Here is a 57671-nt window from a genome sequence, read left to right on the forward strand (position 1 = left end):
TTCTTCAAAATAAAATGCCATGGTATGCCTCCTAATTTTCATTATTTTATTCATCATACCACAAATAGCAGTTTCATGAAAGCCCTCACCCATCTTTGTCCGCTGCTTTTTATTTGGCTGCTTTATTGGACTTTCTTTTTATTTAGCTGTCTTTGCTTCTTTCTTTGACTCAAGTCTGCTGATGATAATAGAGCATGCTGCATCTCCGGTAATATTAACAGTCGTTCTTCCCATATCAAAGATTCTGTCCACACCTGCTACCAGTGCGATTCCTTCCACAGGAAGCCCGACGCTTTGAAGCACCATCGCCAGCATTACCATACCTGCTCCCGGAACACCTGCCGTTCCAATGGAAGCCAGTGTTGCAGTCAGAACGATCGTCACCATCTGTCCCAAGGTCAGATCCACTCCATAGCAAGTCGCGATAAAAATAGCACATACGCCCTGATAGATTGCTGTACCATCCATATTAATGGTAGCACCGAGGGGAAGAACAAAGCTTGCCACATCTCTTCTTGCCCCCAGCTTTTCTGCACATTCCAGGTTCAAAGGAAGCGTTCCTACGGATGACGCACTGGAAAATGCCATGATCATGGCTGGTGCCATCCCCTTAAAGAATTGAATCGGGCTGACTCCTCCCATCGTCTTTACTGTCGTTGAGTAGACTACGACTGCATGGATGATGTAGGCAATGTAAGCTGCCAGGAGCACCATCGCCAATGAGCCCAGAATCTCCGGTCCATTCACAGCCACGACCGGGATGATCAGGCAGAATACACCATATGGAGAAAGCTTTAAGATCATGGACATAACTGCCATGCTGACCTCTGCCAGACTGTTGATTCCTTTCGCCAGAGGTTTTCCCTTCTCCCCTGCAACGATAATGCCAAATCCAAAGAATAATGCGATTACGATGACCTGGAGCATTGTCGCATCCACCATCGGCTGGATGAAATTAGATGGGAAGATGCCCACCAAAGTGTCCATAAAGCTGACAGAGGCCGATGCCTCGTACTCCAATCCGCTTGTTTGAAGCACATGAAAGCTTCCTTTGAAAATATTTGCCAAAATCAATCCGATCACAACTGCAAATGCCGTCGTACACATATAGTACACAACTGTTTTCCATCCAATCGAACCCACCTTCTTAATGTCACTCATCGAAATGACACCTGATATAATAGAAGTCAAAACGATTGGTACGACAATAAACTTCAGCAGGTTCAGGAAGATTGTTCCGAAGGGCTTGATATAATTTTCTGCCCACTCTGCCTTACCAGTGAACATAAAAATAAGTCCAACGATGATTCCAAGAGCCAGACCAATAAAGATCTGCATTGCCAGTGACATTCTCTTTTGTTTCTGCATAATTCCGTCCTCCAAATTTATATATATTTTATATACAAATTATAAAATATATATAATTATAATGCAATCTTTATTTTATCTTTTATTTTGTTAGATAATTCACAGCTTTGTTAGACAATTCACAAACAAACAATGATAAAAAAGAAGAAGATGCAAGACAGCCAGCGTTTATGTGCTTATCCTGCATCTTCTATGTTTGTTTATATGAGAATATCTCTGTTGAACCGAATCTCTTGAGGATATTTCACCGTTCCCTTGATTCGGCTAAAACTCTTCACTGGGCACTGGCCTACCGAACAGATATCCTTGTGCATACCTACAGCCCATTGTTTTCAATAAATCCGCCTGATCCGCTCTCTCCACACCTTCCGCAATCACCAGAACCTTGAACTCATTTGCCAGATTGATCACAAACTGCATGATCTGCTCTCTCTGCTTTGTATTCTCCCCCTGCCGCAGGAATTCCAGATCCATTTTTAAGACATCCACTGGAAGCTCTGACAGAGTATTCAGGGACGAATAACCTTTCCCGAAATCATCCATCTCAATGATGAATCCCAGCTTCCTTAATCTCATAATGACCTCTCTCATCTGCTGTGAATTTTTCACATATGCAGATTCTGTAATCTCAAGATGCAGTTCTTCTGGCTGTATTCTATATTTTTGAATCATATCTGAAAGATTCTGTATCATATCTTCGTGGTAAATATCCCGCCTGGATACATTCACCGAAAGCGGAATGCACTCCCTCTTTTCATCCTTCCATTTTCGAAGCAGTGCACAGGCTTTTTCCCATACCAGAAGGTCCATGGAATATATAAAACCGTTATTTTCAAAGATGGGGATGAAATCCCCCGGTGAGATCAATCCAAATTCAGGGTGAATCCACCGCACTAATACCTCTGCACCGATCAACTTTCCTGTAGCAATCTCTACTTTCGGCTGCAGATATATTTGAAAATCCCCTCGTTTGAGAGAATCTTCCATCGTGTTCAAAATCCTCTGTTCAAAAAGCAGCCTCTCGCGAAGAGATTCGTTGTAAAACGCGATACTGCTGCCGAATACCCCCTTGATGCTCTCTGAAGCAAGATAAGCCCGGTCACACATCCCTGGGACAGGCAATGTCCGGTCATCCATCTGATAAATCCCAATCTTTACCTCCAACCGCATAGACAGCGGATAATTCTCAAGCAGATTCTCAATATTACAACGCAGATTTTCATGCATCCCCTCATCCCGCGGTACCAGTGCGAAGAACATATCGGCCCTGGCCCTTGTGAACAGAGATGGTTCCTTCGTCTGGCTGCCTTGCAGGCACAACGCCAGATCAGTCAAAAGTCTGTTGCCCGCCGCGCGCCCGAAGACATCATTCACAATTTTGAACCGTTCCACATCCATCGCTATGACATCGAACTCCATCTCCGGTTCGGCCTTTAAAAGCGCCTCCGCCCTATCATAAAACACGTTCTCCATATATAGATTTGTTAGCGGATCACGCTCCAGAATCTCAATGGTATACTTTGCCTCTCGTGCTTCCTCCAGTATTCGTTTCAGCTCCGCGTTCGTCTTAGCAAGTGTTCTCTGATAATTGATCAATTGATTATTCATCCTTTGTATCTCATAATACCCCTGCCCATATTCCTTCGGTTCGGCAAATTCTGGTTCCTCATATAATGCAATGCACTGCTCTATCCATTTGACAGAGCGCACAGGATTGTCCTGTGTACTATAGATCAGGCACAGCAGATGATTCTGGCTTTTCTTAAGTGTCATAGCCGCCATCTGAATTCCCGCCCTATTCTGCACCGCACAGGCAGGTCCTGTCAAAAGCTCCTCCTGCTTAAGCTCCATATAATCTGAGACAGTCCGCTGCCCTGACTTCTCCAGAAGCCGTCCAAATCTTGCGGCATCCTCAAACACACTTCCCACATTCATCCCTTTTCTAAGGAAGTCCTCTGGTACGCTGTGAATGATCCTTTCTACATTCCCTCTCATATCACAAAAAGCAATAAATCCAATCATCATAGTTTTCACAATGTATGTTCTGCCCACTCCACAAGTGCTCTTGCATCACAGGTATATACATCTACACTCCAGTTCTTCCAGATTTCATTTGTACTTTGAAAGGCATTTCCTCCGACTGCTATCTTAATCTGAGGATACTGTCTGTGAATCTCTTCTGCCATCTCTTTACAAGCAATCAAATGCTGCGGCATGGTGACCGAAAGCGCCACAAGATAAGGAGCATGCTCCTTAAGTGCTGCCAAAAGCGCATCCATCGGGACTGCCGCTCCCAGATAGATGCTGTCCCAGCCTCTGTACTCAAACAGATCTGCTATCATACGTGCACCCAGCTCATGCAGCTCACTTCCCGCACAAGCCACCAGCACCTTTTTCGAAACCCGTTCCTTCTGCCCGAACACAATTGGATACATCTGGGAAATTGCAAGCTGTGTCACTGATGTACAATAATGCTCCGTATCCACTGTGATCAGATGCTGATGCCATAGTTCTCCGACCTGGCGCATCGCCTCCGCCACAATATCTACGTATACGTTAGACAGCGGAATCCCTACGTTCACACATTCCAGAAGAAAAGACACGGCACCCTTTGTATCTGATTTCATTAAAAACGCCAGATATTGTTCTGCCTTCTCCTTATATTCTGAATGTGCCTGTTTGATGCCGCATTTTTCTGCACGATATTCTTCTGCCAGTGCACGACCTGCACATGTAAGCAGCCTGTCCAGTTTTTGGCACTCTGCATCGGACATGATTAATACCATAGCATCATGTATACTTTGAAAATGTTCTGTCAACATCCCATACATCTGTTCCTTGGTCTTATCTGGTTTGAGCGGACGAAGCAGGTGATAGACCCATCTTGCATACTCTTCAAAAATCTTTGGTTCTTCCAAGACATACGCTGTATAAAGGAAGGTAATACAGAACCGGACTCCCTGATATATATTCTCCTTATCCACAGCCGTGATTATCCTGTCTTTGTAAAAATCTAACTGTAACTGTCTTCCAAAAACTTCACTGTACAGCCTCTGGAACTTTGGATTATCCTCTATCATTAATAAGCTCATCACGTATCTCCCTTGTCCTGACGTCCTTAACATCCTTATTCTACCATATAAATCAGAAAAGAACATAAGATTTTCACCTATATCTGTTATTTTTCTTCGCATTTATCTACCGAATTTGCTGCTGTTTCCAATTTTGCATAAAGGACCTGCTCAAGGAAGGTGACCTTTGTGATCGTCCGCTGCACGGATCTGTTTACTTCCAGCAGCTCGCAAATATTATCCGCAAGCTCAACGGCTTTCTGCAGCTTCTCTCCTTCTGCATTCAGGATATGAGCCAATGCACATTCCGACTTTGCGACCGACTCAATGATACTACATCTGCAATCTTCCCTCTCACAGCAGCATGAAAAATTGCAGTCACAAATTTCTTTTCCACAAAAATCAAGGACGCATTTTAGGATACAGGGACATGAGCAGGAATCCCACACCAAAATAAAAAGTACAAGCTTCTTCCTTTCTATACCGCAGCATGGGCAGAAAATGAGAGCTTTTACTTTATAACAATCTGGAATACAAAGACATCTTATCAGCTCTTCCCTGCAAAATATCTTAAGGAACTGCTTCTGGCGGCATCTCTGAACAAGAATCAGAAAGGGAGGAACAAACAGCACACCTAGATTCTCATCCTTTTCTGATCTTTGCAGGACCTGCACCATCTCTCCTTCTCTTGTCAGCTCTATCGTGCAGTTTTCATAAGCTACTATGATTGTTTCATTTTGACAATGGAAGCTTAATCCACATATGCCAGAGCTCACAGCACAGCATTTACGTATTTGCACCTCGCCCCACTCCTCCATATCGCAATCCAATCTAAAAATGGTATGACGCAGCCGCTCCTCTGAGGCCCAGAAGCAATGCTCTATACTGTCATAACAAATTGCAAAATAGGGCCGATTCACCTCAAAGCTATGAAGAAAGATGAAATCCCGGCTGAATTTGCAGACTTTTGATTCCTCCGGCAGTGTCAAATAAAAAAAGTTTCCATCAAATGACATCCCCTTATATCGTTTACACAAAGGTTCCGATAAGCTGGTCACGGCGTCCAGCTCTAGTAATTGATCCATAAAAGACCTCCTATAAATTTCTGCCTTTCATATTTACTATATGCCATCCAGGAATTGAGGACACAAAACTGCCGAATAATGACCAATCAGAGTTTCTCTGCATACCTATAAAGTATAGAGCTGAAACCCGCTCTTACTATATAAAATGAAATTTCAGGAGGATCTGTTATGGGCATGCCTATTATAACGCCTGGGAACACCACTGCTGACCAGGCTATAACCAATTTGATAGAATCTATTGCAATGCAGGAAAACTCTCTTTCACACATCCTGAATGCAGAAGGAGAAAAAATGGAGTCCATCATTGATATGGATGGAACATCTACAGAGGAATTGCTAAGAATGAACAAATCAGCAGAATTGATGATCAGCGCAGTCACAAGGCTGGAGCTGATTCTCCAGGGGAAGGCAGAGCTGTTTATCCAATGCCCTCTTGTGCCCGAGAACAGTATGAATGGAATGGAGGAATAAGCTATGGCTACAATATCAGGACGCGTCATATTTGACCGAGACAGAAGTGCATCCATCACCACAGGAGACTCTGGGATTGCGGGGATTCCTGTCGTTTTACAGAATACACAGACGAATGTAAGGCTGACTGTCCTTACAGATGTGAATGGAAATTATACCTTCCTCAACGTACCAAACGGGGACTACCGAATCGTAGAATCCTATGGTACTTCTGGAGGAGTACCGACACCTGGCGACTTTGAGGATGCCGCTGCCGGGCCTGTACCACAAGGGATGAATCCACCGATCGGCACGGTCATTGCCCCGCCTGCCGGAACTACTAATCTGGATTCCCTGACACCGGATACACTTCTCGTAACCGTATCCGGTACAAACCTGACCAACCAGAACTTTTTAAATGGCCCTGTGATCTATACTCCCATTGAGGCTCTTCTGGATCAATGCGCGATCGTCTCTGGCGAAAATCTGATCAAAGCGGCAGACAATGGGACCTTCGGAACTTTTCCGCCCGGCACCCCGGCAAATACAGGGGCACCCACGGAGCCTTATCCTGATGTAACGCCCGATTTCACCTATGTACTGCCGAACCCGGAAGTCTACGCGCCATTCGGAGGAGAGTATACGGTACAAAATATCATGACCAACTCCCTGAGCTCGGAGATTGGCGCATGGTGGCGCATCGCGGACCACACGACCGGAAATGAGACCGGACGCATGATGATCGTCAATGGATTCAACCCCGGCGCTGTTTTTTTCAGAGCCACGGTAAATGTTCAGCCCAATACGAACTATCTATTTACCTCCTGGATCCTGAATCTATTTAAAGTAACAGGATATCCGAATCCAGAATTGAGTGTCCGAATCTTAAACGAGGACGGTCAGGTGCTTTACAGTGCTCCTTTAGGAGTCCTGATTCCGCCCAATGTCAATGCACCGGAATGGAAACAGATCGGAACTGTTATCAATTCCCAGGATAATACCTCTCTCATCGTTGAATTCCGAAGCGAAGGCCCTGAGGTAATTGGAAATGATTACGCCATCGATGATGTAGAATTCCATGAAATCCTTATCCGCGAATTCACCCCTGTTAAAACATCCAGTGTCTCCTCCGCCAGCATCGGAGAAAACGTTGAATATACAGTCACTCTGACCAACACCTGCACGAACCCTCTGACAAATGTATTTTTCCGGGATCTGGTCCCTACCGGGCTGAATTTCGTACCGGGCAGTGTCACAGTCAACGGAACCTCACTTCCTGCTGCCAATCCGAATACGGGCTTTACCATCCCGAATATCCCCGGAAACGGGACCGCTACGGTCACCTTCCAGACTGTTGCCGGATCTGTTCCTGCACAGAATCCGACACACAACCAGGCCGCTGTCACCTACTTTTACACTCCAGTGGAGGGCGGAATTCCTGCCGAATTCGAGGTAGAATCCAATGAGGTCCCGGTACTCATCACTGGAACGCTGGCCGATCTGTCCGTCACAAAAACTGGCAGTCGTACCATACAGCAGGGCGGTCTACTGACCTATACGATCACCGTATCAAATTCTGGACCTTCTGCCGCCGAAAATGTTTTATTGACCGATACCATTCCTGCTGCCCTTACAGGCGCAGAATATTCCCTAAACGGTGGTTCCACTTTCCTTCCATGGCCTGGAAACTTAAGTCTGGGAACACTGGCAGAAGGGGAAGTAAGAACGATACTCATCCGGGGAACGGTACAGCCGCAGGCCGAGGGAAATATCATAAATACAGCCACCGTCACCTCGTCAACCCCTGACCCGAATCCTGACAATAATACTTCTACGATCACGACCACCATATTGACCCCAAGATGTCAGGCCTTGGTGGATCTGGTAGAATCCGTCGCACTCCAGGAGGCCGCACTTGCGCGCATCCTAAATGCAGAGGGACTGAAAATGCAGAAATTCATCAATATGGAAGGTGTTACAAACGACGAACTGTTCGAGCTGAACCGTTCTGTAACGAGTATGATCGGCTCTGTCTCCCGGCTTGAGATTGTACTCCAGGCAAAACTGCAGAATGCATCCTGTCAATTAGAGAACTGCCTGGAGAGTTAGGCATCGATTTTTCTTACACTTCAAAAGGCGGCACAAAAAACGTGCCGCCTTTCTCTACTCATCACATGTCCTCTTTGTATCTCTGTTGATTTCTGTTCATTTCTGCAAAATCAAGCAAAAAAATCCGTTTATTACCACCCGAGCCTACATACTGGCTGTAACCTTAGCCGCCAGATATACAACATTCGTCTTACCATCCTTATCAAAAGAGGGATTGAGCATGACTCTAAAATACAATAATTTTCCTTCCCGGGTCCTCATGCGGATCTGATAAGCGAATTCCTCCTTCAGCCTCCTTAGCTGATACAGATCCATCACATTATGCCATAACTCCTGGTCGTCCTCATAGACATTTTTCTCTGCGAACTCTGCCACAATCTGATGGTAGCCCGACTGACGACCGATCAGCTCCGGGTGCAGCCATTCCTGCAGAGCAACTACAGTCGCTTTTTCGAGGTCTATCTGCCAACAGCTATCTGTAAATACCTTCATAACTGCAAATAATTCGTGATTATACTGCTTAAGGTTCATTTTCTTTTCCCATTCGTTCAAGCCATATCCTGACACGAACTGTGGCCTTACCCAGATTTCGTCTTTTTCCTCTGTATTCTCCTTTACATTCTCTCCTATCTGATTCTCCCCATTTTTCCTCATATATAGGGCCGCCTCATCGATTTCCGTAAACGGACAGACTGTATTTAATACATCCTCATAGTCCAACGGCTTTGCAATATGCGCATTCATACCTGCATCCAGGCAGTTCTTGACATCCTCTGCAAACGCATTTGCCGTCATTGCAATGATCGGAATGGTCTTTGCATCCGCCTTATCCGATGCCCGGATGGCCTTTGAAGCTGTCAGCCCATCCATGACAGGCATCATAATGTCCATCAGAACAATCTGATAACTTCCTGGTTCTGATTGGGTAAACTTATCCACTGCAATCTGCCCATTCTCTGCAGTATCAATCATTGCCCCTGCCTCTTCCAGCATAAATCGTGCGATCTCCATATTGAGTTCATTATCTTCCACTAAAAGGATTCTAGCTCCTTCCAGTCCTCTGCTTCCCGCATACCTGCCCTTCTGTGAATTCTGCTGTGGACATTTATCGATTTGGAAAGTGAGGGTAACCAAAAAGACACTCCCTTCTCCGACCGTACTCTCGACTGTGATCGTTCCATGCATCGCATCTACCATTTTTTTTACAATCGACATTCCAAGCCCGCTTCCATTAAAAGTCGTCCTGCTGTCACTCTTCTCCTGATTGAACGGTTCAAAAATATGCTCCATAAACTCTTCACTCATTCCAATTCCCGTATCAGCAACACGGAAACAGTAGGTCGCAGTATCCTCAGTGGATGCGATTTCCTCCACACTGCAGTCTACTATGCCGCCTGGTTTATTGTATTTAACAGCATTACTTTCAATATTCATTAAAATCTGCCGGACATGGAGCGGACTTCCAATCAAGCGGGTATGAGGCATCTGTTTCGGCGAATCGCAGTAAATCGTGACCCCATATTCAATGGCGAACTGCCTTGTGATCCGTGTATTATTTACCAGCATCTCGTTCAGATCAAAAGACTCTTCCGTCAGGCTCAGTCTTCCGCTCTCTATCCTGCTCATCTCCAGGACATCATTGATCAATGTTAGCAGATACCCCGCAGATGTCTCAATTTTTTGAATGCATTCATCTACCCGTTCTTCGTCATAACGATTCTTCTTAATAATATCCAGCATTCCCATAATTCCATTCATAGGCGTCCTGATATCATGTGACATCCGGGAAAGGAATTCCGATTTCGCATGATTGGCACGGTTAGCCTCCTCAACGGTCCTTGCCAACTGATTCTGATAATCCCGTTCCTTTTTCATCTGCTCTTCCAGTGCCTGTCTCTGCTTCCGTTCGCTTTGTGCCTCTTTCCCTCGGTAGAACAGAACTACGATCAATACGAAACCGACTGCCAGAATCGTCAGGAAAACGACCGGCACGATTGGATTCTTGTACAAGTAGCTCAAAAAAGACGCATCCGACTCACGCAGCTCCATATTTTCATCAATAATCTTCTGGACTTCCTCGCCACTGATGCTGTCTGCTATTTTATTCATCAAAGGGTATAGCACCGCGCCCTTTTCCCTTAACACAGCGATTGAAAAACTGGTGGGAGGATTCTGCATTGTCGTATAGGTAAGCTGATTCCTGATATCTGATCTCACATACATCTCTGCCACACAGGTATAGGTAAAGGTACAGTCAGCCTCTCCATCCATGACGGCACGGACACACTCATCTGTCGTATCATATTCCTTAACCTTCATGGAACCATACATCTCTTGATACGGATGATTAATATCTGCCGCTCCCCTTCTTGCTGCTACAATCCGGTAATCGCCGGAGTGGTCTTTCATCGTGATTCTTGAAAATCCTGCACTGAAATACGACGCCGTAAGGAAATATCCCATATCCTCTGCTTGAGAATAGCTCAGGGCACTGTCAATGACCAGATCTGCTGCCCCTGACTTCATCGCCTCATAGTACTCTGCCGTATTCGCCGTTTCCATGATTTCATAGGGAATTCCACACTTTTCTGCAACCCTCTCCATAATATCTACCATGATTCCTTTGGGCTTATGTGCCACAAAATAGGAGTAGGGTTTGATTCCGGGATTAATCAGGACCCTGACGGTCTTTCCCTTTGCATGCAGCTCATTCAAATAACTCTGTTCGTCCGCAGTCAGTACGATTTCTTTTCCGCCAGAAGACTTGTTATAATATTTGTATGCCAGCATGGACTTCCAACTGGGATAATCGGAATTAAGAAGTACAATTGCGTGATTCACCTTCTCTAAAAGCGCTGTATTTCCTTTTTTCACCATTACATAAAATGCAGAGCTGTCAAATTTGTCCAGTATAATTTCATTCTCGATCTGCCTTAAATCGCTGGTCACCATTGCATCGATCTGCTTCCCGTAAAACATTGCAGCCTTCATATCCTCCTGATTTTCGAAATAGACCGGGATATAGGAGAATCCTTTTTCTGCTGCATACTTTTCGAAGCTTAGGTTTCTGCTGTTATTCTTAAGAAGGCCCACACGCATTCCATTATAGCCGGCATAGTCACCCGCACTATAGAGATGCGCACTTGCACTTGTTGTCAGGATCGTGGAGCTGACACCGATGCTCTGCTCACTGAAATCAAAATCCGCCTCTCTTTTAGGAAGCTTCTGAGCAGAGGTCAAAAGATCGATCTCGCCGTCCTTTAGCATCTGCTGCATTTTGGACCAACTCTTGCCATAACCGATATATTCATATTCAAAATTTTCATAGCCCGCAATCATCTGCAGAAAATCATATCCATAGCCGGTTCTGCGGCCATCTTCCTTGATCTCGTGATAACCGTCGAACTGAAAAAATCCAACCTTTATTTTTCCAGGCTGGCTGTTCTTTCCTTGATATGTATTGTCTGCGGCGTAAATTGGGATGGATCGTATCGTTGATAACCACACTGCCATAAGACATATAGACATTAAAAGAGAACACCATTTGTTAATCCGGCCTCTTTCAGGGATTATCCACACTAAAAATCCCTCCTTTTCATTCGTATTTATCGTTACCGTTCCTCACTTTTGCACGGTTGCAAAGTCATGCTGTGTTACACACGCTCGGTGATAAATAAGATACTAACGGCCGAAGTATCTCTCCAAAACAGGTAATGGTATGGGAATTGCTATTGATAAACTGATTTCATGAATTTCTTTCTGTTCTATTTTAACACACAGGGCTGTATTTTACCATCATAATATAAAGATAAAATAATATAATTTATGTTTCATTCATTCTTACTATCCTGGATATTTCTGAATTACACTTGATAAACAGAGGACTTTTTTTCACTCTTGCCTTTCCCACAAAATCATATCATCTAATTTATATAAAATTTTCATCTAATTCTAATGGCATTTATTTTTTTTATCTCACGACGTTTGTCTTCTATTTTTAATTCACTTTTTCTTTCATCAAATTTATTTTGTACATAATACACAAAAAAAGCTTTTCACAAGCTGCTTTATTTGATAAAATAGAATAAAACTCACAATTATTTGTGTATACAGCATCTCTAAAGAATGGGGTTGCACATCACATATAAGAACAATATCGGGGGACCCACAATGAATCGTAAAAACAGTAAGCTTTTAAAAACAAATCTTTTGATCAGCATCATTTTGATTTTTGGCTTTGCCATTACCGCCATTTTCAGCTACCGCGCCAATTATCAGGTTTCTCTAAATAATGTAGAACAGGTATCTTCTCTGTCTGCTGATGGAATTTATTATCAAATGTCTTCCCTCTTCTCTAAGCCCATCAACATCTCACTCACAATGGCTCATGACAGCCTGCTCATCGACCACATCAATAAGGAACGTACGAATCTGGAAGATAGTGAATATATATTGACCGTCAAGAAATATCTGGAAGCCTATCAGAAAAAGTATGACTTCGATTCCGTTTTTCTGGTTTCTGCTGCTTCTGGCAGATATTATAACTTTAATGGACTGGACCGTGTCCTAACAAAAGAGAACCCTGAAAATGAATGGTATTACAGCCTGTTAGACAGTGCTGAAGAGTATTCTCTCAACGTAGATAATGATGAGGTGACAGGTGCGGATAATGTGATCACCACTTTCGTAAACTGTAAAATCCAGGGACCTGACGGCCGAATCCTCGGTGTGGTGGGCGTTGGAATACGGATGGACTATTTAAAAGAACTGCTTAAGGGATATGAGGATAAATTTGATGTCAGAGTCAGTCTGATCAATAAAGAAGGGGACATCGAAATTTCAACTTCCTATACTGGCTATGAAAAAAAGAATTGGTTCGACGTTTATGGACAGGAAGATATAAAATCTCAGGTTCTGAACTGGAATGATGCCTCCAAAAATCTGGAATTATGGACATCGAATGCAGATCATACAGACAAAAGTTATGTTGTAAGCCGCTACATCCCGGAATTATCCTGGAATTTGATTGTCGAACAGGAGACTGGACAGATCGTCCACGAAATGAAGATGCGGCTTTACCAGTCATTTTTCATTATCATGCTGGTCATTCTTTTGGTATTGGTCATCATCACCACTGTCATCCGTAACTTTAATGGTCAGATTGTCAAACTGGTAGATGAGCATCAAATGATGTTCAAGAAAGCGACCGAGGAGCTTTATGACAGTATCTATGAATTGAATTTGACGAAGAACTGTTATGTAGGTGAACCGACCGAAAAATATTTTTCCAGTTTGGGAGCCGGCAAGATGCCCTTTGATGAGGGTCTGCGCGTCATTGCCAAGAAGCAGATCAAGGAAGAATTCCGGGAGGGATATGTACAGATGTTCACCCCCAAAAATGCAATCCGAGAATTCGAGTCCGGAAACAATCATTTGAGCTACGACTTTATGATTACGGAAGATGGAATCAATTACCACTGGACCCGGGTGGAGACCTACCTGTTCTTCTCACAGGAGGATCAATCTGTCCATATGTTTTCCTATCGCAAGAACATAGATTCCGAAAAGAAGAAGGAACTGATGGCAAAGCAGGACGGAATGACTGGGTTCTATACCAAGATAACGACGGAGACCCTAATTCAAAAACAGTTATCAGAACATCCTGAAAATCGGTACGCTTTTATCATCTTCGATATTGATAATTTTAAACAGATTAATGACCGGTACGGGCATGCCTTCGGCGATTACTGCATCACCTGCTTTACCCAGAAGATACGCAGACATTTCCGGGAATCTGATATCCTCGGCCGAATCGGCGGTGATGAGTTTGCAGCCTTCCTATCTGTTCCTTCGGAAGATTTTGGAGAAGAAAAGGCAAGGGAGCTTTCAAAAGCTCTGGATATGGAGTGTGTCAAGGATGGGGTCAGCTGCCATCTCACTGCCAGCATTGGAATTGCGTTCTCCTCCTTGGGGCAGAACTTTGAAAACTTATATCGGTGCGCAGATGCCGCCCTATACCAGACAAAAGAAAATGGGAAAAATGGTTTCACCATATATCATGAAAGAGGTGCCCTATGAAATCTATAAGCAGAGGGAATAAAAAGACCTGGAAACAGATTATTCTGGCATGTGCGTTACTGGCAATGATTTTGTTTTCCTTTTATGATTTTGCGCACGATAACCATGAACGAATCATAGAACAAAACGAAATTTATACAAAGGATGTCACCAGACAGACGACTGACCGTGTTGACGATATGCTGAAAACCCGCCAGTATGCTCTGAATGTTATCGCTGTTACGGTAGAAAATTCTCTGACCAATCCCTCTGTGAGCCAGGATACACTTGCGATGCTGCAAAGGAAATCTGCTTTTGACTATCTGGAATTCGTAGATGCAAATGGGCTGAATCATCGAAGCGATGGACAGACATCTAACTCCGTCGACCGTGAAAATTACATAGAGGGCATGAAAGGTAATTCTGGAATCACCCTGATTTTCAATTCCAGAATTACCCATGAGACACTGGTGAACTATTACACTCCGATTTCTTATGAAGGAGAGATCATCGGTGTACTGAACGGAATGTACCGGGAAGAACGTCTGCGTCAAACTATCTCTACTGACTTTTTTGGAATGCCCGCAAGAACTTACCTCTGTAAAAAAGATGGAACCGTGATTTCAGTAAGCCATGACAAGAATCCACCCCAGAATATCCTGGAAATTCTTTCTAATCATAATGGAGTGTCTCAGGCAGATGTAGAGCAGATTCAGGATGCATTCGCAAAGCATTCTTCTTTCGGTTATACCTATCAAGATACCGAAGGGACCGGCAATGCATATCTGACCGCCCTTTCCAGCACCAATTGGATGCTACTGCAGATTTTCCCCTCTGCTCTGACTAACAATATGCTTTATACTGCTGCCTCATCAGGTGTGGAACTTGAGATACGTCTCGTCATCCTGTTCGTCTTGTATCTGCTCTATTTGATTTTAAAGAACAGAAGCCAGAAGAAGCGTCTGATTCAAGAAAAGCAAAAATTATCCTGGATTATTGAAGGGATCCTGCCTTTGTTTTCTAGGTTTGCAATCGTGGATTACGAAAGAGGCACCTATGAATATTTGGAGGGTACTCAAAAGGGCGTCCCCGCACAGGGGAATTTTGACGACCTGCATGCTTATCTGTCCGCCCATTATGTGGATGAGGATGGAATCGGGAAGACAAAAGCCTTGATGTCCAAGGAATCGGTCCGGGAACAGCTCAAAGAGGACAAACCTTACATTCAATATGAATACCGCATCCAATGGGAGGAAGAGCGCTGGGAGAATGCCTCGATCCTCTGCCTTAAGAAGAAAGACGGGATTCCATCCACAGTTCTTTTCGCGATACAGGATGTAACGGCGCTGAAACGGATAGAAGAAAAGGCCCGCCAGTCCCTTGAGGATGCTTTCCAGGCCGCGGAAGAGGCCAATCATGCAAAGAGTGACTTTCTTTCTCGCATGAGTCATGATATTCGCACCCCTATGAATGCCATCATGGGAATGACCTCCATCGCGCTTCTACATCTGGATGATACCAGGCGTGTCATCGACTGTCTGAATAAAATCCAGACCTCCAGCCAACATCTGTTAGCGCTCATTAACGAGGTCCTGGACATGTCCAAAATAGAGAGCGGCAAAATCGTACTGTCAGAAGAACCATTTCACATGTCGGATATTTTGGAGAGTATTCTCTCTATCACCTATCCACAGACAGAAGCCCAAAAACAGCATTTTAACATCGATCATCCCTGCCTTGCACACGAGGATGTGGTCGGAGATCCTCTTCGTCTGAGGCAGATGCTGGTGAATATCATATCCAATGCAGCCAAGTTCACCCCTGAAGGCGGAACCATTTCCTTCCGGCTCACAGAAAAACCTTCCCAGATACACGGAAGTGCCTGCTATGAATTTGTTATAGCAGATAATGGAATCGGTATGGAAGAGGAGTTCATTGCCCATATCTTCGATCCATTCACCCGCTCCCGCAAATCAGTTTCCCAGAATATTGAAGGAACAGGCCTTGGTATGTCCATTGCGAAGAATATCACACAGATGATGAATGGAACGATTCATGTTGAGAGCCATCTGAACCAGGGTACCACTTTTACAGTAGAAGTTTACTTAAAGCTTCAGCAGAAACGCTCTTCTGATTTAAAACTTTCTGAAAACCAGCATTCTACTATGGCAGGAGCGATGCTAAAACCAACCAATGCTCAAGAACTGGATCACCTGATACATGTTGATTACTCCGGACATCGAATCCTCCTCGCAGAGGATAATGATATGAACCTGGAGATTGGCCGGGAACTTCTTACCAATATGGGCATTCAGGTAGAGGCAGCCCGTGACGGACAACAGGCGGTAGATGCTGTGAAGAATCATCCGTCCCATTACTATGATCTGATTTTTATGGATATTCAGATGCCAAATAAGAATGGTTATGAGGCAGCCCGCGAAATTCGGGCGATCCATCGACAGGATCTGAAAGATATCCCTATTGTAGCCATGAGCGCCGATGCCTTCGCGGATGATGTCCGCAGGGCACTGGATGCAGGTATGAACGACCACGTGGCCAAGCCCGTGGAACCTCAGAAACTAATCGACGCACTGAAGAAATGGCTGCGTTGATCCTTTATAAAGTAAACGGCGCTGTACTTTACAAAAAGGCAAAGTACAGCGCCGAGTTTCGTTCTTCTGGACATACCTTATTGGGCATTAATAGCCCAATAAGGATACATTCTTATGAGGGAATATCTTTTCATATTCCCTTAATTTCCAATGGTACACACCTTCTGTCCACATGCTGTAACTGTCTGCTCATATTGTGTGTCCATGACCTTCCTGCCGCCGGTAAAGACGACCATCACCGTGGAATCTTTTCCCAGTCTGGCAAGTGCTTCTAAATCTACCCGGAGCATCGGCTCTCCCTTTTTCACTTCCTGGCCCTCTGACACAAGCTTCTCAAAACCTTCCCCATTCAGGGACACTGTATCGATTCCCACATGGATCAGAAGCTCCGTACCGAAAGCCGTTGTCATACCGATTGCATGCCCGGTCTCATATGCCACCTCAATCCGTCCGTCTGCCGGGGCTTTGATGATGCCATCTGTCGGAATGACTGCAAATCCATCGCCCAGCAGCTTCTGGGCAAAGGTCGGATCATTTACGCTCTCCAATGCAATCATCTGTCCATTGACAGGAGATGTAATTTCCTCTTCCTCAAAACTCCCTTCCGGCTCTGTCTCCTTTATGTCCGGCACGGTCACTTCCTTCGGGATTCCGAACATGCAGGTCATTACAAAGCAGAACACTACTGAAAAAATGGAGATTACCAAGTACCATAACAGTTGTCTCCCCTCATAGATATACATCAGATAAGAAGGAAGTACAGCGAGTCCATATGAGTTGGACTGGATATTCAGTATCGATAAAAATGCTGCCCCCAATCCCGAAGAACAGAGCATGATCATAAGCGGCCTTAAATTATACCTAAGCTGGATACCAAAAAGTACTGGTTCACTGATTCCAAATAATTGTGAAAGCATGGCTCCGATCGCGGTCTGACGTACATTCTCCTTCTTGGATTTTACAAAAAATGCCAGACAGGTGCCTACATTTGCAAATCCATACATGGCACAGAGCGTGATGACTGGATTAAATCCGGTATTTGCTAACAGGGAGGTCTCGATCATGGTATATGTATGATGCAGCCCCGTGATCACCAGCAGAGGATAGGTCGCGCCAATCAAAAATCCACCAATTCCAAACGGAATATGAATCAATAGTTCTACGATCTGTACCAGCTTTAACTCTATGACATGCATGACTGGTCCTATTCCAAGAATGACTGCCAGAAATGTCACCAGCATGACGATAAATGGAGTCATGATCAAATCCAGCGCATTGGGCATGACCTTACGAAGCTTCTTTTCCAGATTCGCGCCGATCAGGGCCGTAAGTATGGCAGTCAGAACACTTCCCTGACAGCCGACAATCGGAATCATGCCAAACGCTTTGACAGCCTCTACTCCGCTGTTCGGATCGGCCACCGAATAGGCATTCGGCAGAATCGGAGAGACAAGCATCAGCCCCAGAACGATCCCGATGACCGGCATGCCGCCGAACACCTTATATGCAGACCAGCAGATAATGGCAGGAAGAAAAGCAAATGCCGTCTCCGTGAGCACATTTACCAATGTCGTCACATAGTCCGGTATCATACTGGAATTTGCCCCAAAAAGCGCCAGAACATTGTCATTAAAGACGCATCCCTTCAAACCCAGGAACAGACCTGTCGCCGCAATCACCGGAATAATAGGTACAAAAATATCCCCCAGAGTCCTCATCAGACGTTTGATTCCTTTTTGCTGCTTCTTCACGATTGCATCCTGTTCCTGTTTAGACAGTGTATTCAGTCCCATCTTTTCCATTTCTGCATACACCTTATTCACAATCCCTGTACCCAGAATGATCTGAAACTGTCCGGCATTAAAAAAGGTACCTTTCACCAATGGGACTTTTTCCAGTTTCTTTTCATCGATCGCCTCTCTGTCCTTCACGATCAGACGAAGACGTGTGGCACAGTGTGTTGCGGAAATCATATTATCTTTCCCTACGATCTCGATGATCTGCCGTGCAATATCCTGATAATTATTCTTCTCCATTATCGTTTCCCCCTGTTCTTCCTCTTAGAAGCAGTGACTGATATGGCTTAAGGACCAGCTTAGCCCCTCTTATTTCTGCTTCTCCATAGCTTGACCAGATTGTTTCTGCCTCCTGTTGTGGCATGTCTTCCACGCTTTCTTCCCTGCTGAAATTAAACCAGCAGTAGATTGTCTCTTCCTGTGTATACCGCTGATATGCGATCACATTTTCATTGCTTGCGATGGGTTTTATATTTCCATAAATCAAACAGTGATGATACGGTCCCTTCTGCCGGAAAGAAATCATGGATCTATAAAATTCGTAGACACTTCCTTCTCTGCCCACCTGTTCCTCAGCATTGATGGCTGGATATTCTTCTGACATCCCAAGCCAGGGCTTGACAGATGAAAAGCCGCCAAACTGTTCTTTCTTCCATGGAAACGGCGTCCGCGCGTTATCTCTGCTTCTCAGATTCACGAATTCCAACGCTTCCTCTTCACTATATCCCTCTTCCAGGGAACGGTAATATTGATCGATACTGGACAAGTCATTGAACTCTGCAATACTTTCCCTCTTGAAATTTCTCATTCCAAGTTCCTGTCCCTGGTAAATAAAAGGCATCCCCCTTAAGAAGAAATACATCGCCCCAAGTGTCTTGACAGCTTCTTGATCTGTCTCATCCTCTCTTAAGTATTTCGTAGCGGCGCGCGGCTGATCATGATTTTCTATGAAGTTCGCACACCAGCCATATTTCTGCAATGCCATCTGGCTTGCCATGATCTTCTCATTGAGATCCCGGATATTCCAATCGATGCGTTTGAACCATTCACTCCCGGATGCGATATCAAGATCTGCATAACGGAAATCAAAGATCATCGAGAAATATCCCTGTTCTCCGATGAATTCCTCCAATTCATCATACGGTACTCCAGGTGCTTCTGCAACTGTAACGCACTCATGTCTATCGAAGGTGTGCTCCTTCAATTCGTGGAGAAATGTTCCTATCCCCGGCTGATTCCGGGCGGCCTTCGTACATTTTGCCAGACCATCCGCACCGTCTGGATGGCGGTCCTTCCAGGAGAGGTCCTTTTTTACAAAAGTGATTGCATCAATCCGAAATCCTGCGATTCCCTTCTCCAGCCACCAATTGACCATCTCATATAACCGTTCCCGCAGTTTTGGGTTCTCCCAATTCAAATCTGGCTGCTTCTTCCCGAACGCATGAAAATAGTACTCCTTTCGCCCCGGAACTTTCTCCCACACACTGCCGCCAAAAACAGACCGCCAGTTATTCGGTTCCCTGTCCCCTTCCCTGAAAATATAGAAATCATGGTATGGAGAATTGGAATCGGCCAAGGCCTTCTGAAACCACTCATGTTCATCCGAAGTATGGTTGATGACCAGGTCTAACATGATCTTGATTCTTCTTTTCCTTGCTTCCCCGATCAGTTCCTCCAGATCCTCCATGGTTCCAAATTCCTTTGCGACCGCTCTGTAGTCAGATATGTCATATCCATTATCATCCATCGGCGATTGATAGATCGGGCAGATCCAGAGCATTGTTATCCCCAGATTCTCCAGATAATCTAGTTTTTCTGTAATTCCTCTTAAATCTCCGATTCCATCCTGATTGCTGTCATAAAAGCTCTTCGGATAGATCTGATATACAACTTCCTCCTGCCACCACTGTTCTTTCATGCTCACTGTTCCTCCCTAAATCTGGTCTGATTACCTTTCTTCTGACAAGTTCCTTATAAAGACCGTCTTCCATGACTGGTTCGCAAATGGATGATGCACATTCCTGAACCAGTATACTGCAGCTTCCTACCGCAACTGCTGTCCCTGTTTCTTTCATCATTGCAATATCATTTTCACTGTCACCAAAGCTGATCGTATTATCCTTTGAGATTCCAAGTCTCTGATTGACCTTTTGTACTGCCTTTCCTTTGTCGCACCCTCTGGGAAGCAGCTCCAGGTACCATCGGCCGTTCCATAACTTTTCCTGTCCGATTTCCGACTCACCTCTTAACGAAAACTGGATTCTCTCTATCTCTCTTTTCTCTCCTGCCATGCACAGCTTATGGACATTTGTAACTTTCTCATCATACTGCTTTAGATTCGCCTCATAGACAATCTTGTTCTGAATCAGAAACTGATTCTTCCGCTGCTCGTTCAATCCTCGAAGCTTCTTTTCGATATCTTGGCGGTAAAATGTGAACGCTTTTTCATCCATCCATATTTTTGTCTCTGTCTCCATAGCCAGTGAAAAATCCCCCTGATCATGCTGCCTTAGTACATACTCGATGGTCCGGGGTGAAAAATACTTTTTCCATAATATCTCATCACGATACCGGATATAACATCCGCCTCCTGAAATCATCCCGTCCAGCGAAAGTGCCTGTACATCATTCTGAATCGAGGCTGGGTTTCTTCCCGTACAGATGATGACTTTTATGTTCTGTTTCCTGCATTGCTCAAGTGCCCATATAGCACTCTTAGGAATCCCCTTTTGTTCATCTCGCAGGGTTCCGTCAATATCCAGATAAATAGCCTCTGTCATCGCTTTGCTTCCTCTCTGTTTGATCTGAGGTCAGATTAACACAAAAAAAAGAGTCCTTCAATCATCTGGACTCTTTTAAGAACTATGTACTCTTTTTGTACATAGTTTTCATATCTGCAACTTTGTACACCTCTTTTTATTCTCCATTTCTCCTCTTTTTCCGAAACCTTATTCCCTCTTAATCTCCTCTTTTTTACCGGACAGATAGTTCTGGTAAGACAGGTAAAGATACTCGATCAGAATAAAATAGGGTGTGCTGCTTTCATATTCAATATGGTACTTCACTGGCAAGCGGACCGAATTGATATACAGATTTTCTTCACATACCGAGGCAAGACTGTTGCTTGTCAGCCTGGTGATAGAAACCAGTGGAACACGGTTCATCCTCAATGCCTTTGCAAGCTCCACGACTGTGTCAGATTCACCGGACAGTGAAATAATAATCACCAAATCTTCCGGGGCCGCACTTTTTAAGAGCGCATAGCACATATCATGCCCGTGCAGATGTATGATTTCCCTGGCCGGAAGGAAGATCCGCTTCATCTCGCTGGCCGCCCGCGCTTGTGACGAGCCGCTTCCAAAGACAAAGACCCGCCTGGCGTGATACAATTTTTCAAAAAATGAAGACAGATCTTTTTGATTCAGATCATCCATCATCTTATGGTAGCTGTCCGTCATGGTCTTAAGTAAGCCCTTCACATCCCCCTCCGGCTCCTGCATCTCAAGCTTCACCCTTGCCTTCAATTCACTGTAACCTGTCAGGCCTAGCTTTTTTGCGAACCTCACCAGCAGAGTCTTAGAGACATTGCAAGAAGCGGCAAAATCATCAATTGTCTTTTTTACACAGTCGGCATAATGATTGCGCAGATAATGGCATACATACTTTTCGTTCTCACTGAACGCTTCATAATGACTGTTCAACAGCTCTTCAACTCTCATCTGCCATCTTCCTTTCCTGAATCTGCACGAATTCAAGGTAACGAACAGACAACACATCCAGTAACATATAAAATGACGCCACCATCTCATATGTCCTGCCCGATGACTGGCTGATTGTCCTCGTCCCCACATATAAACTTTCCTGGCAGAGCCTTGCCAGAGAATTGTTCTCCCACCGCGTGAAGGAAATGGTCTGGACACCTGCCTTTTGAACGGCTCTCACCACATCCATGGATTCCTTATTTTCTCCTGAAAGAGAAATTGCCAGCAGAAGATCTTTCTCCTTCATCCGCTCGACAGCAAATTCCACTTCTCCCAGATCGAACAGATCGACGCAGCATTTTCCAAAGGTCATAAAAATCCGCTTAAATTCTTCCGCTATGATCTTCTGCTCATTGCCCGAGCCATACATATAAACTGTATCTGCCTCATATATGCTCTTGCATACTTTTTGATACCTATGCTTCTTCAGCTCATCAACCATAAGATGATACTCACTGACAATGTCCTGCAGATCATAAGTACAGGGCGAAAGCCCCTCTTCCCTTCTCATGTTCAACAGCACTTTGAATTCCTGATATGAGTCAATCCCAAGCTTCTTCATCAAACGAACCAATGTCGTCCTCGACACATGCAGATAGGAGGCCAGTTGTGTACTGTTCATCTCCCAGACTTTTTGCTTATTGCTAAAAACTGCGGTCAGCATCTCTCTGTCATTCGCAGTGAGCAACGAATATTTTTGATTTACAAGTTCTTCCAGATTCATCCTCACACCTCAACATCTGTTCCGATTCCCCTCCGGGTGACTCCTCTGACTCCATTCTTCTTTATCTGATGAAATGAGTCGGTGTGACCTTCTCCTTTTTGGGCAGCCCAAAAGCTTCTTTGCCGAGCTGGATGCTCTTCATCAGAAATGCCATATTCCTTGCAAGGGTCCGCATCGTCTGGAGGCCTTCTGCATCCTGCAGCGCTTCCCCCGGTGTCCTGCCGTGAATACTATTCCAGTACTGGCTGGATGCGACCGGCATTCCTGCAATGGTGAAATACTTGTTCAGTTCATCAAACGTCGCTGACAGACCGCCTCTTCTTGCCGCTACAACACTCGCCCCGACCTTCATCGTTTTATCAAATAAGGTACTATAGAACAAACGATCCAGAAGTGCGACCAGAGTCGCATTCGCCGATGCATAATAGACTGGGCTGGCAGCTACCAGACCGTCACAGTCTTCAAACTTCGGAGCGATTTCATTGACCGCATCATCAAATACACATTTTCCCTTCTCGCTGCAGGAATTGCAGGCGATGCATCCCCGGATATCCTTGTTTCCCACCTGCACAATCTCCACTTCAATGCCTTCCTCCGCGAAGACCTTCTCCATCTCCTGCAGGGCGATATATGTATTGCCATCTTTGTGCGGGCTGCCGTTTAACATTAATACTTTCATTTTAGAATCCTCCTTTTCCTTTGTCACATACTGCCGTACTGCTTCACTTATGTCCCCCATGTCTTTTAGAATCTCATCAACCAATGACATCATTTTAGAAGACATGGAAATATGTGCTCTTAGAATATACATTTATACTATCATAAATTGCTGGCTTTTACTATTCCCAAGAAACTGAAAAAACTTATAGAAATAAAATTACTTTGAACCGGCAGATTTTGTCCAATATACTTTAAAACTTATGCAAAGAAGGTACCTATACTATAATAGATACCTTCCTGTCTGATTCCTATTTTCGAACTACTTTTTCTTTACTGGGAAGCATACTTCTGTCACCAGCTCCTCAGGATCCGATGTCTGCCCCGGGCTGACATGATAGATACAGAATGACTTACCGTCAAAGTCATATCCATTCTCTACCACCCAGTTCGCTACCGCCTCGTTCACTCTCGGAATCTGCTCGTAGCTGCCTTTGTAAGTAGCAGATGCGATCTGGATGGGAGGTACTGTCTTAAACCTCACGTGCTCAGTATCCTGATATTCCCCGGCCACATTGATCTGAATCTCCACGTCCGGGTCATGCTCCTTATGCTCTTCATCATGAAAAACAGCCATTCCATAGCACGGAGATGCCTGCTGCACCTTCTGCGGTTCCAGTTCCCGGTTCATCATCTCCCACAGCATTCCCTCACAGTCATATGCTGGAATTACCTGACGCACACTTGCTACATATCTCTCCGGTATTGTCTTTAATGTTACATTATAATCCATAAGATTACCATCCTTTCTCAGCCATTTCAATGTACTGTCAAGAAGTGTAAGCTTCTGTCTGACCGCCTCAGCTTCTGTCTCCAATTCCCTTCTTTTTACACGAAGAAAGCGCTCCATCTCCGCTGTGTCTTCGTATTTATCAATGATTTCTTTGATTACAGAAAGACCGAATCCCAGACTCTTTAGTGTCTGTATCCGTCCTGCCAGAGGAAGTTGGTCTTCACTGTAGTAACGGTATCCCGTAAAATCATCTACACTGTCTGGATGAAGAAGACCTATCTCATCATAGTGCCGGAGCATACGGATACTGATTCTTGACAGTTTTGAAAAATCTCCAATTCTTAACATTTGTTCCACCTCACATATGTGTTTATTTCTGAGCTCAATTATACTGTAGAGTATACCATAGTGAGAGAGTCAATACCTGAATTAAAAGTTCGGAAAATATATCCCATGTTTACCCCATATCTATAAACTTGTGGATAAAAATCATCTTTTTGATTGACGTTGTACACCAATAGCAATACTATATAAGTGAAAGGCGGTGATTATATGGCTACAACACCAACTCAAATCCGAATTGATGCAGACCTTAAGAAACAAGTAACTGATTTGTTTAACGACCTCGGTCTTGATCTCTCCCTGCTAGATGAAGTTGTTGATACTCTGCGTCAGGGCAGACAGCTTGATGAGAAGTATCGAGATCATAGATTAAGTGGTAAATTTCAAGGATTCCGTGAATGTCATATTAAACCAGACTGGCCTTTGGTTTATTTGATTGAAAATGACATATTGACTCTCACTCTCGTGGACACTGGAACACATGCAGACATCTTTAGAATGTAATGAAGGGCAGATACCTTTTTAAGGTACTGCCCCTTCCAGATTGCTTTATGCTTTACTCTATTTATTTCTGCTTTACCGGAATCCAGAGTTCACAATAATAATTCTCATCCAGCGTTCCTTTTTCATACTTAGATGGATCTTCATAATACTCTACGCAGTATCCCGCCGCAAGTTCATACTCTTTGAGTGACGGAAGCCATTCTGAAAAAATCTTGATATTCACATCCTGCAGTGCCTCTGGCATCGCGCCTTTACATGGGAATACTGCCCATGTAAACTCCGGAATGATTCTGGTCACAAAACCTTCCGGGATCTCTTTTGCCGGATCGTATAGATCTGCAATCAGATACTCAAATTTATTCTGCCCCATCTCCTCATCAATATTAATTCCGAACATGCCCATGACAGTCTGTCCTTTGCCCTCTTTATAATGTTCCTGCCAGAACGGTGGTATAGCGTCCTTCGCTCCTTCATAAGAAAATTCCTTTGCATTTGCAATTACCGTGAACGCTTCCTTTTTTACAATTTTGTAGTCCATAAGATATCCTCCATCTAATGATATTCTGATTTTGAGCGGTGCGAATGATTTCAGCATCGTCTCGTGTCTTCTCAGCTGTGAGGGGGTCACTCCATGGAATCTGGTAAATGCCTTTGTAAAGCTGTCCGGGGAATCATATCCATACTTGAGGGCAATATCTATCACCTTGTCATCACCGGTAGCCAGATCATTGCCGGCCAGAGCCAGCCGCCGGTTACGGATGTATTCTCCGAGTGTGAATCCGCAGAGCATTGCAAATCCTTTCTGGAAATAGAAAGGAGAGAGATTGACTTCCCCTGCTATCTGATCCGCAGACAGTTCCTCTGTGATATGATCCTCAATGTATTGAATTGCTTTCCCTATTGACTCCATCCATTCCATGAACCCTTACCTCCTTCGCTGTATCTACAGTCTATCATCAGAAAATGGACTTCTCCCGTCATTTTCTGTTCAGATTTGTCTTTTATAGAAACAGCATAATTAGTATACCCTTTATTGCCAGCATACACAAGTAACGGCGGATATTCGGAATTGACTTATTTTATGAGAGTAATAATTCCATTTGTTTTAAATAGTGGCCGGGATTTGTAAGGTAAATGTAAGGTAGAGAGAAAGTAGGCGTAAGGAAGGACATGTAAGATGAAATTATCAAGAAAGGAGAGATCATATGACAGATATTATTATAACACAACACTTAACTAAAAGTTATAAGAATTTTAAGGCCGTTGATGACATCACACTGCACATTCGAAAAGGAAGCATTTATGGTTTTTTAGGTCCAAACGGTGCAGGTAAATCTACAACCATGAAAATGCTTTTAGGTTTAACAGCCCCTACCAAAGGAAATTTCATGATCGATAATATGACATTTCCAGCAGACCGTGTAAATATTTTAAAAAAGATAGGTTCTTTCATTGAATCTCCCTCATTTTATCCAAATTTAACTGGTCGGGAAAATTTAGATATTATCCGTAGAATTTTGGAACTTCCTGCTTCTTCTGTTGATGAAGCCCTAGATTTAGTTGGTTTATCAGAATTTGGTAATCGACTTGCCAAAAAATATTCTTTAGGTATGAAACAACGATTAGGTTTAGCTTCGGCATTGATTGGCGAACCTCCTATTTTAATTTTGGACGAGCCAACAAATGGTCTAGATCCATCTGGAATCCATGAAATTAGAAATCTCATTAAATCTTTGCCGAAAAGATATGATTGTACTATCCTTATTTCCTCACATATGCTTTCAGAAATTGAGTTAATTGCTGATGATATCGGTATTTTAAATCATGGAAAGCTTCTTTATGAAGGCAGTTTAGAGGATTTAAGAAATTCTGCAAGAAAAGCTGGCTTTGAAGCAGATAATTTAGAAGAAATGTTCTTGACAATGATCGATAAAGATAATGCTTTAAGGAAACAGAGGGCGAAACTATGAAGAGTTTTAAAGTGGAATTAAAAAAATGTAAACGTTCTGGTGTTCTTGAGCTGCTTCCGATGATAGGGATCTTAGGGGCTTTATACGCTCTTGCAAATTTCATTATAAGAAAAAATACTTTACTTAATTTGCCCCTTCCACCTATGGTCGTATTATTAACGCAAATATATGGGATGATTATGGTTTTAAATATGTTTGGTATTATCGTTGCTACTACATTAACTTATAATATTGAGTTTCGAGGAAATGCAATTAAGAAGATATATATGCTTCCGTTTAAAACCTCTAGCGTATTCTCATCAAAATTTTTAATATTATTTGTGTTGTTAGCATTATGTATTGTTTTGCAAAATTCTGCTTTAGCAATTATTGGAAATATCTATCTTCCTACTGGAACCTTTGAACTAAGCACTTTATTAAAATATACTGGCTATATATTTATAACGTCTTTACCAGTGCTATCGTTTATGTTGCTTATATCATCTCGTTGTGAAAATATTTGGTATTCTTTAGGAATTGGTGTAGCTGGCTTTTTCAGTGGTATGGCAATGGCATTAAGTGATACATCTATTTTTCTTATGAACCCATTTGTTTTGATGACGAAACCAGCAGTAGCCTCAAATTTAAACATGGATATGAATGTTATCATTATTGCTTTAATCGAAACAGTTATCTTTTATGTAATAGGTTGGGCAATCAGTAAGAATCGACATTATGAATAGGAGGACTGCTTATGTCAATTTTAGAACTAACAAAAATTGAATTTAAAAAAGTCAAAAGGTCCAAGATATTTCCTTTGCTTTTCATTCCCCCAATGTTGGTGGTGATTTCAGGTGTTTATAGTTTGAGTATGTATATGACCCCTGAATATACAAATGCCTGGAAAGCAATGTTTATTCAAAGCGCACTATTGTTTGGATATTATCTATTACCTTTTACAATGGTAGTCGTCTGTGTAATGATTTCTAATAGAGAAATTCAAAACAATGGAATTTTGAAAATGTTGGCTTTACCAATCGAAAAAGGGAAACTTGCGTTAACTAAGTTCTTCGTTTTATTAACCTTTTTGATGATTGAATTATCTGTTTTCTTTATCACATTTATCGTAGCAGGAGTTATCGCCACAACAGTCATGAATGTTACAGAAACAATACCAGTTATGTACTTATTATCATGGACATTGAAATTGTTCCTAACAACTATTCCAAGCATTTCATTGATGTGGGCAATCACTGTATTCTTTGAAAAGCCATTATTATCAATCGGACTTAATTTATTACTAATCATTCCAGGAGTGCTTGTTGCAAATACTCCTGTATGGTTTTGCTATCCATACTGTTACAGTGGTTATATGGTATCAGATGCGTTGCACACCATTACAACACAGGGTGCAGAAATAAGCTCTAGCTTGCAATTATTCCCATTCATTCCGTGTGCAATCATATTGACTTGTATATCTCTAGTGGCAGCAGTTAAACAATTTGGAAGAAAAGAAACAAAATAGGAGGAGGTATATCATGAAAAAATCGACATTAAGTATTACAGCATTTGTGCTTTCATTATTTCCGTTTATAACATTACTGAGTTCAATCTTAAATATTAAAATAGAAGGAAATTTACAGACAGGATTTGTTGTATTCAATATCATTTCAATTCTATCAGCTATTATTCTTTCTATTATACAAGTGAAAGACAAGAGAAAAAGAGATGTTTTTTCTATTCTAGCACTATGTATCAGTTCTGTATTAGGGGTGTTGATGATCGGAATTTCTATATTTGGTATTCTTGCAACTTTTGGGTAAAAGAAAAACCGTAACTTATTGGGATCACATCAAAGTGAACTGACAAGTTACGGTTTATTATTCTCATTTATCGTACCTTCACAGGCCGCATCCATTTTACTATACTACAGAATTGCTTCCTTCTTCTCAAGGATTGCTTCCACCGCCGCACATGCCGGGCAATCACAGTACTTTGCACCTGCTGCCTTGATTTCTTTTGCGTGGGCAGCTACCTCTTTTGCCTTCTCAGCTCCGAATACCTGTGCACCTGCTTCTGAATCTGCAAAAGCGATCAGCCCATCGATCGGCATGATATCCTCTTCCAATTCCGCAATCAGATTCTTAGCCGCCTCTGCCTCATTCTCTGTTCCAAGGGCATCCAGCCAGCTCTGTGCCGCTGCTTTCGCATCTGCGCAGCAGGACGCTGCATTCATCAATTCCTTTACTTTCTCAACAACGAACTCTTTTGCATTTTCACTCATCTTTCTTATCCTCTCTTTTCATGTATTTGGAAATTCAAGACAACTGCTTCCTATGTAAAATTGTACTATACCGCCACAGTTTTGTAAAGAAATGCGGGGAAAACAAAGTTTTGATGCAAAGTTTGGATCACCATACTGGATTACCATGTTCCAGGTAACTTTAATTCTATTTTTTGAACCATTCCTTCATCGTATCCAGTACCTGTATCAGTTCGTCCTCTTTTATGATATAAGGAACCATTGCATAGAGATAATTCAAAAACGGTCTTGCGAATACGCCTCTTTGATAAGCGTACTCCTGATACCCTTTTAAATCTTCCCTGTTCTTGACTTCCACGCAGACACATCCACCCATCATACGTACGTCGGCTATCCTGTCATCCTGAAATCCTTCCATCTCACGCCGGGTGACCGCCTCTATTTTTCTGATTTTCTCCATATAATTCTCTGTTTCAAACAGCTCTATGGATTTTTGCGCCACACTGCATGCCAGCGCATTTCCCATGAAGGTAGGACCATGCATCAGTGCTTTTTCCGGATCATCATCATAAAATCCTCTGTAAACCTTCTCATTTGCGATCGTCGCAGCATGCCCGATATATCCACCCGTCAGGGCTTTTCCAAGGACCAGGATGTCGGGCAGGACCAGATCAGCCACAAAGCGGTTGCCAGTCCTTCCGAATCCGGTCGCTACTTCGTCAAAAATCAGCAGTACACCGTACTGATCGCATAATTCACGTGCACGCTTAAGGAAGGACACATCATACATACGCATCCCGCCCGCTCCCTGCAGCAGCGGCTCCACCAGCATACAGTTCAGTTTATCATGATATTTTTCAAATGCTTCTTCAAGTGCCTGGATTTCAGTTGGGATATTCACCACATATTTTTTCTCACCAAATGCCTCCAGGACAAAGTGGTAATCTTCATCATCGCCGACTTCCATCGTTTTAAAGGTATCCCCATGATAAGAATGTGTCAACGATAAGGTCATCGTCCTCTGCCTGTCTCCCTGGTTCATGTAATACTGCAAAGCCATCTTTAAAGCCACCTCAACAGCTACACTTCCGGAATCTGAGAAAAAGCAGTAGTTCAGATCTCCAGGCAGCCATTCGGCCAGTTTGTCTGAAAGCCGCTGCACAGGTTCATGTGTCAATCCTCCGAGCATGACATGGGAAAAAATATCCGCCTGCTCTTTGATCGCCTGTGTCAGGACCGGGTGTTTGTATCCATGGATCACACTCCACCAGGAAGATACTGAGTCGATCATCTGATTGTCTTTTGTATACAGATATACGCCCTTAGCATCTACTATTTTATAGGGATCTTTCATCGTTTTCATTTGTTCATACGGATACCATATCATGCTTCTTTCACCTCAAACAATCTGTCTAATTCTTCCATACTGATTTTAAGTTCCTTATCCCCTTCTTTTACACAAGCGATTACAGGGATACCTGTCATCGCTTCACACATCCTGAGATTATCCTCCTCCATCACATCTGACGGATGAAAATGATTCAGGATGATCCCGTGTACAGGAAGATTTCTTGCTTTCATATATTCTACTGTCAGCACCATCGCATTGATCGTCCCCAGCCCTGCATCTGCAACGATCAGGCTTGGCAGATCCAGTTCACGGATCACATCTTCAAGCTGGATCTTTTCATGGTCAAAATCAATAGGGCACAGGATTCCGCCGCTGCCCTCCATGACCACATAATCATACTTCCCGCAGACCGTGGCGAATCCGTCTTTCACGGTGCTCATTTTTACCGGATTCCCTTCTAATCTGGATGCAAGATGCGGAGAGTAGGCGTGTTCATAAATGTACGGGCACATCTCGTCAAGCGGCTGTGCAATCCCTGATGTCTGCTTTACAAACACGGCATCTCCGGGAATCAGTTTCCCGTCTTCGTCTCTTTCATTTCCACTCATCGCTGCCTTATAATATGCCGCATTCTGACCGCAGTCCTTGAGTTTTTTCAGCAGCAGCCCTGCCACATAAGTCTTTCCTATATCCGTTCCCGTACCTGTAATAAATAATGTCTTAGTCATTTAGAAGTTTCACCTCAAATCCCAATCTCGTTAACAGTTCCATATCTGTTTCCATATTAATTCCTGCAGTAGTCAGCATATCCCCCGATATCGCTGCATTAGCTCCACTTTTGAAGCACGCCTCACCTTGATCACCCAGCAGTCCTCTTCCGCCTGCCAGACGGATGGATGCATCCGGAATGAGGAAACGGAAGACAGCCACACAGCGGCAGACCTCCTCATTCGTTAACACCCTGCGGTGTTCAAATGGTGTTCCCGGAATCGGGTTCAGCACATTGACCGGGATGGATTTTACTCCAAGTTCTCTTGCTGTCAGGACCATATCGATGCGGTCCTCCATCGTCTCCCCCAGTCCCAGGATTCCGCCGGAGCAGACCGAAAGCCCCGTACGTTTCGCAGCCTTGAGCGTCTCAAGCTTGTCCTGATAGGAATGTGTCGTACAGATTTCCTTAAAAAACCGTTCTGAAGTCTCCAGGTTGCAGTGTGCTCTTGTCCCTCCCGCTTCATAAATCTTTCGGAACTGCTCTTCTTTTAAGAGCCCAAATGATACACAGACCTCGATTCCGACCTCTTCCCGGATCGCCCGTATGCTTTCACAGACCTGATCCACTTCCCGGTCTGACAGTGCCCTGCCGGAAGTCACGATGGAATAGCGCAGCACATTCTGCTCTTTATTATGTCTCGCCTCTTCAACCAGCTCCTTTGTAGAAAGCAGCGGATAGGAATCGGAACATGCCGTCTGATAATGTACACTCTGCGCACAGTATTTACAGTCCTCAGAACATTTCCCGCACTTTCCATTCACAATGGTACAGATATCAAATCCATTCTGGCAGACCCTCTGCCTGATTTCATCTGCCGCACCGGTCAATTCCTCCAGCGGTGCCCCTGTCAGGCGGATTGCATCCTCCCGTGTGATCCACTCTCCGGATAATACTTTCTGTTTCATTTCTTCAACGACTGTCATCTTATCTTACCCCTCTCTGATTCAATCTCAGGCTGTGCAGTGCAGGTCTCACCCGTTTATATAAGAACGCCGCCAGAATACACAGGCAGATATCCCCCGGTACAGCCAGCGCGAAACAATAGAAAAACAGCGGCCGCAGACCGATTGGAGTATCGATTACAAAATTACAAATAAAATAGTAGTAGGCCATTCCCACTCCATACACAATCAGCAGTCCTGTAAAATTTGCCGCCAGGACCCGCTTCATCTGGAACTTTTCCATATGTTCCGTCATCCTTCCTGTGACATATGCAGCAATGATAAAGCCGATTATGTACCCAAAACTCGGCTTAGCCAGATACCAGATTCCGCCTCCTTCCGTAAAGATAGGAAGTCCGGCAAGTCCTAAAACTGCATAGAGCAACACGCTCATGCCGCCTAATTCCCCGCCCAGCAGCAGCCCCGCCATCATTGTGAATAGAAACTGCAGTGTAAACGGAACCACTGGAACCGGAACCCGGATAAACGCCCCGACTGCAATCAGCACCGTAAACATCGCACACATTGTCATATCTCTCACGTTTACATTTCTCATCATTTGTTAACCTCTTTTTCATTTTTTGTTTACAATCAACTTTATCTGATTCTTTCTGGATTGTCAACCCATTTATTGTTCATGGTTTACATTTAATCAGCTTTGATTTCTCCTGTTTATGAATAGAACCTTCCTTATGACATCGTGACATCAAAAAAGACGCCTGCTGTATTCTGACAGACGCCTTCTTTCGATTTACTCTATAAAATTTTTGCAAGCACATCAAAGAGTACCGTAAAAAGCAGGGCCGGGAGCATATTTCCAACTCTGAACCGCTTACCGAATGCAAGATTCACCCCAACACAGAAGACCAGCACAATCCCCGCATCCAGGACCGCCTTGGCCGCAAGCATGGAATAATCACCGCGCATCCCGTCCTCCAGAGCGCCTACGATCGCCATGGCGCCTACACAAATGACAAGTGAAGCCGAGACAAAGCCCTCCACGAACTGGCTGTCATTCTTTCCGCCCACCTTCCTGCGGAGCCATTCCCCGAAATGGTCCATCCACTTCTCTATCTGAATCCACTCGCCCAGAAGCGCACCTGCGACCAGTGAGCCGATCAGCAGCATCGTCCCGGATGTTTCCAGAGCCCCATTTTCTACACTGAACATGCCTTTCAGTGCACCAGATAGTCCGATAAAAATCGTACAGACCCCAAGCGCCTGCATCATGATCTCCTGATATCTTTTCTTTAAGCCGCCTTTTAATAGGATTCCAAGACCTCCGCCCAGAATCACGGCCGCCACATTAATAACCGTACCAAATCCCCTCATGTCTTTCCTCTTGTCATAAATATTTGCCCATAAGCATCTTCCCAGATTTCACAGCTCAAAGAAGATTCTTTAAGCAGTGCAGCCAAAATTTTATCACTATTATAAAATAGAATACTCTTCCTGTCTAATCATAATTTTGAATATACAACATTCATTTTTCGAATACCTCTGATTCCATTTTGTATCCTCAGAAAACAGAATACCGCCATCTGATCATCACCACGCAAATACTTTTACATTTGTAAAACTTTTCCGCTTATGCTATAATTCTTAATGAGGTGAAAAAAATGATCAACAAAAATACAACAAACCCTGCAGCGCTGCGTTCCAGGACAGCACTGGCCAGGGCACTGGTCCTGCTGCTTCTTGAGCGTCCGTTAAAAGACATCACGATTGAAGATATTACCAGCAGCGCAGGCCTGTCAAGACAGACCTTTTACACAAATTTCAGTCAGAAAGAGGACATCCTGGAACACTCGCTTAATGAACTCTTTTCTATGCTTACAAAGGAGCTCCATCCCCTGCCGGATACAATGTGCGGGATGCTGACAGCCTATTTCCAGTTCTGGAGCGGACATAAGAAATTCCTGTCCGTACTGTTTGATAATGAGCTCTCTTATCTTTTTGCAACCAACAACGTGTATCTCTTCCGAAATGAATTTTCATCCTATGCCCAAAAAGGAAACCCATCGCAAGAAGAAATCCCCTATCTGGAAAGTTATCTTGCCGGCCTGACTTTCCAACTGCTCCGCACCTGGCAGCAAAATGCCTGGCTGGAGGATACAGAACTGATCGTGCAGATTGCATGCCGGCTTTTGAAGGGAGAGTTTTTTAATGGAAAAGAATAACGGAAACCGGAAACTGATTATCGGAATTATCATCATCGGAGCCTTCATCAGCTCCTTGAACCAGACAGTCATGACAGCGTCACTGCCCAGGATTATGACAGAATTCGGGATTACCGCAGGAATCGGGCAATGGCTTACCACAGGCTATCTGCTGTTTATGGGAGTCATGATCCCGTGCACCGGATATCTCATGGAACATTTTTCTTCCAAAAAGCTGTATCTGGTATCTGTCTCCCTGTTTTTCGTAGGCTGCGCGGCTGCCGCATTTTCGCCCAACGTGTATCTGCTCCTCCTTGCCCGTGTGGTACAGGCACTTGGCGCCGGAATTCTTCTTCCACTTCCCCAGGTCGTGGCGTTTCGACTGTATCGGCCAGAAGAACGTGGTGCAATTATGGGCATCGTGGGACTCACAACCGGGTTCGCACCGGCCTTTGGTCCTACCTTTGCAGGCTGGGTCGCAGACGCCTTCGGATGGCGCAGTATATTTTATATCATGTGCGTCTTGGCTGCCTTTGGAATCATTCTGGCCTTGCTCAAGCTTCCTGATGAAAAAATGCATTCAGACGGGAAACTGGACATGCTCTCAGTCGTTATGTCAACCATCGGGTTCTGCGGCCTTTTGACCGGTGTGTCCAATCAGGGGAATTATGGGTTTTCCTCCCCGCTTACCTTCGGACCGCTTCTGATCGGAATCGTATGTGTAGCACTGTTTGCCATCCGCCAGCTTCGGCTTTCGACTCCTCTTTTGGAATTGAGGATCTTTAAAAACAGGAATTTTACCCTGGGTACAGTCCTGCTGATCTTTGCCTATGGCTCCATGCTCTCCGTTTCTACCCTGCTGCCCATTTATATCCAGAATTTACGGCACTACTCTGCCACCATATCCGGTCTGGTCCTGCTGCCAGGTGCACTTTTCCTGGCCATTTTAAATCCCTTATGCGGCAGGATACTTGACAAAAAGGGGCCCTACCTCTTGTCACTGGCAGGACTTGTCCTTCTTGGCGGCGCTACATTCAGTCTTTCGTTTATCGGTACTAAGACGCCCCTTATCATGATTATCATCATCTATGCATTCCGTATGCTTGGCGTTGTAGCCCTTCTGCAGCCTCTGCAGACCTGGTCTGTCAATTCTGTGGAATCTAAATTTGTAGCACATGGAACCGCTCTGATGAATACCGTGCGCCAGGTCGGCGGCTCCATTATCAGCGCACTTCTCGTAGCCGTCATGTCCGCATCTGCAAAAACAGGCGGAGATATGAAAGGAATCCAGACTTCCTTTCTGGTAACTTCTGTTATCGTACTGGCTTCTCTTATCGCCTGTGCCGTTTTAATGCGCCCCCGAAAAGCTGCCGCTGTGGTAACTGCCGAAAGCAGCAGCACTGCTGAGTCCGCCGCTCCTTCCATGCAGGGAATGTCGTCAAAGCAGGCTCCACATATCATCATCACGATTGCCAGGGAATATGGAAGCGGAGGCCGGGAAATCGGGCTGAAAGCTGCACAAGCCCTTGGAATTCCCTTTTATGACAGGGAACTGATCGCCATGGAGGCGCGGGTATGCGGCCTGCCCGATGATTATGTAGAAACTACGGATGAGAGAATCTCCCTTCGCAATACTGCATGGGACTGGGCCGCACAGAGCTATGGTGTCTTTGAAACCCATCTTTTTGATACCGGGAATCTCAGTGAGGCAGACCGCCTCTACCATGCACAACAGCGGGTCATCCAGCAGATTGCACAGAAGGGTTCCTGCGTCATTATCGGCAGGTGCGCAGACTATATCCTGAGAGATGAGCCCGGATGTCTGCGCATCTTCATCTGCTCTGACCCAACCCAGAAACGCAGACGCATAGAAAAGGAATATGGAATTGTACCTGAAAAGGCTGATGCGGTAATGAAACGCAAAGACAGTGAAAGGGCCTTCCACCATAAGCGCTACACCGGGCAGACATGGGGCCGCCCTTCCAACTACCATATGGTGCTGAACAGCACGCTTTTGGGAATCGACGGATGTGTAAGACTCATCCTGGAAGGAGTACATCAATCATAACTGGATCAGGACGGATCTAAAAACTGGCTGCTGCAAAATGTGATTTCACTTTGCAGCAGCCAGTTTTCATGCAGATGACACGTGGCATATATCCCGACTTTCCAAAGACATTCTAAGAGACAGGAGAAATCCTGCAATACCTTGAAAGCGGCACAGATCAGCTTAAGTCTGCCGCATCAAACACAGGTGCATCCGCACGTCCGGCAATCAGTTTCCTGTGGGCATGGCGGATCTTCTCCTGATACTCGGCCAGAATTTCCGGGAACATTTTCCATTTCTCCAGCGATGCATTCTGCGTCAGCTTTTCCTCCAGCAGATAAACCTGTACCATCAGATTATAGTATAATTGAGAATCCATCTGCTGTTTGCGGCAGATTTTTGCAAGCAGCTCTGTCAGGGATGTATATTTTCTCCACAACTGCATCGTAGCCTGCGCCCTGCTGTATGGGAAAATCAGGCAGTTTACCAGATATCCTGCCAGGACGCCCACCAGGATATACCCGATCCTGATCAGGAACATTCCCCCTACCTGTTCAAATCCAAACGCTCCCATAAACACGGCACCGCCAAGGGCTCCGATGGTAGAGCAGGCGAAGGTCTGTGCATAGTCTGTAAAATAGAAGGATAAATATCCGGAAATCATCATGGCTGCGGTTCTGCCTGCCAGAGAAGGAACCAGGGAATAAATGAGTACGGATGCCAGGCCTCCTGCAAGGGTCGCCAGCACACGCTTTTTTATTTTTACAGGCACATCGTCTGCATAGGGCAGAGATACCGAAGCCAGGGTAAAGAGCAGCCATTTCCCGTGAGGAAGCGCCAGAGTCTGCACCAGCAGAGTCACCAGGGATAGAAGCAGTGCCACACGGACTGCATAGACAACCCGGACAGTACTGAAATCCAGAGCGGTCTCCAGACGCAGTTTCATGGAGAGAGCCGTCTTTTTATAATGGGTCTTATTCTTCGGGTCTGACATGTGAAGAAGTCTGTCACGGGTATAAAGAAGGGCGTGATAAAAGAGCCGTACCACTTTCTTCTCTTCATATCCTGCAAACACTGTTTCATCCACAGGCGGAAGACTTTCCGTCTCTGCCTGAAGGAAAGCCTCATATATCTTAAGCTGTCCTGAAACATACTCAAGAATCGCTTTTTCCTGTGCCGACAGCTCTTCCGGCAGTTCCTGGATGAGAATCAGCATATGCTCTAGCCCCCGGCCAGCCGCAATCATGGAAAAACTGGCATCCGAGATACTCAGCACATTCTTCCTGCGTTCATACACGGTATGGGAAAGACGGCACAGCAGCTTCCGGATTCTACCGGTATCCGGCTGATCCACAGTCCCTTCCAATCTACAGGAAGCTGCCCCGCATACATCATCAATCATTTCCGTAAGGACATCTCTGGCAGTTTCCACCACTCTTTTTCTTCCCATAAACCATTGATAAAGGATAATAGAAAGTGCTCCCACCAGCATGGTAATGATTCGTCTGGGCAGCCCAGATGCGTCGACTGGCGAAATAAACACAAGGAACAGGTAGGACAATATGTACGGAAAATACAAATGATTGGAATATTCATAAGTAAATGCATACAAAATGAGCAGTAATGTGATAAAATTGACACAGAGCGACCATGGCGCAGACAACATGCCCACCAGAAAGGCGGCAACTGCCATCCATACAAGGACAAGTGCCTGGATGAGGAAATGCCTGAACGGTGTGGCTGTGAGGTCACGTGCCATAGAAGCCGACATCATAATGGTAAAAATGACGCCGACTATGGAATTTTCAGGTCCGAAGATGAATTGGAATACATTTACATACAGGATAATAAAAAGAAAGTTTAACGTACCAAAGCGAAAGTTATGACGGACCACTTTGGGAATTTTTAAGTTTATGTGTTTCATTGAATCGACTGCCTCCTTTAGTCTGCAGCACAGCTGCGTGCCTGCCGCCGGCTTTTATAAAAACGGTCCCCGGGCAGGCTAAATTAGTATTATAAATACGATAGTCATATTTTATTTACTAATTTATTACGATAGCATTTTCAAAATCATTTGTCAATGGAGAGAAAAAATGACGGGAAAAATTTATGAGAAAAAAACGACGGGAAAAATTTCGGAAAATTTTGTGAAGAACCTGTTGGGAGTCATGCCCAACTGGCATGCCAAGCTGGTGCGCCCTTTTAAAGATACCCTGAACAGGGAGATGAGCCTGGAGACTTATTACTGTCTGCAGACATTGAGAATGAACGGCACTATGACCATGAAGCAGCTTGCCCAGCAGCTGAAGGTCCCGAAGCAGCAGGTAACCAAGCTGATTGATACACTCAGCACCCATCAGTTTGTAGAGAGAGTGAATAATGAAGAGGACCGCAGGTCCATCCGAATCCGCCTCACCCCCAAGGCGGTCTCCTATCTGGATAAATATTATCTGAAGAATACAGGGTTCATCCAGATGCTGGAGGAACAGCTGACTATGGAAGAGCTGATGCAGTTGAATGATGCGATGGAAGTATTGGATAGGATTCTGCCAAAATTAAAATAGGCAGAATCCTATCCCCAAGACATGGTGTATTCTAGTTCCCCCGTTTCACCATCTACACTTTGTGAGGTAACTGAAAATCCCTCTCCCAAATAAAATTCAACTGCACGTCTATTCTTTTGATAGACATGCAGCTCCAGAACAGGATGAATACTCTTAACATGATTTAACAACTGATGTCCTATTCCAAACGAGCGACAGTTTCGATCCACGAAAATTCCTGCAAGGTAATCGTCTATCATACCAACAAAGCCCTGTATTTTACCGTCTGTTTCATATACATAAATATCTGCCTGTAAAATCTGTTTCTGTACCAATGGATAGTTAGATATCCAATAGTCCTTTGGCACAAAATCGTGGGCCTCTATATTTCCCTCCAGCCAAATCTGCATGATCTGATATATCTCATTCTGTTGTATATCATTCTGCTCAATTTTTCTTACCATTTTTTCTCTCCTCCAATACCACAATCTGTTAGCAGCTCTTAAAGCTATCATCCCTTTATCAAATTTAATGCTTCACCGAAATCCTTTAACAAGGAGCAAAGCTATTTCCTGAACTTCCGTTCTTCCTCTCCATTCATGATGCGCCTTAACCCGTGCCGGTGCTTATAAATCATAATCGCCAGGGACACCAGCATTAATCCTGCAGCTGTATTATTTTCCGTGAATAAGGCAGCAGGAACCGCAAGCAGTGCGATCAGCACCGCACCAAGCGGAAGATACCCGGAAACAAGTGTAACGATGCCTCCGGCAACACAGCACAAAGTTCCCCACAGCGGCATGAACACGACCAGCCAGGTGCAGGTAACCGCCACGCCCTTTCCTCCCCGGAATTTATTCCATATCGGGAAATTATGCCCCAGAAGTGTTCCGAATCCGCTCCATAGTATGACATCTCTTTTTAAGACATCTCCGGCTATCAGCCAGGAAATTACAAATGCCAGTACAGTTTTGAGAAAATCCCCGCCCAGTACGATAAAACCTTGCTTTTTCCCGACAGTTGCCATAATATTCGCCATACCCGGATTTCCGCTTCCAATCTGGGCTGCATGCTTTCCTGTATATTTTCTTGCAACCACCTCTGCGGTCAAAAAATTGCCGAAGCAGTATCCGATGAACAGGCATAGATATTTCATAGCATTCGCGCTCCTTTCGCACCGGCTTCCTCTTACCGCATGGCTATCAGCAGCATAACCGACATCACTGCCGCCATAATCAGAGGAACCATACCGTCAAAGTAACCTTTCACCGCATCCAGCCTGTAATACGCAAGATAGCAGATCAGGGAAATGACTGCTAACCCCAAGGATATCGCAACAAGCGAAACTGTTTCGCCCCTCGTAAATATATCTGCCGCGCCCAATGCGTTAATTTCCGCCGCAGCCATCGTTATCCAGCCGACAATCAAAAGAAGCTCTGTTGTAACCGGACGTTTCATCAGAAGCCCGGTTCCAATCAGTAGAATAAAGTATGTAACAAGCCCAATCACACAGATCTGCAGGGTTGAAACAGAAGCCTCTGCCATATTCACGTTGGAAATTCCTTTCACCGTTTTATACACAGCCAGGATTCCTGCCGCGGCAGCCGGGATCAGCAGCCAGCCGGACTTCATGCCTTTCACAGCGCCCTCCGGCTTAAATGCAATCAACCACCATGCCAGATAAAAAGCACAGCATACCACGAGTAAAATGTTACCTTGAACAAAAAATTTTAGGTCAGACCTCATTTACCTTACCTCCCGTCTGTGTGTAAAGGCTTTGAGATAGCTTGTTACTCTTACACTGTCAAGTATATCATAATGGGATAATGATTGATATCTACTTTTTAGTTCATAATTTATGAAAAGAGAATACTTAAAATACAATGGTCTGATTTTTCCATTTAAGAAATCCATATCTCTTCCTCCCTTTTTCACATCTTTTAACACAATCCTTTTATGTAAAACCGGGGCGCGCTCCCGATATGCGAAGGGCTTTTTATGATACAGGAATGTTCGGAAAACTTTCCTGTATATAATAAAAAAGCTGGACAAAGGACAGATATTTCAACCTGTCGCCTTATCCAGCTCATTATTTCTTACGTATGATTTGCCCTACGAGCACTGATTATTATAGCAAAGTTATTCTCCTTGTCAAGCGGGAGTTTTGATTTCTATTTTGATATCATGTCTAATTGGAATTTCGAATATACGACATTCATAAATAATCATCACGGACAGGTCAGTTTAAAATCCTGACTGCCTTTCTCCACCCCATTCACGATCAGTGAAATGGTGTGAAGACCCGGGTAATGCTTTCTTGTAGTCATATCTGCAAAGGAATGCTTTTTTGTGTAGTATTTCTCTTCGTTCTCATTCAATGTAATCTCTGAAATCTGAAAAATCTTCCGATTCCGCTTTCCATTCGCTTTCACATAGTCGATTCCGTATTCCAGCCTTACTTTCGTCTCCTTCTCTGCCTGAACCATAAAGGAAAATGTAAGACTTTCTCCCAGCATAACAACAGCCGGCTCCACTATAAACTCTTTGACTTTAATAGAATCTGCATCATGGTAACCAAAGATAGAAAGTACTTCACGGTTGCCATTTTTAAGCAGCGTCCTGCATCCGTGTTTCACGATCCAGTCTGTGTACTCATTTTTACCGTACCAATCTTTTGCAATTCTGGCGACCAGATCAGGATGAGTCTTTGAAATATCATTCAGATTGTTCGCAACACTTTTCCGCACATACGGTGACGGGTCCGTTTTTAACTGCTCCAGAATCGGCAGGATGGGCGTTGGGTCCTCTTTAAAACTGTTCAATGCCTGCCCCCATGGAAGCTGGGGGCGGCAGCCCTCACTGGCAAGCCTTCGGACATGTTCATTCTCATGACGGGACCATGTATACATCTGCGCCATCATACGTTCTTCATGCTGAATGATAAAGGGCCTCACAGCGAATTCTGCTGAAGAATATGGAGTGTATCTCTCAAGAGCCGCAATCGACAGGTCCCAGTCCTTCTCATTCTGCCCATACACCTCTACAAAGTCTGGGAATATAATACCAAAGAATCCAGATGGGCAGTCTGCAATCACCTGATCCAGAATGGAAAGTGCCTCTTCATAATCCTCCGGCAAATACTTTCCCAGCCCCTGACTGATCTTTCGAACTCTTGCCTTTAACTCTAAATCCTGCCATGTTTCATCCATGACAGTTTCTAAAAATGCCTCTGTCTGAAATGGTTCATAGACTGATTGAATCACCTGGGCTGCTTCCCTAAGTGACTTGTGATTGAACATATCTTTTAATAATTCTGCCATTCTTTTCTCCTATGCTTCTCTTCACCTTCTTATTCCAGAAACCTGATAATTGCCTCTGCCGCCTGTTCTGCGTTGGAAAGAATTGCGGGATGCTTCCCCTTCGGGAAGATCTTCATCTGTGCGTCCGTCTCTTCTGCAATCATCTGATACTCGTCCAGAAAATCAGCCCTGCACATGTCGTCTTCCTCGCTGCCCATCAGCAGAAGCGGGACCGAAAGCTGTTCCAATGGCTTAATGAATAACGGAAGCCCGCCCTCTGCACACGAAACCATGGCTTTCGTATCCATATCCACCACACTCTCCCAGTCTTCTCCCTGACACCACTGGTAAAAACCGACTCCCATTTCATCCATCTTTGCACCGGCACGTTCCTTAATCAGCTTTTCTGCAAAATCTTCTGCAAGCGTCCTTCCATCAAAACTATCTGCTACGACCTTTCCGACCAGATCGGGACGCTTAAGGGCCACATTCAGTGCCACCCAGGCGCCGCCGCTTGTTCCGACAAGATGGATCTTCCCAAGCTTTAAGTGCTCCATCAATGCAACGGTCTGCCTCGCCTCCTCCTTCCAGAGGTCTGCCGGGAAGCATTCTAAACGGTCGGATCTTCCATGTCCCAAAAAGTCGATCAGAATCACATAAAATCTGTCCTGATATAAAGGTAATAATAACTCGAACATCCTGGAAGATGCTGTATTGCCGTGCAGAAATAATAATGGTTCTCCACTTCCTGTTTCTGTGTAATAAATTTTCTTTGACTGATACTTAAAATATGACATCATCTGCCTCCTAATCATCCATCTGTGTTAACAGTTCCCTGATCAGCAAGGCTCAAAACACCAACGCCCTGCTGTTAGTGCTTTGTAATCCAGATTCCCATAATCTAAGACCTCCGTTCTGTTATGACATAGGTTTAGTATAGCATAGAAATCTGCTGACGGGCGATCAAATACACAGGAAAGGAGCTTCAATTTCTGCATTTTCTGATTTTGACCAATTTTTTTTAGTGCTAAAAAAAGTTTTTGTACAAAATTGTTTCTTTTATCTATTTTTTATGTTATAGTAATAAAAAATAAACAAGAACGGAGTTGAAAAAATCCATGAAATCAAAATTTTCAACAAAAAAGGTGTTCGAATTCCTGCTCGGAACTGCATTAAATGCAATGGGAATCAGCCTGATCACGAAAGCGTACCTTGGCACTTCCCCTCTTTCAAGTGTACCTTTTGTACTCAGCCTTGGACTGAAACCTTCTTTTGGAACTTTTACTTTTATTTTGAACATGCTGTTTTTACTTTTACAGATCTTACTGTTAAAAAAATCTTTTCCGAAAATGCAGTTTCTGCAAATACCGGTCACGATTTTTTTTGGTTTTCTAATCGATGTATTTATGTACATGTTTCAAGAGATCAAGCCCGTATATTACTTTAGCAGTTTAATTCTCTTAGTGATCGGATGTGCTGTCATGGCCTTCGGAATCATGATCAGTGTTCATGCTGATCTGGTCACAACACCCGGCAACTCTCTTGTACAGGCATTGTCCAATTGTACTAAAGTAAAGTTTGGAAATATGAAAATTGCTCTGGACTGCACGCTCTCCGCAATTGCTGTCATCTGTTCTTTCATGTTATTTGACACATTCCGGGGGGTTCGCGAGGGGACTCTGATATCAGCGATACTGGTCGGAGTGTTTATTAATCTTTTTCAAAGATATGCACCTTCTGCAAAGGCAGAGGTTGATATAGAAACAAACACGGTTGCTTTTATCAGTGATCCATAATCGCTTCCTGCTGATGAGACATGCCAAAGCGGATATTACAAATCCACTTTGCTGCTCCAAATCAACTTCGCCGCTTCCTTGATGAGGTGAAACAGGTTCTATCATAAATGCCGGAGGACACGAATTTTTATTCATATCCTCCGGCATTTATACATTTATAATAGAACCTGAAAATCCCCGTCCCCAAATTTTCTTCAGCTAAGATGCAGACGGCAGAGAAGTCCTTCTATATCTTCGAATCCAACAGTCTCTTCTTCAAATTTTCCCTTTTCATAATCTGTTACAATCAAAATTCTCCCTTCCGGATTAGACACAGGCTGGTCAGAAATTCCATTTCGTACAAGTTCTATTTTAGGGTATTCACTATTTTTCATTCCTTCTATTATAATGAACTCCGCTTCCGGGAATTGGGATATCATCTCTTCGATTCCTGTATTACATTCTTCTTTTACCACCATAGAATGATGCGGAGAAAATACTGCGGTTCCATATGCCCCGGCTTTTTGAAACCGGTCGCTGTCTGTCCCCGGCACATCACTTGAAAAATCATGTCCGTCATGCTTGATCACTGCTGTTTTCACGCCCTGTTCTGCAAGTCTGTGAACGATTTTCTCGATAAGTGTAGTTTTTCCCGAATTTTTCACACCACATACCACAAGTATTCTCTGATGTTTCTTTACAGCAATACTGTCCATACGTCGTCCCCCTCATTTAAACGCTCAGATCCTGCCGGTATTTCAATCAGAGAATTACATCCACACATAGAACTCATAATGCCAGAGTCATTGGAGCCTGTTGTTAAAATTGCCTTTCCTTCCCGATAATAACCGCGTACATATCTGGCGACACCACTTTTCTTTCCAAAACATCCGACCGCTTTCGCCTGTATTCTCTGTAATTCCAAATCCTTCCGCCTCATCATAAATGCCAAAAGAGGACGAACCAGCAATTCGAGATTCACTGCTGCCCCATAAGGATTTCCAGATAAACAGATCAATAATTTCCCCTGATACACCGCACATAAGGTAGGCATTCCAGGTTTTATCTCGATTTTCCAAAAGAGCTTCTCGCACCCCAGGATACTGATAACATCATGCATAATATCCTTTTTTCCTACTGAAACTCCGCCGGTCGTAATCACAATATCTGCTCTGCAGACGCCCTTCTGGATTTCTCTTGCTACTACATATGGATTGTCCTCCAGCCTTGTTCCGGAAATAATCTGAGCGCCCCACTGTCTTAACCTTGTTCCTAACGTATATAGATTGGAATCATATATTTTTCCTGCTTCCAGTGCCTCACCGGGAAGCACCAGTTCATCACCTGTTGTAATCAGCATGACCCTGGCCTGTCTGTACACCTCAAGTGAATCATACCCAAGACTTGCAAGTATTCCTGCTTCCACAGCGCCTATCATCGTATCCCTGGCAAGGATCACCTCTCCTTTTTTATAATCTTCTCCTTCAAAACAATAATTCTGCCATTTTTTCAGACTTTTATATACTGCAACTGTAACTTCACCATAATCCGTATCTTCCTGACGGATCACACAGTCTGCGCCATCAGGAATAGGGGCTCCTGTCATGATTCTCACTGCCATTCCTTTACTGACATATTGACTGGATATATGCCCCGCAGTTACCTCATCTATCACGATAAGAGATACCGGATTTTCTTTTGCAGCATGCTTAATATCTTCACTTCTCAACGCATACCCATCCAGTGGAGAACGAGGAAACGGGGGCTGGCTGTGCTGTGCGACGATATCCCTGGCAATCACCCTTCCCACTGAATCCCACAGGGGTATCACCTCCGTCTCATTTATTTGTTCTACTTTTTCAAGCAAGATATCTCTTGCCTGGTCAACCGTAATTCCCGACATATATTACTCCTTTTTCCAAAAAGCTTTTTCGCTTCCTGATATTCTTCCATTGTATTAATATTTTGCATCATCCAGGCAAACTTATCACTTTTAAGATTCAAATACATCACTCTCATTTTTTCCAAAGAGCATATTATTTTATAATTCTTCTTCTGAATCTGAGCCTCAAATACTTTGTGGGCACTGCTTTTATAAACAGCACTTAAAGGGTGGAGTCTTCCATTTACCACTGGCACAACTGCATCCGCCCCTTCCATATATTGTGCAAGATACCTGTAAAATTCGATCTGTAAGAATGGCATATCGCATGCCGCCACGAACACGGTATCCCCGCGGCACGCCCGAAGCCCTGCCTGAAGTCCTCCGATCGGTCCGCAGTCAGGATAGATGTCCTTAACAATCCCCCAGTCCTTATGTGTATCATGTACGACATCCCCATATGAAACATTTATATTTCCACAGTCTTTTTTTAATTCTTTCCATATGATCTCCGTAAACGTGTTCTTTCCAAGCTCCATGTTTCCTTTATGAATCCCGCCCATTCTTCTGCTTTTCCCGCCGGCAAGAATTAATCCTTCTATTTTCATACTCTTTTCCTCTGGAAAAATCCGTATATACTCTTATCATATCCTGTCTGGCAGCCCCTATTAGTGTCAAACCATATTCTTCTGCCATTTCGATTCCGTCTGCAGTAGGTACTGCTTTTGATACAAGAACCGGAACTTTCGCCATCACCGCTTTCCTGACCATATCTGCTGGAATTCGTCCGCTTAAATATATGATACATTCGGGAAGCCCTATCCCATGGAGCAGAGCATAACCTGCCACTTTGTCAAATGCATTATGTCTTCCGATATCTTCACATTCAAATACGATTTTGTCTTCATGCCACAGGAAACAGCTGTGCATTGCCCAGGTTTTTTTATGTACCGGTGTTCCCTGGGCAAAATGATCTGCAAGCTGGAATATCTGTTCTTCCTTCCATAACAAAGGCCTGACCGGATACATGTTCCTGTCTCCAGCGAAACCATTCCGGGTACATGAACCATCCCATTTCACCCGAAGCGTGACCTTATTTTCTTCTTCATTCAGTGAAATCTCTTCCATATCTTCCCTGCACTTCACGATTCCCTTTGTGTAAAGATATCCTGCAGCAAGTTCCTCCAGATATTGCAAAGAACAGGTTATTGTTTCCAGCCTTATGCCATTGACACAGATATCCAGTGTGTGCTCCTTTAATACAGCCTGACTCTCTTCCCTGTAGATTGCGTCTCTGCCGATACGGGTATACACTATATTTTTATATAATTGATTTTCTTTCTCTAAAATAATTTCCACTCCTTCAAACAAACAGGCACCGCCTAGTTTTCCCACCAGCGATGCCTGAATAATCCAATGCCACCGGCACGGTATTTCCTATTTGATTTTCTGTACCTTAATTGCGCATACCTTATATTCCGGAGTGCTGGAAATTCCATCTAATGCATCATTCGTCAGCCAGTTTGCTCCACCCTCGATATAGTGGAACGGCATCCAGCATTCTCCTTCTCTTGTCTTATCTGACACATGGGCTTTGGCAGCTATGGTTCCTCTTCTCGAAGATATTTCTACCATCTCTTCATTCCGTATTCCCAATTTCAACGCATCATTGGTATTCATCTCAATAAAGGACTCCGGTGCGATCTGATGAATGCCTTCTGTTCTGTCCGTCATGGCACATGCATTATAATGATAGAGAATTCGTCCCGTCATCAGAAGCAGCGGATACTCTTCATCCGGAAGCTCTACGGAACATTTGTATTCTGCCGGTCTGAAGTATCCCAGGCCTCTTGAAAATTTCCCTTCATGCATGATCGGCGTTCCCGGATGGTCTTTGCTAAAACACGGCCACTGTAATCCTCGCCCATCCACTTCTTTACTGTCCAGACGTTCATGGCTGATTCCTCCAAAGGAAGGAGTCACCAGAGAGATTTCTTCCATGATTTCTGCCGGAGTCAGATGTGGCTGTGGATAGCCCATACGTCTCATAATCTCTGTAAATATCCAGGTATCCGGTCTTGTCTCACCAGCAATTTCAACGGCTTTACGCACACGCTGCACACGGCGCTCTGTATTGGTAAATGTACCCTCTTTCTCTGCGTAAGATCTTCCCGGAAGGATGACATCTGCAAGCTTCGCTGTCTCTGTCATAAATAATTCATCTATAACAAAGAAATCCAGAGATTTAAGAGCATGTATCACATGTGCTGTATTCGGATCTGTTCTCACCGGATCTTCACCAAAGATAAAGAGACCCTTGATTTCTCCTGTAATCATCTTTGGAAAACAATCCGTTGCTTTCACGCCTACGTTTGGATTCAAAGTCGTATTCCATGCCTTTTCAAACTTTTCAACAATGCCCGGTGCGATGATATTCTGATATCCGGGGAACTGATTGGGAGATGCCCCCATATCGCATGCTCCCTGTACATTGTTCTGTCCACGGATCGGGTTCACACCGCATCCCGGGCGTCCCAGTTTTCCAGTCAGCATAGCAAGGTTCGAAAGAGACATAACGCCCTCTGTCCCTGTATGATGTTCTGTCACTCCAAGACAATACAGAATCGGTGCCCTGTCAGCCGTTGCATACATGCGGGCAGCTTCTCTTAAAATATCAGCATCAATACCGCAGATTCCGGCAACTTTGTCCGGAGTATACTCTCTCACGGCTTCTTTCACTGCTTCAAAGTTTTCTGTTCTTTCATGAATAAATGCTTCATCCAGAAGTCCTTCTTCTATAATAATGTGCATCATACCATTCGCAAATGCTACGTTAGTTCCCGGACGTAATTTCAGATGTATGTCTGCTTTTTTTGCAAGATCAATTTCTCTTGGATCAACAACGATCAATTTGGTTCCCTTCTCAACCGCCTGACGAATCTGCATACCGATGACCGGATGTGCATGTTCTGGATTTGAACCAACTAACATAATAACATCTGATTCATGAGTGATATCATAAATAGTATTTGTCATGGCTCCTGAGCCTAATGTGGTTGCCAGCCCGGCAACAGTAGGAGCATGTCAAACGCGGGCACAATTATCGGTATTGTTGCTCTCAAACACTGTCCGAACCATTTTCTGAAGCATATACACATCTTCATTGGTTGAACGTGAGCAGGCAAAACCAGCCAGTGCCTCACCTCCATAATTTTCTCTTAATTCTGTGAATTTGGAAGCCACAAGATCTAACGCTTCATCCCATGTTGCTCTCTCAAATTCTCCCGTATCTTTATTCTTAATCAGAGGATAACGGATTCTGTCTTCCTGATCTATGAAATCAAAGGAAGCACTTCGTCCCTTCACACACAGAAGTCCATGGTTGGACGGTCCGTCTGCTCCCTCTACATCCACAATCTTATTGTCTTTGACAATCAGATCCATCTGACATCCTGTAGCACAATGTGGACAAGTGGTACGTACACGTTTTGTCTCCCAGCCTCTGTAGTTCTTTTTACGCTTCTCAGTGATAGCGCCTGTAGGACATGCCTGTGCACAGTTACCGCAGGATTCACAAAGGGTGGTATCCCAGTCTGCACCAAAAGGAGCCTCGATAATATTGAACATTCCCGTCTTGCCAAGCGTGATAGCCTTCCTTCCTGTCACCTTGGCACATGTATTCACACATCTCTGGCAATGGATACAAAGCTCGGGATGATAACATAGGAATGGATGGCTGTCCTTTACCGGACGTTCGATCTTCTTACGTGTCCCCACATATCTGGATTCTTCCACACCATATTCATAGCACAGTTCCTGTAATTCACATTCCCCGTTTTGTGGGCATGAAAAACATCCTCTGTGATGATTTGATAATAGTAAATTTAAAATAGTCTTGCGTGCTTCTATCACTCTCTCGCTTTTTGTCTGTACATGCATCCCTTCTTTTACAAGAGTGTTGCAGGCAGTCGGAAGCTTATTCATACCTTCCACTTCTACCACACACATACGGCATGATCCAATTTCATTGACTTCTTTCATGTAACACAGGGTCGGAATACGGATATTTACGGATTGCGCTGCTTCCAGAATTGTCATATCTTCGCCTGCTTCTACAGCTATCCCGTCTATATTAAGACAAATCATGCGTCTCTGCCTCCTTTCAGTACCCCACATCCAAAGTGGTCACAGCGCAAGCAGCGGTTTGCCTCCTGCATAGCCTCTTCATATGTGTAAGGGTTTTCAACATGCTCAAAATCATGTTTCCGGATATATGCCGGACGTTCTGTAATATTGGCGCGCCCTGTCGGAATCCGGTTATTTTCTTTTGGGTCCGGGACACGAGCTTCACAATACAGTTTATGATGATATCCCAGATATTCATCAATGTTATGAGCAGCAACCTTTCCTGCCGCAATAGCACGAATGGCTGTTGCCGGAGCTGTAGCACAGTCGCCTCCTGCAAAGACACCCGGCTTATTCAATACCGCCGTATCTAATCCTGCTTTAAATACGCCCCGTTCTGCTTCCATGCCGAATTCCTCGAACGGACGGCTTATAATATCCTGGCCTACCGCGATCAGAATCACATCACAGGGAATTCTTTGTGGCTCCTTGTTTGCATCCACAGGGCTTGGCCGCCCAGCTTTATCGTAAGGACCAATCATCTGTGGCTGTACGATCAATGCAGAACATGCTCCCTCGACAGTTTTCTCGATGGATTTCGGCGCCTGTAAGGTGATCAGCTCAATCCCTTCCATAACTGCAGATTCGATCTCTGTATCTAATGCCGTCATATCTTCCTGCCTTCTCCGATATACAATACGGACCTCTTTTGCCTTACAGCGTACAGCACTCCTCGCTGCATCCATGGCAACATTTCCGCCGCCGATCACAACAACATTCTTGCCACTATAATCCGGCTTTTCCCCATTTCCTATGCGGTCCAGCATCTCAACTGCAGATTCCACATTCTCTGCATCGATCCCATCCAGCCTGAGCTTCTTGCCTGCCTGGGCTCCGATTGCCACAAACATAGCATCATATTCTTCATATACGTCTTCAACCGGAATCTCTGTTCCTACCTTTGCTTCATATCTGACTTCAATATCGCCTGCTGACAGAATTGCCCGGATATCCTCATCCAGACGGTCTTTCGGAAAACGATAATTCGGAATTCCATAACGGAGCATGCCGCCTAATTTTTTCTGCCTCTCGAAGATGGTTACTTTATGTCCCATCAGTCCAAGGAAATATGCCGCTGTCATACCGGCTGGACCGCCGCCGATAACTGCTACCTTTTTTCCCGTAGAACGGTTTGCCTTGGGAACTGCCACCTGATCAGCTGCCACCTGATCCACGATGTATTTTTTTAAGCCCCGGATATTGATGGCATCGTCAATAATATTACGCCGGCATCTCTGCTCACAGGGATGCTCGCATATCATGGCACATGCCGTTGGAAGCGGATTATCTTTTCGTATCAGATTCACAGCTCCTGCATAATCCTCTTCACCGATTAGGGCAATGTAGCCCGGAATATCTACATGCGCCGGGCAGAGATTAATGCACGGCACCTTCTGCCCCATCCCGCCCAGACATTCATGATTTAAAATATGACTTTCATATTCTTCATAAAATACATCCAGCCCGTCAAGAACTTCTGTCGCTGTCTGATAACCGATGGCACAATCCGCTGTATCTCTGATCATCGCTGCCAGAGAACGCATATGCTCCAGTACCTCCATCGTCGCATCTCCTTCTAATACCTTTCGAAGAAGAACTTCCAGCTGCGGCAGCCCGTCCCTGCATGGAACACATTTTCCACAAGTCTGGTTTTTCGATGCTACCAGAAGTGAAAGCTGTACCGTTAAAGGGCAGGTTCCCGGAGGATATGCTTTCACTTTTGTTTCAAATGTTTCCAAAAGTCTGCCAATCTTCACATCGCAGCTTTGCGGATCTGCCAGAAAAATCTTACTCATCTTTGTTTCCTCCTAATTTTTCTGCTTGTTTGCTTTTTCTAAGAAATAAGAACCAGTAGACACAGCCCACACAGAGCGCACCGCCTACAATATTTCCAAGGGTGACCGGTAAAAGATTTGCTCCGAAGAACCCCTTCCATGTAATGACATCCATGTTGACATTGACTTCCGCTGCCGCCTTCGCATACTCCGGAACATTTTTAGCAAAAAGTCCTGCTCCTATGTAGTACATATTTGCCACACTATGTTCAAAACCGCAGAGAACAAAGATCATAATCGGGAAAAATAATCCTATGATCTTTCCTGCCACATCCTTTGCCGCAAAGGCAATCCAGACTGCCAGACACACAAGGAAGTTACAGAAGATTCCTTTGATAAATGCTTGGGAAAATGAAAGAGTACATTTCCCGGCTGCAGCACTCATTGCAGAAACCGCCATGCCATTTCCAAAAAGTCCGAACTGATTGGAATATACCATACCCGCTGCAACTAAGAGTCCTCCGATCATATTTCCGATGTACACAACAATCCAGTTTTTTAACATACCACCCGCTGTAATCTCCTTTTCCAGGAGAGGAATCGTTAACATACAGTTTCCTGTGAACAACTCGCTTCCTGCCAAAAGAACCATAGTAAGTCCCCCCGGGAAAATACATGCTCCGACAAATTTTCCGACAGACGCCATCGGAATGGACACTGCCGCAGTTGTTGCACCAACGCCTCCCAGCGCAATGAATGCGCCTGCCATGACAGCGAGAAGCAGCATTTTCGGAATCGGCGTATTTACTTTTCCTTTTCCAATCGCAACATAATTTTTCGTTATTTCAGCAGGTGAAAACATATTCATAATATATACCTCCTCTTTTCCTTTTTTTCTATCATAAACCTCCCGTTGTCTATACGAATTGTATAAATATACATTTTTACCTCTCCTTTAATATGCACTTGACATATTGACAGACTATACTATAATTTTAACTATCACTGTTTTCGAACGATAAGGAGCTGTAACATGAAAATACCATTAAATGTACTACTGTATCAGCTTTCACCGAACAGCATTTACGAATCCCAGAATATTGACCTTTCCAAAGGCATTGACGGAATCAAACTTTTTGACGAAGACGATGCAGGAGACTCAGATAAAAACTATATCTATATGGGGTCTGAGGAAATGTTCCGTACATATTCCCCCCTGCTTTTAAGTCAGCAGCAGCTGTCTCCCTGCTCTTTTTTATGTGTTACGTCAGATGAAAGTCTTCACCTGGAAAGTTTTCCAAAAGATTTATCCCTGATTCTTTTATATAAAAAAGAATCTTTTTCATCTATTTTTAATTTAATCGTTAATATTTTTCTGGATTTTAGAACCTGGCATAAAGATTTTCATCTGGAACTTCTTCGAAATGCCTCTATGCAGAGGCTTCTGGATATGAGTCAGGACTATCTTGTACATCCTGCCATTGTTCTGGACCGAAATTATTCCGTTCTTGGCTATGTCCGTAATCCTGACTGTGACATCCCTCTGATGGATACCATTTTATCCGACGGCTATATTACACCGCAGACGATGACAAGCCTTTACCAGAATGGGCTGATGTCCCCTTCACAGAATAGTACGAATCCCTATATCAATTACTATTGCCTGTCATCCAGGGAGTGCTATTACAGTATGATGTACCGGTTTTATTCGAACAATCATGAAGTTGGCTATATGCTGGTCTTCCGGTGCAGTGTTCATCCAAAGACCAATTATCTGTATCTTATGAATGCCGTTGCAGATAATCTTCAGCTTTACTTCCAGCAGGAGCGTTACCAGAACCGTTCTACTTCGGACATGTACGAATCCTTCCTGTCAGAAATCATGGAACATCCGGATTTGGAAGACAAGCAGTATCAAGACCAGATCAGCTACATCCCCGGGTTATCTATGAACGGATATTTTCTTCTGGCAAAGGTAGAATATAATAATCAGATCGAATTACCTTATACTTTTGCGTGCTGGAACATTCGAAACTCCATTTCGCAGCTAAGACCTTTCATCTGCCAGAATAGTATGTATGTCCTGCGGATTTTATCTGACGGAAAGGATTTTTCCACATTTTTAAACACAGAAGAAGAACAGCTTTTCCTGAAATGTTTTCATGGACAGCCTATCACCTGTGGAATCAGCGGCGCCTTTTTCTCACTCAAGGACTTACAGACAGCAGCAATACAGTGTAAAGAAACACTTTTACTTGGGAAAGCAGGCTGTGAACATACAAACAAGTTCTATAATTTTGCAGACTACCATACCCACTATCTGCTAAAAGAACTGAAGCAGCATGTACCGATGAAAATGATGTCCTCACCATGCTATACGATTCTGAAGCAGTATGACATAGAGCACCATACTGATTTATGTGATGTTTTTATGCAGTATTTGAAAAATGGAAGAAATATTAATCAGACATCCTCTGCTACATTCATGCATCGGAATACAGTTTTAAATAAAATCAAAAAGGCAACACAGATCATGCACAATGATTTTGAAGATTCTCAGATGCTTGTGGCATTTATCCTGTCTTACCTGAACGATCATATATAAAATGAAAAGAAAGGAATTGCGTATGAGTACATATATGCTTGATACTTTAAAACAGATTGCCTCCGCAATGGCGGTACAATTCGGATCTGAATGTGAGGTTGTTATTCATGATTTATCCCGGAGCGCTTCCAACTGCTCAATTGTCCATATTGAAAACGGGCATGTTTCCGGCCGTAAACTGGGCGATGGTCCGTCAAAGGCTATCCTTTCCGCCATCCATCATCACGAGGGACGCCTAAAGGATAAGCTTTCTTATCTTACCAAGACAGATGATGGACACATTCTAAAATCCAGCACCGTCTATATTCATGATGAAGATTTGGTTGTACGTTATATCTTATCCATTAATTATGATGTGACCAATCTCCTTGCCCTGGAAAAATCTATACAGTCTTTAGCCCACTGCCCGGATGAACTTCATTCGGAAGACAGTACAAAAGATCCGAAACATATCACCCATGATGTCAACCAGCTTCTGGACGAGCTGATCGAACAGTCTGTGGCCATGGTCGGAACCCCGCTTCCCCTTATGAGTAAAGAGGAAAAAATAAAAGCGATTAATTTCCTGAATGATGCCGGAGCATTTCTTATTACCAAATCTGGTGATAAGATTGCAAAATACTTCGGCATATCAAAATACACTCTTTACAGCTACGTAGATATTAACAAATAAAGGGGCAGGAGGCGGTGATCAACCGCCGTCTTCTGATCCTTCTGTTTTTCCCTGGTTCTTCGTCATTTTCCTTGATTGCTATCATCCCATTATAAAAGCCTTCCATATATCCGATGATCTATCCCCTTTTCTTCTCATCACACCTATAAAATTCACCCATAGTTGTACTGCTGCCAGCTATGATTAGCAGAGAGCGCGGACACTTTTGGTCCGCTCTCTCTGCTAATCAGAATTTTTCTGCCACTTTTTTATCAACCCAATCACAATAACTGCGACTATAATTCCCAGTGTAATTTTATTACTTAATAAAAAGAGAAAGAGAAATACAAATATCACAAATAATAAAATCAGTAAAAACAAAATTTTCATAACATTATCCCTCCTCGATGAAACAAATCAATTGATCTATGATTCCACTTTCAATGACAGACTTCCTGTGAAGTTGTCGCCTTTCAATACTATAAAATTGTCTCCTGCCGGCATCGTAAAATCGTAGACACCATTTCCGTTTTCTTCTGTAATCTTATGTACTTCTTTCTCCCCGGAAATAATATGGTCCTCCATGCTGCTCAGCCAGTATAAGGTCACTGTGCCGGACTGAATATTAAGTGAATAAGTTGCTTTCAAGGCGTTTCCCTTCTCACGGTCTACCAAAGTGCCTCCGAAAATATATTCTTTTCCATGAAACTGATGATATTCAGCTTCATAGTTCCCCACATAATCATCTACCCCAAGTTCCCGTTTTCCTGTCAGATCCCGATCTTTTGTAATGGAATATTTGCTGATTGATCCAACCCAGTCATTGAACTCATCCTTTATCCCTTCTTTTAGTTCTTCCAGTTCACTTTTTATACCGTCTTTATTATCCTCAAACTCCTTAAGGAGCCCGCTGCCCAGTTCTGAACATCCTGTGAGACATATACTCAGCGACAGCATCAGTAAGAATATTGAAATCCATTTACGCATCATCATCCCTCCTGACAGTCCGTTTCATATCTATACACCATCCTTTCCTGCTCTTTATTTGACTGTATTATATCCAGCCCTTCCCTTGAAATCAACAAATGTGACATATCGTAAATAATGTTACAGTTCTCACACACTATCCGCAAAATCATGTCCCTGGTGCTTTTCATCTTTCATGCGTCCTGAATTCATGGTACTATAGTAGCGAGGTGATTCCATGAAAAAAAATAGTGAAATGTATCAACTTGTTTATGAATATTATGAAACCAGAATTTTACTCGGATTTTATACCTGCCATGATAAACTGCCCTCTATTCCCAAAATCTGTGAAATCTTTCATTTCGCACCGGTTACGGTCCATACGGCCTTATCCCTTTTGGAAAAAAACGGTTACATAAAACTCTCCGCCCGCAGGACAGCAGAGGTTGTTTTTGATGCCAGTCCTGAAATACTGCGTCAGAATGCCTTTGATTATTTCATTGTACGACGTCAGGGTGTCATCCAAATTGCCAAATCCGGTGCTCTTTTATTAGAGCCCCTATGGATAGAAGGCCTGAGAAGATGGAGCGACGAGGAGTGGAGCGCCCTTTTTGAGGGAATTTTGACCTTCCCTCAAACCCCGTTGTCCAGTCCGGTGGAATTTTATCTGTTTGCAATCAACGCACTCAACAACCGACTGGCACTCAATCTCCTTTGGGAAGTCATCCGCTATCTCCGCTTTCCATATCTGGCGAACGGGATGGAAACATTTTCTGAATTACAGGAAATGGACAGCCTGACCAAGGATGAGGCCATCGCGCTCTTCAAAAAAGACGCCAAATCTACTTATCTGTGGACTTCACAGAGGCTCTTTCATTTTCTGGATGAAGCTGCCTTAGAAACGTCCTGCGATACCAAGGAGCAGATTCCTTTCTCCTGGAATATTTACCGGCAGAGGCCCCAGCTGCGTTACTCGCTTTCCTCCCGGCTCATCCGCGAGATCATGCAGGGAAAATATCCAGAGGGCACTTATCTACCGTCCCTTTCCCAAATGGTAAAATTGTATGGAGTTCCCATGATGACAGTGCGCCGTGCCTTGGAAATCCTAGAAGAGTTTGGATTTACAAAGTCTTACCATGGAAAAGGAACGCAAGTCTATATCCGTCCGGTGGAACTCG

Annotated in this window: 50 protein-coding genes (2 of these 50 only partly in view); 16 read left to right on the plus strand and 34 right to left on the minus strand. The window is 44.0% G+C overall.

The window, feature by feature from the left end:
- From HGO97_RS03960 to HGO97_RS23645, 5 genes are all read right to left on the minus strand, one after another.
- Positions 1-21: the beginning of an IMP dehydrogenase gene (locus HGO97_RS03960; protein ID WP_216239657.1), read on the minus strand. The gene continues 1473 nt to the left of window position 1, outside the view; only the first 21 of its 1494 coding nucleotides appear in the window; its start codon is at positions 19-21; its stop codon lies beyond the left edge, outside the window.
- Between the two features lie 117 nt (positions 22-138).
- Positions 139-1368, minus strand: a complete 1230-nt coding sequence (locus HGO97_RS03965) for a dicarboxylate/amino acid:cation symporter (protein ID WP_216239658.1) — start codon at positions 1366-1368, stop codon at positions 139-141.
- Positions 1369-1632: 264 nt separating this feature from the next.
- Positions 1633-3393, minus strand: a complete 1761-nt coding sequence (locus tag HGO97_RS03970) for a putative bifunctional diguanylate cyclase/phosphodiesterase (protein ID WP_216239661.1) — start codon at positions 3391-3393, stop codon at positions 1633-1635.
- Between the two features lie 5 nt (positions 3394-3398).
- A complete protein-coding gene (locus HGO97_RS03975; protein WP_216239663.1) occupies positions 3399-4460 on the minus strand; it encodes a cobalamin B12-binding domain-containing protein in 1062 nt (353 codons plus the stop codon).
- 86 nt (positions 4461-4546) lie between these two features.
- Positions 4547-5524 (minus strand): hypothetical protein, encoded by a 978-nt coding sequence (locus tag HGO97_RS23645; protein WP_246597285.1) that lies wholly within the window; start codon positions 5522-5524, stop codon positions 4547-4549.
- Between the two features lie 168 nt (positions 5525-5692).
- On the opposite strand from HGO97_RS23645, the gene HGO97_RS03985 reads away from it, so the two are divergent.
- Positions 5693-5995: a hypothetical protein gene (locus HGO97_RS03985; protein WP_216239665.1), complete on the plus strand. Its 303-nt coding sequence runs from the start codon at positions 5693-5695 to the stop codon at positions 5993-5995.
- Between the two features lie 3 nt (positions 5996-5998).
- Positions 5999-8083 (plus strand): DUF11 domain-containing protein, encoded by a 2085-nt coding sequence (locus HGO97_RS03990; protein WP_216239667.1) that lies wholly within the window; start codon positions 5999-6001, stop codon positions 8081-8083.
- Between the two features lie 144 nt (positions 8084-8227).
- Here the strand turns inward: HGO97_RS03990 and HGO97_RS03995 are convergent, their stop codons facing one another.
- Positions 8228-11596: an ATP-binding protein gene (locus tag HGO97_RS03995; protein WP_216239669.1), complete on the minus strand. Its 3369-nt coding sequence runs from the start codon at positions 11594-11596 to the stop codon at positions 8228-8230.
- A 657-nt stretch (positions 11597-12253) separates the two neighbouring features.
- On the opposite strand from HGO97_RS03995, the gene HGO97_RS04000 reads away from it, so the two are divergent.
- On the plus strand, positions 12254-14161 hold the full coding sequence (locus HGO97_RS04000; protein WP_216239677.1) for a sensor domain-containing diguanylate cyclase: 1908 nt from the start codon (positions 12254-12256) through the stop codon (positions 14159-14161).
- Positions 14158-16752, plus strand: a complete 2595-nt coding sequence (locus HGO97_RS04005) for a hybrid sensor histidine kinase/response regulator (protein WP_216239679.1) — start codon at positions 14158-14160, stop codon at positions 16750-16752. Before HGO97_RS04000 ends, HGO97_RS04005 begins: the two co-directional genes overlap by 4 nt.
- Positions 16753-16892: 140 nt before the next feature.
- On the opposite strand, the gene HGO97_RS04010 is transcribed toward HGO97_RS04005, so the two are convergent.
- From HGO97_RS04010 to HGO97_RS04040, 7 genes are all read right to left on the minus strand, one after another.
- Positions 16893-18788 (minus strand): PTS beta-glucoside transporter subunit IIBCA, encoded by a 1896-nt coding sequence (locus tag HGO97_RS04010; protein WP_216239681.1) that lies wholly within the window; start codon positions 18786-18788, stop codon positions 16893-16895.
- Entirely contained in the window at positions 18775-20466 is a 1692-nt protein-coding gene (locus HGO97_RS04015; protein WP_216239683.1) for a glycoside hydrolase family 13 protein, read from the minus strand. The genes HGO97_RS04010 and HGO97_RS04015 overlap by 14 nt, the downstream gene beginning before the upstream one ends.
- Complete coding sequence (locus HGO97_RS04020; RefSeq protein ID WP_216239685.1) at positions 20405-21328, minus strand: HAD family hydrolase; 924 nt, start codon at positions 21326-21328, stop codon at positions 20405-20407. Before HGO97_RS04020 ends, HGO97_RS04015 begins: the two co-directional genes overlap by 62 nt.
- A gap of 168 nt (positions 21329-21496) precedes the next feature.
- On the minus strand, positions 21497-22267 hold the full coding sequence (locus HGO97_RS04025) for a MurR/RpiR family transcriptional regulator (RefSeq protein ID WP_216239686.1): 771 nt from the start codon (positions 22265-22267) through the stop codon (positions 21497-21499).
- The gene (locus tag HGO97_RS04030) at positions 22257-23033 is read right to left on the minus strand and encodes a MurR/RpiR family transcriptional regulator (RefSeq protein ID WP_216239689.1); all 777 of its coding nucleotides are present in this window, start codon (positions 23031-23033) and stop codon (positions 22257-22259) included. Before HGO97_RS04030 ends, HGO97_RS04025 begins: the two co-directional genes overlap by 11 nt.
- A 61-nt stretch (positions 23034-23094) precedes the next feature.
- Positions 23095-23712, minus strand: a complete 618-nt coding sequence (locus HGO97_RS04035) for a flavodoxin family protein (protein ID WP_216239690.1) — start codon at positions 23710-23712, stop codon at positions 23095-23097.
- Between the two features lie 300 nt (positions 23713-24012).
- Positions 24013-24831, minus strand: coding sequence for a MerR family transcriptional regulator (locus HGO97_RS04040; RefSeq protein WP_216239692.1), 819 nt, complete (start codon positions 24829-24831; stop codon positions 24013-24015).
- A 204-nt stretch (positions 24832-25035) separates the two neighbouring features.
- Between HGO97_RS04040 and HGO97_RS04045 the strand changes: the two genes are divergently transcribed.
- On the plus strand, positions 25036-25329 hold the full coding sequence (locus HGO97_RS04045) for a type II toxin-antitoxin system YafQ family toxin (RefSeq protein ID WP_216239699.1): 294 nt from the start codon (positions 25036-25038) through the stop codon (positions 25327-25329).
- A 61-nt stretch (positions 25330-25390) separates the two neighbouring features.
- Here the strand turns inward: HGO97_RS04045 and HGO97_RS04050 are convergent, their stop codons facing one another.
- Positions 25391-26248, minus strand: a complete 858-nt coding sequence (locus HGO97_RS04050; RefSeq protein WP_216239708.1) for an AraC family transcriptional regulator — start codon at positions 26246-26248, stop codon at positions 25391-25393.
- A 286-nt stretch (positions 26249-26534) separates the two neighbouring features.
- On the opposite strand from HGO97_RS04050, the gene HGO97_RS04055 reads away from it, so the two are divergent.
- Genes HGO97_RS04055 through HGO97_RS04070 form a run of 4 tightly spaced genes read left to right on the plus strand, consistent with a single transcriptional unit; the run spans position 26535 to position 29101 of the window.
- The gene (locus HGO97_RS04055; protein WP_216239711.1) at positions 26535-27299 is read left to right on the plus strand and encodes an ABC transporter ATP-binding protein; all 765 of its coding nucleotides are present in this window, start codon (positions 26535-26537) and stop codon (positions 27297-27299) included.
- Positions 27296-28021 carry an ABC transporter permease gene (locus HGO97_RS04060; RefSeq protein ID WP_216239714.1) on the plus strand — a complete coding sequence of 242 codons (726 nt, stop codon included), beginning with the start codon at positions 27296-27298 and terminating at the stop codon, positions 28019-28021. The genes HGO97_RS04055 and HGO97_RS04060 overlap by 4 nt, the downstream gene beginning before the upstream one ends.
- Positions 28022-28032: 11 nt before the next feature.
- Positions 28033-28803: an ABC transporter permease gene (locus HGO97_RS04065; protein ID WP_216239715.1), complete on the plus strand. Its 771-nt coding sequence runs from the start codon at positions 28033-28035 to the stop codon at positions 28801-28803.
- A gap of 13 nt (positions 28804-28816) precedes the next feature.
- Entirely contained in the window at positions 28817-29101 is a 285-nt protein-coding gene (locus HGO97_RS04070) for a hypothetical protein (protein ID WP_216239717.1), read from the plus strand.
- Between the two features lie 104 nt (positions 29102-29205).
- Here the strand turns inward: HGO97_RS04070 and HGO97_RS04075 are convergent, their stop codons facing one another.
- From HGO97_RS04075 to HGO97_RS04100, 6 genes are all read right to left on the minus strand, one after another.
- A complete protein-coding gene (locus HGO97_RS04075; protein ID WP_216239718.1) occupies positions 29206-29562 on the minus strand; it encodes a molecular chaperone Hsp90 in 357 nt (118 codons plus the stop codon).
- Between the two features lie 166 nt (positions 29563-29728).
- Entirely contained in the window at positions 29729-30928 is a 1200-nt protein-coding gene (gene bioA, locus HGO97_RS04080) for an adenosylmethionine--8-amino-7-oxononanoate transaminase (RefSeq protein ID WP_216239720.1), read from the minus strand.
- Positions 30925-31620, minus strand: a complete 696-nt coding sequence (bioD, locus tag HGO97_RS04085) for a dethiobiotin synthase (RefSeq protein ID WP_216239723.1) — start codon at positions 31618-31620, stop codon at positions 30925-30927. Before bioD ends, bioA begins: the two co-directional genes overlap by 4 nt.
- Entirely contained in the window at positions 31613-32587 is a 975-nt protein-coding gene (bioB, locus tag HGO97_RS04090) for a biotin synthase BioB (protein WP_216239725.1), read from the minus strand. Before bioB ends, bioD begins: the two co-directional genes overlap by 8 nt.
- 1 nt (position 32588) lies before the next feature.
- On the minus strand, positions 32589-33164 hold the full coding sequence (locus tag HGO97_RS04095; RefSeq protein ID WP_216239727.1) for a biotin transporter BioY: 576 nt from the start codon (positions 33162-33164) through the stop codon (positions 32589-32591).
- 197 nt (positions 33165-33361) lie between these two features.
- Positions 33362-33937, minus strand: a complete 576-nt coding sequence (locus HGO97_RS04100) for a DUF554 domain-containing protein (protein ID WP_216239729.1) — start codon at positions 33935-33937, stop codon at positions 33362-33364.
- Positions 33938-34224: 287 nt separating this feature from the next.
- Here HGO97_RS04100 and HGO97_RS04105 point away from each other — a divergent pair, with 287 nt between their 5' ends.
- Both HGO97_RS04105 and HGO97_RS04110 read left to right on the plus strand, forming a co-directional pair.
- Positions 34225-34785, plus strand: coding sequence for a TetR/AcrR family transcriptional regulator (locus tag HGO97_RS04105; protein WP_216239731.1), 561 nt, complete (start codon positions 34225-34227; stop codon positions 34783-34785).
- A complete protein-coding gene (locus tag HGO97_RS04110) occupies positions 34772-36832 on the plus strand; it encodes a DHA2 family efflux MFS transporter permease subunit (protein WP_216239733.1) in 2061 nt (686 codons plus the stop codon). The genes HGO97_RS04105 and HGO97_RS04110 overlap by 14 nt, the downstream gene beginning before the upstream one ends.
- Before the next feature lie 157 nt (positions 36833-36989).
- On the opposite strand, the gene HGO97_RS04115 is transcribed toward HGO97_RS04110, so the two are convergent.
- Positions 36990-38735, minus strand: coding sequence for an FUSC family protein (locus tag HGO97_RS04115; RefSeq protein ID WP_216239735.1), 1746 nt, complete (start codon positions 38733-38735; stop codon positions 36990-36992).
- Positions 38736-38904: 169 nt separating this feature from the next.
- Here HGO97_RS04115 and HGO97_RS04120 point away from each other — a divergent pair, with 169 nt between their 5' ends.
- Positions 38905-39375, plus strand: coding sequence for a MarR family winged helix-turn-helix transcriptional regulator (locus HGO97_RS04120; RefSeq protein ID WP_216239737.1), 471 nt, complete (start codon positions 38905-38907; stop codon positions 39373-39375).
- Between the two features lie 8 nt (positions 39376-39383).
- On the opposite strand, the gene HGO97_RS04125 is transcribed toward HGO97_RS04120, so the two are convergent.
- From HGO97_RS04125 to HGO97_RS04145, 5 genes are all read right to left on the minus strand, one after another.
- Positions 39384-39818, minus strand: coding sequence for a GNAT family N-acetyltransferase (locus HGO97_RS04125; protein WP_216239740.1), 435 nt, complete (start codon positions 39816-39818; stop codon positions 39384-39386).
- Positions 39819-39919: 101 nt separating this feature from the next.
- Entirely contained in the window at positions 39920-40510 is a 591-nt protein-coding gene (locus HGO97_RS04130) for a glycerol-3-phosphate acyltransferase (RefSeq protein WP_216239742.1), read from the minus strand.
- Positions 40511-40542: 32 nt separating this feature from the next.
- Positions 40543-41100: a hypothetical protein gene (locus HGO97_RS04135; protein WP_216239744.1), complete on the minus strand. Its 558-nt coding sequence runs from the start codon at positions 41098-41100 to the stop codon at positions 40543-40545.
- 482 nt (positions 41101-41582) lie between these two features.
- A complete protein-coding gene (locus HGO97_RS04140; protein ID WP_168866606.1) occupies positions 41583-42674 on the minus strand; it encodes a DNA alkylation repair protein in 1092 nt (363 codons plus the stop codon).
- 29 nt (positions 42675-42703) lie between these two features.
- The gene (locus tag HGO97_RS04145) at positions 42704-43450 is read right to left on the minus strand and encodes an alpha/beta fold hydrolase (RefSeq protein WP_168866607.1); all 747 of its coding nucleotides are present in this window, start codon (positions 43448-43450) and stop codon (positions 42704-42706) included.
- Between the two features lie 321 nt (positions 43451-43771).
- Here HGO97_RS04145 and HGO97_RS04150 point away from each other — a divergent pair, with 321 nt between their 5' ends.
- On the plus strand, positions 43772-44449 hold the full coding sequence (locus HGO97_RS04150; RefSeq protein WP_216239745.1) for a YczE/YyaS/YitT family protein: 678 nt from the start codon (positions 43772-43774) through the stop codon (positions 44447-44449).
- Between the two features lie 194 nt (positions 44450-44643).
- Here the strand turns inward: HGO97_RS04150 and mobB are convergent, their stop codons facing one another.
- The 7 genes from mobB to HGO97_RS04185 all read right to left on the minus strand — a co-directional run bounded on the left by mobB (position 44644) and on the right by HGO97_RS04185 (position 53138).
- The gene (mobB, locus tag HGO97_RS04155) at positions 44644-45144 is read right to left on the minus strand and encodes a molybdopterin-guanine dinucleotide biosynthesis protein B (RefSeq protein ID WP_216239746.1); all 501 of its coding nucleotides are present in this window, start codon (positions 45142-45144) and stop codon (positions 44644-44646) included.
- Positions 45126-46331, minus strand: coding sequence for a molybdopterin molybdotransferase MoeA (locus HGO97_RS04160; protein ID WP_216239747.1), 1206 nt, complete (start codon positions 46329-46331; stop codon positions 45126-45128). The genes mobB and HGO97_RS04160 overlap by 19 nt, the downstream gene beginning before the upstream one ends.
- A complete protein-coding gene (gene mobA / locus HGO97_RS04165; RefSeq protein ID WP_246597286.1) occupies positions 46280-46918 on the minus strand; it encodes a molybdenum cofactor guanylyltransferase in 639 nt (212 codons plus the stop codon). Before mobA ends, HGO97_RS04160 begins: the two co-directional genes overlap by 52 nt.
- Positions 46857-47681, minus strand: coding sequence for a formate dehydrogenase accessory sulfurtransferase FdhD (gene fdhD, locus HGO97_RS04170; protein WP_216239749.1), 825 nt, complete (start codon positions 47679-47681; stop codon positions 46857-46859). The genes mobA and fdhD overlap by 62 nt, the downstream gene beginning before the upstream one ends.
- Positions 47682-47747: 66 nt before the next feature.
- Positions 47748-50456, minus strand: coding sequence for a formate dehydrogenase subunit alpha (gene fdhF / locus HGO97_RS04175; protein ID WP_216239750.1), 2709 nt, complete (start codon positions 50454-50456; stop codon positions 47748-47750).
- Positions 50453-52291: an NAD(P)-binding protein gene (locus HGO97_RS04180; RefSeq protein WP_216239752.1), complete on the minus strand. Its 1839-nt coding sequence runs from the start codon at positions 52289-52291 to the stop codon at positions 50453-50455. The genes fdhF and HGO97_RS04180 overlap by 4 nt, the downstream gene beginning before the upstream one ends.
- The gene (locus tag HGO97_RS04185) at positions 52284-53138 is read right to left on the minus strand and encodes a formate/nitrite transporter family protein (protein WP_330654169.1); all 855 of its coding nucleotides are present in this window, start codon (positions 53136-53138) and stop codon (positions 52284-52286) included. Before HGO97_RS04185 ends, HGO97_RS04180 begins: the two co-directional genes overlap by 8 nt.
- 165 nt (positions 53139-53303) lie before the next feature.
- Between HGO97_RS04185 and HGO97_RS04190 the strand changes: the two genes are divergently transcribed.
- Positions 53304-54875: a PucR family transcriptional regulator gene (locus tag HGO97_RS04190; protein WP_216239754.1), complete on the plus strand. Its 1572-nt coding sequence runs from the start codon at positions 53304-53306 to the stop codon at positions 54873-54875.
- Between the two features lie 22 nt (positions 54876-54897).
- A complete protein-coding gene (locus HGO97_RS04195) occupies positions 54898-55548 on the plus strand; it encodes a helix-turn-helix transcriptional regulator (RefSeq protein WP_216239756.1) in 651 nt (216 codons plus the stop codon).
- A gap of 405 nt (positions 55549-55953) precedes the next feature.
- On the opposite strand, the gene HGO97_RS04200 is transcribed toward HGO97_RS04195, so the two are convergent.
- Positions 55954-56520 carry a hypothetical protein gene (locus HGO97_RS04200; RefSeq protein WP_216239758.1) on the minus strand — a complete coding sequence of 189 codons (567 nt, stop codon included), beginning with the start codon at positions 56518-56520 and terminating at the stop codon, positions 55954-55956.
- A 211-nt stretch (positions 56521-56731) separates the two neighbouring features.
- Between HGO97_RS04200 and HGO97_RS04205 the strand changes: the two genes are divergently transcribed.
- On the plus strand, positions 56732-57671 hold the 5' portion of the coding sequence (locus HGO97_RS04205; RefSeq protein WP_216239760.1) for a GntR family transcriptional regulator. It continues 455 nt past the right edge of the window; only the first 940 of its 1395 coding nucleotides appear in the window; the start codon lies at positions 56732-56734; its stop codon lies off the right edge, out of view.

It is taken from the genome of Faecalicatena faecalis, assembly GCF_012524165.2.
In the GTDB taxonomy this organism is placed as follows: domain Bacteria; phylum Bacillota; class Clostridia; order Lachnospirales; family Lachnospiraceae; genus Faecalicatena_A; species Faecalicatena_A faecalis.

Coding starts and splice junctions, on each gene's coding strand:
- HGO97_RS03965 (WP_216239658.1), bottom strand. CDS start 1,368: ATGCAGAAACAAAAGAGAATGTCACTGGCAATGCAGATCTTTATTGGT.
- HGO97_RS04005 (WP_216239679.1), top strand. CDS start 14,158: ATGAAATCTATAAGCAGAGGGAATAAAAAGACCTGGAAACAGATTATT.
- HGO97_RS04200 (WP_216239758.1), bottom strand. CDS start 56,520: ATGATGATGCGTAAATGGATTTCAATATTCTTACTGATGCTGTCGCTG.
- HGO97_RS03975 (WP_216239663.1), bottom strand. CDS start 4,460: ATGAGCTTATTAATGATAGAGGATAATCCAAAGTTCCAGAGGCTGTAC.
- HGO97_RS04120 (WP_216239737.1), top strand. CDS start 38,905: ATGACGGGAAAAATTTATGAGAAAAAAACGACGGGAAAAATTTCGGAA.
- mobA (WP_246597286.1), bottom strand. CDS start 46,918: ATGAAAATAGAAGGATTAATTCTTGCCGGCGGGAAAAGCAGAAGAATG.
- HGO97_RS04020 (WP_216239685.1), bottom strand. CDS start 21,328: ATGACAGAGGCTATTTATCTGGATATTGACGGAACCCTGCGAGATGAA.
- HGO97_RS04190 (WP_216239754.1), top strand. CDS start 53,304: ATGAAAATACCATTAAATGTACTACTGTATCAGCTTTCACCGAACAGC.
- HGO97_RS04125 (WP_216239740.1), bottom strand. CDS start 39,818: ATGGTAAGAAAAATTGAGCAGAATGATATACAACAGAATGAGATATAT.
- bioA (WP_216239720.1), bottom strand. CDS start 30,928: ATGATATGGTATCCGTATGAACAAATGAAAACGATGAAAGATCCCTAT.
- HGO97_RS04065 (WP_216239715.1), top strand. CDS start 28,033: ATGTCAATTTTAGAACTAACAAAAATTGAATTTAAAAAAGTCAAAAGG.
- HGO97_RS04025 (WP_216239686.1), bottom strand. CDS start 22,267: ATGAGAGTTGAAGAGCTGTTGAACAGTCATTATGAAGCGTTCAGTGAG.
- HGO97_RS04040 (WP_216239692.1), bottom strand. CDS start 24,831: ATGTTAAGAATTGGAGATTTTTCAAAACTGTCAAGAATCAGTATCCGT.
- HGO97_RS04100 (WP_216239729.1), bottom strand. CDS start 33,937: ATGAGGGGATTTGGTACGGTTATTAATGTGGCGGCCGTGATTCTGGGC.
- HGO97_RS04010 (WP_216239681.1), bottom strand. CDS start 18,788: ATGGAGAAGAATAATTATCAGGATATTGCACGGCAGATCATCGAGATC.
- HGO97_RS04060 (WP_216239714.1), top strand. CDS start 27,296: ATGAAGAGTTTTAAAGTGGAATTAAAAAAATGTAAACGTTCTGGTGTT.
- HGO97_RS04095 (WP_216239727.1), bottom strand. CDS start 33,164: ATGATGAGAAATGTAAACGTGAGAGATATGACAATGTGTGCGATGTTT.
- mobB (WP_216239746.1), bottom strand. CDS start 45,144: ATGGACAGTATTGCTGTAAAGAAACATCAGAGAATACTTGTGGTATGT.
- HGO97_RS04130 (WP_216239742.1), bottom strand. CDS start 40,510: ATGAAATATCTATGCCTGTTCATCGGATACTGCTTCGGCAATTTTTTG.
- HGO97_RS04185 (WP_330654169.1), bottom strand. CDS start 53,138: ATGAATATGTTTTCACCTGCTGAAATAACGAAAAATTATGTTGCGATT.
- HGO97_RS03990 (WP_216239667.1), top strand. CDS start 5,999: ATGGCTACAATATCAGGACGCGTCATATTTGACCGAGACAGAAGTGCA.
- HGO97_RS04015 (WP_216239683.1), bottom strand. CDS start 20,466: ATGAAAGAACAGTGGTGGCAGGAGGAAGTTGTATATCAGATCTATCCG.
- HGO97_RS04150 (WP_216239745.1), top strand. CDS start 43,772: ATGAAATCAAAATTTTCAACAAAAAAGGTGTTCGAATTCCTGCTCGGA.
- HGO97_RS04115 (WP_216239735.1), bottom strand. CDS start 38,735: ATGAAACACATAAACTTAAAAATTCCCAAAGTGGTCCGTCATAACTTT.
- HGO97_RS04050 (WP_216239708.1), bottom strand. CDS start 26,248: ATGGAATGGATGGAGTCAATAGGGAAAGCAATTCAATACATTGAGGAT.
- bioB (WP_216239725.1), bottom strand. CDS start 32,587: ATGACAGTCGTTGAAGAAATGAAACAGAAAGTATTATCCGGAGAGTGG.
- HGO97_RS04045 (WP_216239699.1), top strand. CDS start 25,036: ATGGCTACAACACCAACTCAAATCCGAATTGATGCAGACCTTAAGAAA.
- HGO97_RS03985 (WP_216239665.1), top strand. CDS start 5,693: ATGGGCATGCCTATTATAACGCCTGGGAACACCACTGCTGACCAGGCT.
- HGO97_RS04105 (WP_216239731.1), top strand. CDS start 34,225: ATGATCAACAAAAATACAACAAACCCTGCAGCGCTGCGTTCCAGGACA.
- bioD (WP_216239723.1), bottom strand. CDS start 31,620: ATGACTAAGACATTATTTATTACAGGTACGGGAACGGATATAGGAAAG.
- HGO97_RS04055 (WP_216239711.1), top strand. CDS start 26,535: ATGACAGATATTATTATAACACAACACTTAACTAAAAGTTATAAGAAT.
- HGO97_RS04180 (WP_216239752.1), bottom strand. CDS start 52,291: ATGAGTAAGATTTTTCTGGCAGATCCGCAAAGCTGCGATGTGAAGATT.
- HGO97_RS04195 (WP_216239756.1), top strand. CDS start 54,898: ATGAGTACATATATGCTTGATACTTTAAAACAGATTGCCTCCGCAATG.
- HGO97_RS04140 (WP_168866606.1), bottom strand. CDS start 42,674: ATGGCAGAATTATTAAAAGATATGTTCAATCACAAGTCACTTAGGGAA.
- HGO97_RS04035 (WP_216239690.1), bottom strand. CDS start 23,712: ATGAAAGTATTAATGTTAAACGGCAGCCCGCACAAAGATGGCAATACA.
- HGO97_RS03995 (WP_216239669.1), bottom strand. CDS start 11,596: ATGGCAGTGTGGTTATCAACGATACGATCCATCCCAATTTACGCCGCA.
- HGO97_RS04160 (WP_216239747.1), bottom strand. CDS start 46,331: ATGTCGGGAATTACGGTTGACCAGGCAAGAGATATCTTGCTTGAAAAA.
- HGO97_RS23645 (WP_246597285.1), bottom strand. CDS start 5,524: ATGGATCAATTACTAGAGCTGGACGCCGTGACCAGCTTATCGGAACCT.
- HGO97_RS03970 (WP_216239661.1), bottom strand. CDS start 3,393: ATGATGATTGGATTTATTGCTTTTTGTGATATGAGAGGGAATGTAGAA.
- HGO97_RS04135 (WP_216239744.1), bottom strand. CDS start 41,100: ATGAGGTCTGACCTAAAATTTTTTGTTCAAGGTAACATTTTACTCGTG.
- HGO97_RS04000 (WP_216239677.1), top strand. CDS start 12,254: ATGAATCGTAAAAACAGTAAGCTTTTAAAAACAAATCTTTTGATCAGC.
- HGO97_RS04030 (WP_216239689.1), bottom strand. CDS start 23,033: ATGAATCTGGAAGAACTTGTAAATCAAAAATATTCGTTGCTCACTGCG.
- HGO97_RS04145 (WP_168866607.1), bottom strand. CDS start 43,450: ATGTCATATTTTAAGTATCAGTCAAAGAAAATTTATTACACAGAAACA.
- HGO97_RS04110 (WP_216239733.1), top strand. CDS start 34,772: ATGGAAAAGAATAACGGAAACCGGAAACTGATTATCGGAATTATCATC.
- HGO97_RS04070 (WP_216239717.1), top strand. CDS start 28,817: ATGAAAAAATCGACATTAAGTATTACAGCATTTGTGCTTTCATTATTT.
- HGO97_RS04075 (WP_216239718.1), bottom strand. CDS start 29,562: ATGAGTGAAAATGCAAAAGAGTTCGTTGTTGAGAAAGTAAAGGAATTG.